Origin of the sequence: Ruminococcus sp. Marseille-P328 (genome assembly GCF_964249465.1) — a bacterium.
GTDB lineage: Bacteria > Bacillota > Clostridia > Lachnospirales > Lachnospiraceae > Blautia_A > Blautia_A faecis.
Genome location: NZ_CAXUBQ010000019.1, coordinates 57,672 through 99,596, shown reverse-complemented (window position 1 = coordinate 99,596; position 41,925 = coordinate 57,672). Strand labels below are relative to the sequence as shown.

Annotated in this window: 40 protein-coding genes (1 of these 40 cut by a window edge); 34 read left to right on the top strand and 6 right to left on the bottom strand. The window is 43.2% G+C overall.

Annotated features, from left to right (window positions below):
• Positions 1 to 122 precede the first annotated feature (122 nt).
• Positions 123 to 371, bottom strand: a complete 249-nt coding sequence (locus ACESTK_RS14070) for a helix-turn-helix domain-containing protein (protein ID WP_118580519.1) — start codon at positions 369 to 371, stop codon at positions 123 to 125.
• Positions 372 to 546: 175 nt separating this feature from the next.
• Between ACESTK_RS14070 and ACESTK_RS14065 the strand changes: the two genes are divergently transcribed.
• The 14 genes from ACESTK_RS14065 (at position 547) to ACESTK_RS14000 (ending at position 17,141) form a co-directional block, all read left to right on the top strand.
• Entirely contained in the window at positions 547 to 1,047 is a 501-nt protein-coding gene (locus ACESTK_RS14065) for a hypothetical protein (RefSeq protein ID WP_118580522.1), read from the top strand.
• A gap of 245 nt (positions 1,048 to 1,292) precedes the next feature.
• On the top strand, positions 1,293 to 1,676 hold the full coding sequence (locus ACESTK_RS14060; RefSeq protein ID WP_226855591.1) for a hypothetical protein: 384 nt from the start codon (positions 1,293 to 1,295) through the stop codon (positions 1,674 to 1,676).
• Between the two features lie 71 nt (positions 1,677 to 1,747).
• A complete protein-coding gene (locus tag ACESTK_RS14055; protein ID WP_373120017.1) occupies positions 1,748 to 4,120 on the top strand; it encodes a hypothetical protein in 2,373 nt (790 codons plus the stop codon).
• Between the two features lie 3 nt (positions 4,121 to 4,123).
• Positions 4,124 to 6,187 (top strand): transglycosylase SLT domain-containing protein, encoded by a 2,064-nt coding sequence (locus ACESTK_RS14050; RefSeq protein ID WP_118580525.1) that lies wholly within the window; start codon positions 4,124 to 4,126, stop codon positions 6,185 to 6,187.
• 11 nt (positions 6,188 to 6,198) lie between these two features.
• Positions 6,199 to 7,023 carry a hypothetical protein gene (locus ACESTK_RS14045; protein ID WP_118580528.1) on the top strand — a complete coding sequence of 275 codons (825 nt, stop codon included), beginning with the start codon at positions 6,199 to 6,201 and terminating at the stop codon, positions 7,021 to 7,023.
• Positions 7,024 to 7,045: 22 nt separating this feature from the next.
• Complete coding sequence (locus tag ACESTK_RS14040) at positions 7,046 to 7,540, top strand: hypothetical protein (protein ID WP_177968933.1); 495 nt, start codon at positions 7,046 to 7,048, stop codon at positions 7,538 to 7,540.
• Entirely contained in the window at positions 7,437 to 10,262 is a 2,826-nt protein-coding gene (locus ACESTK_RS14035; RefSeq protein WP_226855590.1) for a hypothetical protein, read from the top strand. The genes ACESTK_RS14040 and ACESTK_RS14035 overlap by 104 nt, the downstream gene beginning before the upstream one ends.
• Before the next feature lie 211 nt (positions 10,263 to 10,473).
• Positions 10,474 to 11,031: a DUF5697 family protein gene (locus ACESTK_RS14030; protein WP_118580531.1), complete on the top strand. Its 558-nt coding sequence runs from the start codon at positions 10,474 to 10,476 to the stop codon at positions 11,029 to 11,031.
• A gap of 73 nt (positions 11,032 to 11,104) precedes the next feature.
• Entirely contained in the window at positions 11,105 to 11,743 is a 639-nt protein-coding gene (locus ACESTK_RS14025) for a DUF6100 family protein (RefSeq protein ID WP_226855589.1), read from the top strand.
• A gap of 141 nt (positions 11,744 to 11,884) precedes the next feature.
• Positions 11,885 to 12,952 (top strand): hypothetical protein, encoded by a 1,068-nt coding sequence (locus ACESTK_RS14020; protein ID WP_207749349.1) that lies wholly within the window; start codon positions 11,885 to 11,887, stop codon positions 12,950 to 12,952.
• Positions 12,953 to 12,979: 27 nt separating this feature from the next.
• Entirely contained in the window at positions 12,980 to 13,996 is a 1,017-nt protein-coding gene (locus ACESTK_RS14015; RefSeq protein ID WP_118580534.1) for a DUF6017 domain-containing protein, read from the top strand.
• Positions 13,989 to 15,905, top strand: a complete 1,917-nt coding sequence (locus ACESTK_RS14010; RefSeq protein WP_226855588.1) for a VirD4-like conjugal transfer protein, CD1115 family — start codon at positions 13,989 to 13,991, stop codon at positions 15,903 to 15,905. The genes ACESTK_RS14015 and ACESTK_RS14010 overlap by 8 nt, the downstream gene beginning before the upstream one ends.
• A complete protein-coding gene (locus tag ACESTK_RS14005; protein ID WP_118580537.1) occupies positions 15,895 to 16,191 on the top strand; it encodes a hypothetical protein in 297 nt (98 codons plus the stop codon). Before ACESTK_RS14010 ends, ACESTK_RS14005 begins: the two co-directional genes overlap by 11 nt.
• Positions 16,192 to 16,778: 587 nt before the next feature.
• Entirely contained in the window at positions 16,779 to 17,141 is a 363-nt protein-coding gene (locus ACESTK_RS14000) for an MmcQ/YjbR family DNA-binding protein (protein WP_118580540.1), read from the top strand.
• Positions 17,142 to 17,226: 85 nt separating this feature from the next.
• On the opposite strand, the gene ACESTK_RS13995 is transcribed toward ACESTK_RS14000, so the two are convergent.
• The 3 genes from ACESTK_RS13995 to ACESTK_RS13985 are packed head-to-tail and all read right to left on the bottom strand — an operon-like array spanning position 17,227 to position 19,891.
• Complete coding sequence (locus ACESTK_RS13995) at positions 17,227 to 17,652, bottom strand: aspartate carbamoyltransferase regulatory subunit (RefSeq protein ID WP_373120014.1); 426 nt, start codon at positions 17,650 to 17,652, stop codon at positions 17,227 to 17,229.
• Entirely contained in the window at positions 17,652 to 18,593 is a 942-nt protein-coding gene (pyrB, locus tag ACESTK_RS13990) for an aspartate carbamoyltransferase (RefSeq protein WP_118580546.1), read from the bottom strand. Before pyrB ends, ACESTK_RS13995 begins: the two co-directional genes overlap by 1 nt.
• On the bottom strand, positions 18,590 to 19,891 hold the full coding sequence (locus ACESTK_RS13985) for an adenylosuccinate synthase (protein ID WP_173718696.1): 1,302 nt from the start codon (positions 19,889 to 19,891) through the stop codon (positions 18,590 to 18,592). Before ACESTK_RS13985 ends, pyrB begins: the two co-directional genes overlap by 4 nt.
• Before the next feature lie 139 nt (positions 19,892 to 20,030).
• On the opposite strand from ACESTK_RS13985, the gene ACESTK_RS13980 reads away from it, so the two are divergent.
• The 8 genes from ACESTK_RS13980 to ACESTK_RS13945 all read left to right on the top strand — a co-directional run bounded on the left by ACESTK_RS13980 (position 20,031) and on the right by ACESTK_RS13945 (position 26,221).
• Positions 20,031 to 20,924, top strand: a complete 894-nt coding sequence (locus ACESTK_RS13980) for a LysR family transcriptional regulator (RefSeq protein WP_118580549.1) — start codon at positions 20,031 to 20,033, stop codon at positions 20,922 to 20,924.
• A gap of 56 nt (positions 20,925 to 20,980) precedes the next feature.
• On the top strand, positions 20,981 to 21,454 hold the full coding sequence (locus tag ACESTK_RS13975; protein WP_117849756.1) for a DUF2284 domain-containing protein: 474 nt from the start codon (positions 20,981 to 20,983) through the stop codon (positions 21,452 to 21,454).
• A gap of 166 nt (positions 21,455 to 21,620) precedes the next feature.
• Positions 21,621 to 22,427, top strand: a complete 807-nt coding sequence (locus ACESTK_RS13970) for a DUF4866 domain-containing protein (protein WP_118580552.1) — start codon at positions 21,621 to 21,623, stop codon at positions 22,425 to 22,427.
• A gap of 27 nt (positions 22,428 to 22,454) precedes the next feature.
• On the top strand, positions 22,455 to 23,786 hold the full coding sequence (locus tag ACESTK_RS13965; RefSeq protein ID WP_118580555.1) for a threonine/serine exporter ThrE family protein: 1,332 nt from the start codon (positions 22,455 to 22,457) through the stop codon (positions 23,784 to 23,786).
• A 194-nt stretch (positions 23,787 to 23,980) separates the two neighbouring features.
• A complete protein-coding gene (locus tag ACESTK_RS13960) occupies positions 23,981 to 24,490 on the top strand; it encodes a Uma2 family endonuclease (protein ID WP_118580558.1) in 510 nt (169 codons plus the stop codon).
• A gap of 212 nt (positions 24,491 to 24,702) precedes the next feature.
• The gene (locus ACESTK_RS13955) at positions 24,703 to 25,488 is read left to right on the top strand and encodes a transglutaminase-like domain-containing protein (protein ID WP_147422314.1); all 786 of its coding nucleotides are present in this window, start codon (positions 24,703 to 24,705) and stop codon (positions 25,486 to 25,488) included.
• A gap of 146 nt (positions 25,489 to 25,634) precedes the next feature.
• Positions 25,635 to 25,901: a type II toxin-antitoxin system prevent-host-death family antitoxin gene (locus ACESTK_RS13950; protein WP_117853822.1), complete on the top strand. Its 267-nt coding sequence runs from the start codon at positions 25,635 to 25,637 to the stop codon at positions 25,899 to 25,901.
• Between the two features lie 2 nt (positions 25,902 to 25,903).
• Positions 25,904 to 26,221, top strand: a complete 318-nt coding sequence (locus tag ACESTK_RS13945; RefSeq protein WP_118580564.1) for a type II toxin-antitoxin system RelE/ParE family toxin — start codon at positions 25,904 to 25,906, stop codon at positions 26,219 to 26,221.
• Positions 26,222 to 26,449: 228 nt separating this feature from the next.
• On the opposite strand, the gene ACESTK_RS13940 is transcribed toward ACESTK_RS13945, so the two are convergent.
• Entirely contained in the window at positions 26,450 to 26,785 is a 336-nt protein-coding gene (locus ACESTK_RS13940) for a type II toxin-antitoxin system RelE/ParE family toxin (RefSeq protein ID WP_118580567.1), read from the bottom strand.
• Positions 26,782 to 27,105: a type II toxin-antitoxin system Phd/YefM family antitoxin gene (locus tag ACESTK_RS13935; protein ID WP_118580570.1), complete on the bottom strand. Its 324-nt coding sequence runs from the start codon at positions 27,103 to 27,105 to the stop codon at positions 26,782 to 26,784. The genes ACESTK_RS13940 and ACESTK_RS13935 overlap by 4 nt, the downstream gene beginning before the upstream one ends.
• 451 nt (positions 27,106 to 27,556) lie before the next feature.
• Here ACESTK_RS13935 and ACESTK_RS13930 point away from each other — a divergent pair, with 451 nt between their 5' ends.
• From ACESTK_RS13930 to ACESTK_RS13875, 12 genes are all read left to right on the top strand, one after another.
• A complete protein-coding gene (locus ACESTK_RS13930; RefSeq protein ID WP_118580573.1) occupies positions 27,557 to 28,516 on the top strand; it encodes a S1 RNA-binding domain-containing protein in 960 nt (319 codons plus the stop codon).
• Positions 28,517 to 28,599: 83 nt separating this feature from the next.
• Positions 28,600 to 29,061, top strand: coding sequence for a zinc-finger-containing protein (locus ACESTK_RS13925; RefSeq protein ID WP_195991525.1), 462 nt, complete (start codon positions 28,600 to 28,602; stop codon positions 29,059 to 29,061).
• Positions 29,058 to 29,732 (top strand): hypothetical protein, encoded by a 675-nt coding sequence (locus tag ACESTK_RS13920; RefSeq protein WP_243284050.1) that lies wholly within the window; start codon positions 29,058 to 29,060, stop codon positions 29,730 to 29,732. The genes ACESTK_RS13925 and ACESTK_RS13920 overlap by 4 nt, the downstream gene beginning before the upstream one ends.
• Positions 29,733 to 29,745: 13 nt before the next feature.
• Positions 29,746 to 30,438 carry a hypothetical protein gene (locus tag ACESTK_RS13915; RefSeq protein ID WP_373120011.1) on the top strand — a complete coding sequence of 231 codons (693 nt, stop codon included), beginning with the start codon at positions 29,746 to 29,748 and terminating at the stop codon, positions 30,436 to 30,438.
• Positions 30,401 to 30,907, top strand: coding sequence for a hypothetical protein (locus ACESTK_RS13910; protein ID WP_173718705.1), 507 nt, complete (start codon positions 30,401 to 30,403; stop codon positions 30,905 to 30,907). The genes ACESTK_RS13915 and ACESTK_RS13910 overlap by 38 nt, the downstream gene beginning before the upstream one ends.
• Before the next feature lie 94 nt (positions 30,908 to 31,001).
• A complete protein-coding gene (locus tag ACESTK_RS13905) occupies positions 31,002 to 31,232 on the top strand; it encodes a cold-shock protein (protein ID WP_195991523.1) in 231 nt (76 codons plus the stop codon).
• A gap of 348 nt (positions 31,233 to 31,580) precedes the next feature.
• Positions 31,581 to 31,712 carry a hypothetical protein gene (locus ACESTK_RS13900; protein WP_255610563.1) on the top strand — a complete coding sequence of 44 codons (132 nt, stop codon included), beginning with the start codon at positions 31,581 to 31,583 and terminating at the stop codon, positions 31,710 to 31,712.
• 17 nt (positions 31,713 to 31,729) lie between these two features.
• Entirely contained in the window at positions 31,730 to 32,845 is a 1,116-nt protein-coding gene (locus tag ACESTK_RS13895) for a hypothetical protein (protein WP_118580588.1), read from the top strand.
• A gap of 49 nt (positions 32,846 to 32,894) precedes the next feature.
• On the top strand, positions 32,895 to 33,578 hold the full coding sequence (locus tag ACESTK_RS13890) for a hypothetical protein (protein WP_147422315.1): 684 nt from the start codon (positions 32,895 to 32,897) through the stop codon (positions 33,576 to 33,578).
• Between the two features lie 20 nt (positions 33,579 to 33,598).
• On the top strand, positions 33,599 to 34,873 hold the full coding sequence (locus tag ACESTK_RS13885) for an ERF family protein (RefSeq protein ID WP_204454528.1): 1,275 nt from the start codon (positions 33,599 to 33,601) through the stop codon (positions 34,871 to 34,873).
• A gap of 48 nt (positions 34,874 to 34,921) precedes the next feature.
• Entirely contained in the window at positions 34,922 to 36,178 is a 1,257-nt protein-coding gene (locus ACESTK_RS13880; protein WP_204454526.1) for a hypothetical protein, read from the top strand.
• Positions 36,179 to 36,334: 156 nt separating this feature from the next.
• Positions 36,335 to 41,925: the 5' portion of a SpaA isopeptide-forming pilin-related protein gene (locus tag ACESTK_RS13875; protein ID WP_373120009.1), read on the top strand. The gene runs 796 nt beyond the window's last position; the window shows 5,591 of its 6,387 coding nt (coding positions 1-5,591); the start codon lies at positions 36,335 to 36,337; its stop codon lies beyond the right edge, outside the window.

Sequence of the window (41,925 nt, the reverse complement as noted above, 5' to 3'; positions counted from 1 at the left end):
TCAGCCGAAATGAATCTCTTTAACTGTATAATTAAGAGAAGGAAATAAGCCCGCCAAAAGGCGAGCTTATTTAGAATACTTGTTTATAGGTTATCGCTGAACTACGTTTTCAGGACAGCTCCTTATTTTGGTTCTTCCAGATCTTCAAAAAATGCATCGAAGGAACAGTTATATAATTTTTTTAATTCTAATAGTACACTGATTTTTACATTGAGCTCTCCATTCTCATATTTGGCGTAAGTTGTGCGACCAATGTCACAGCCATTTCGCTGGAGTATGGCACATAACTTTTCCTGGGAGATTCCGTATTTGTTGCGGAGCTTCTGAAGGTTTGGACCAATGCTGATATCACATCTTAGTTTTTGTTCCATAAACATCCCCCCCCTTTTTGACCAGTATAGGTGTCAACGTTGATGTTTCTATTTTATGAAAAAAGAAAAATTATATTGTCCGTTATACTGGTCAAAGCAAAGAAAAAGTGATATAGTAATAAAAAATGTGGGAGGGATACAGATAAGTTATTTTACCTGTATATGGAAATGAAAAATGAAATTTGAAGCATTTTATAAGGAAGCATATGATGCAGAAATGGAAGAGCTATTTTCTGATAATGCATCAGAAACAGAAAATAAGCCATCAAAGGATTCCTGTGATTTGTTAATGAAAAAAGCAAATCTGGAATTTTCTCAGTATAAGTTAGTGAAAAGTGAAAAATGTTATGATTATTTGCTGGCAAATCTTTATCCAAAAGCTGCTGAGATTGCAAAGATGCAGGGCGGAAATCTGACATTAGACATTGATGAAGAGAGGCACACAGGAAAACTGGAATACTGGGGAGCTTTTTTGATGAGTACATCGGGAGACACACTTCTAAAGAATTTTCTTGTATCTGCAATGACAATGACAGATCAGTTTTCATTTGAGGTAAAAGACTCTCTTTTACATTTGGAGTTTTTCTTTGAATTATATAATCAGGTAAAGATGAAAGATTATTCCAAGGAGATTGAACAGCTGGGACTAAAAATCAAGGAGTTAAATACACGGTAGTGTTTTGCTATCCAAATGAAGCTATAATGCAACCGTTATGAAATTGACATATGATATCTTAACGAATAGAATAATACTATAAAGTTCTGTGCATGCGGAACCTGGTGCATGAGAGAGCCAGGAACTTTATGAAAGTATGAAAAGACAGCCATTAGAAAAGTGGTTGTCTTTTTTTTCGCCCGGATTGCACAGAAGGACCTTGTAAGAAGCTGATCTTCCGGAGTTTGGTTGAAGGGAGGAAATCTATGGAAAAACAGAAAGTAAAAGATGAAATTGCTGCATGTTTTGGAAAGAAAAACTGGCTTGTAAAAGTACTACCAATTGCATATTGTGCTATAGGTGTACTTCTTATGACCGCAGTACCTGTGTATGCAGATGATATTTTTGCAACTGCGAAAAACGCGATGCAGACGGTTTATACGGATGTAGCTGGAATTGCAACTGTGGCGGCGGTGGTTTGTGCGGCAGTATGCCTTTTTTTAATGAATTTTAGCAAATCTGGACGAACTGTGGATGAATCCAGATCCTGGTTAAAAAGGATTGTTATCTGCTGGGCGGCACTTATGACATTGGGTGCGATTGTAACGTATCTGGAAAAGATTATTCCACAAAGCATGTTTACGGGATGATCTGAAGAAAAGAAAAAGCCGGAGCTCTCCCGGCATAAAAGGAGGGTATCTATAATAGATATGAATGAAACATGAGCTGGCTGCTGGATCTTCTGGTAGATGCAGTCAAAGAAATGGTATCTCAGTTTATCATTGATATGATGGGACTGATTACGGATGTATTTACAGATTTACTATCCTGTAACCTCTCCCTGTTTGAAGAACTGTTTTCTGTAGTAGGAAGTTTGTACCAGAATGTGATCGTCCCTATGGGAATTGCGCTGTTGCTTATGATTCTAATCTGGCAGCTGTTCAAATCCATGTTCGGGAAGGTTGGAATAAATGCAGAAGAACCAATCGAGTTAATTGGACGTTCTTCCATCTGCTTGTTCTTTGTGGTTGCCTCAAAGCCTGTTATTAATTACATATTGAAAATTGCGGGAACCCCATATCAATGGGTGATTGGAACTGACATCAAGGTGCAAAGTTTTTCGGAGTATGTAACTGCCTTAGAGGGGATTACAGCACCGCTTGGGCTTGGAACAATCAGCATAGCAATCTTAATGCTCATTATGCAGTTTGTAGTTGCGTGGAATTATTTTAAAATGCTGTTTGTAATTGCGGAACGGTATGTCCTTCTGGGCGTGTTTTCTTATACAGCACCATTGGCATTTGCAACCGGTGGATCTAAGTCCACGAACAACATCCTTGCATCCTGGTCGAAAATGTTTGGTGGACAGGTAGTTCTGATCATCTTAAATGCCTGGTGTTTAAAGATGTTTTTGTCTGGTTATGGAAATATGATGGCAAGCGGTTATGGTTTCACGAAGTTTTTTGTAGCAACTTTGTGTCTGGTGGGCTTTTGTAAAATTACATTCAAGCTGGATTCTTATATGGCGGCGTTAGGTGTGAATCTTGGACGGCCTTCCCCTGGCATGGGAGCACTTGGAGCAGCTATGGCGGCACAGCGTATTTTTTCACAGGCAGGAAGGGTATTTTCTGGAACGGATGGAAGTGGAAACGGTACAGGAAGATCTACGAACATGGGAAACACAGACCCCACAAATGGCTTTACCGGACCGTCGGGGCCTATCCCTATGAATCCCTCTGGTGGAAATGAAGTGGATATCGAATCTTTGTTTTGGGGTGGGGATTTTGATACGGAATATCCAGAAAAGCATGGGAATGCTGCTGGAAGTGTCAAGAGTGTGAATCATTCAAATACTGCTTCAGCAAATGTGCTGGACGAACTGGGAATTCATGCAAATGGAACGGAGTCTTCTGGTACATCTTATGTGTCTGGGACAGCCGCAACTGCTGTAACATCTGCAAGTGAAATTGAACCTGGGATGGAATCCGATGATTTCGTAGAACCGGAAGGGACTGTAATGGATCTGAATACGGGAAGCTTACCAGAATATCAGGAAGCTTCAGGCAGAGAGGCTGTTTCTTCAGAAGGTGTTACTACAAACGAAACTATGGAAGATGGATTCTCCGAAACATTATCAAGTGTAAATGGACTGGGTGAAATGGAGAATCCAGGAGAACCTGATTTCCCGGATGGAAAAACCACAGCCCGGAGTGATTCTATGTCTTTTGAAGCGCAGCCATTTGAAGGAGCATCTGCATTTAGCAGTGATAATGGCATTATGGCAGAACTTGGTGAATATCCAGCTTCGGAGACAGGCATGGGGACTTCGGATTATGCAATGGAAACGGATCTTGGAGGAGGCATTGGTAACAAAAGGCAGGAAGAAGGCAGAAATATTCCTTCTGATGGAAAAGGAGAACGATCTTATTCTGCCAGTGGTTTTGAAGCGGATGTATCTGGCCACTTAAATAGCAAGTATTTAGGTTCAGATAAAAATACTGCTGGTGAAAACGGATTTTCTTTTGATTCCAGAGCGGATTTTGGAATCCTGGACGCTGTGTCTGGAAATGAGAGTGTTCATGCAAGTCCAGATACGGAGGTAAGCTGCGCGAATAGTTTTTCAGAAGAGGTTGGAAATGCTTCTGGTAACGTGTCGGATGTTCCCAAAATGGAAACGCCTACATATTCGGATTCTGGTATTTCCGGGAATATAGAAAGTGAGCAGCAGGTTACAAACATGGGAGAGTCTTCTGCACAATCAGCAGAATCTGGTGACCTTGGAAATTATTCTACAACTGGAGATTTCGCTATAGACGGTTTAAATGGCATAAATGAACCTGAAGAAAGTTATATTCAGGAACCAGACGAATACCTGGAACAGGATAATCTGGATCCAATCGAAGAGGCAAATGACAGCTTTACACTTTCAGAGGAAATAAATGGTATGGAAGAAATCCAGACGGAGGATGCACAAATGCCTATGAATATGGAACTGCTACGCAATCCTCATAGAATCCTGGAAATTCCAAAATCAAGAAGTGAGTTAAGAGGACAGAAACAGGGTACCAGAGATACCGGAAGCTTGGAGGATTAAGCTATGGATGACGAAAGACAAGAGAGTTCCCCTCTTGATGAGGGGAGTGAAATGATCGCTCATTCGGCACAGGCTGCTTATGCGGTATCGGCAGCTGTAAAAGCTGGTGGAACTGCTTCTGGTGTGGCAGCCGGGACTGCTATGGCAGGGCCGCTTGGAACATTAGTAGGAACCTTGGCTGGCAGCAAAACAGTTTGGAAGGTGTTTGGTGCTATATTTCTATTTCTTTTTTTGTGGATGTTTATTATTGCAAACATGATCGGAATTATATTCAACTATCTGGGGTTTGCAACCGCGGATTCCTATGCAAATGAGGCACAGTCCAACCAGCTTGCAAATATCAGGAACAGAGCGGAGCAAATTCTGCAAAACGCAGATTATCAGAATGAGATTTTGCAGATCATAGGACAGCAGAGGGATTTACATTTGCAGGAAATCCAGGCAGACCAGATGAAAAAATATGCGCATGCTACTTTGGTTGTGGTGGATGAGTTTGAGACAAAACTAAAAAGAAGCTTATCCTATTATCTGTCTGTTATGCTCATGGATAAATGCGACAACAGCACCATATCTTCTTTCCTTGGATATTCAAATGTTCTGGGACTTGATATGGACACCAACCTTTCCAGCCCTTATGATGCCTATTTTCAGGAAGCTGCCAGGACCTATAATGTGCCAGTGGCGCTGCTTCTTGCAATCTGTAAAACGGAGTCTGATTTTAATCCGAATGTGGTATCAGGTGCTGGGGCAATAGGCTTAATGCAGCTTATGCCGGAAACGGCGGCTTCCCTTGGAGTATCCAATCCTTATGATCCGTACCAGAATATTATGGGCGGCGCCAAATTCATCAGCCAGCTGGTAGAGCAATTTAAAGGCTATTCCAATGGCTTAGAGCTTGCAGTCGCTGGATATAATGCAGGACCTTATGCAGTTATCAAATATGGTTATCAAGTACCGCCATATTCCGAAACCCAGGCCTATGTCAAGAAAGTGTTAGGGCTTGTCGAGATTCACGATAGTACATCCGGTACTTCCACAGAAATAAAAACAGATCAGGAGTCCCTGGAGAAATCATATCAGGTGTTAAAGGAGGCTGTCGCACAAAATGTGGACAGCTTTTTTTCGTGGACTGTAACAGATGAATGGGAAGGCCAAATGGAACAGAAAGTCTACTGTCTGGATGTGAATGGAAGCCGGGCAGAAACAGATGAACAGACTTATCGGCAGGTCCTGGAGCAGGGAGGCAATGTCTGGGAAGAAAAGAGGACAGTAACGACAAAGGTTGTAGAGTACACTCTGGCATTGATCTTGAACACACAGCTGACAGGAAGCAGCGGCTATCAATATAAATATGTGACAAATGAAAGCACATTCAATTTTGTATTAAAGCTGTTGGAATACCTGCAAGGCGGTGTAGAAGCTGTCAAAAATGCCCTTTACAATGTCTTTCACTGGACGGACTTTCTGACTGGCGGAACCAGTGGGAGTGATACCTATATCGGTAATATTGACGCGACCGGGGATATTATTACCTATGACACGGTGGGAAAGGGTGTCAAAAAAGTTGTGTACTATAACCAGGGAGAAGATCCCTGGGCTACCATGTCTTATGGAGCCAGTACGATCAAAGCCTCTGGATGCGGTCCAACATCCCTTGCTATTGTAATTTCAACCTTAACCGGGCAGACGGTGACTCCGGAGATGACCTGCGCGTTTTCCATTGCAAACGGGGAATATATCTATGGGCTTGGAACATGTCATTCCTTTCCGATGAATGCAGCCCATCACTGGGGACTTAACTGTGAAAGAGTGGGAAAAGACCGAATGGGAGATGTTGTAAATGCCTTGAAAGACGGAAAAATGGTGGTGGAAATTTGTGAGGCCTACACCATCACGGGTAGTGGAAGCGGGCATTTTATTGTTCTGACGGGTGTTACCAAAGATGGCTATATCACCATTGCCGATTGTGCCAGCAGGGAACGTACTGGAAAAGTGTACAGCGTGGAAACGATTGCTTCTTACGGCCGTGACCTGGCAGATGGAGCCTTTTGGATCATTGGGAAATGAGAGGTTTGAGTATGGACGGACACTTGAAATATGGATTGCTTATGGGCCTATATTCTTCTGCATTACTGGCAATGCCAACTACGGTACTTGCAAACACTGACACGCAGAATGCTACAGATCTTCCACAGATTGTATCCTGGGATGGCGGACATGGATATCTGGAAAGTGGAGAAATGCTTCGGAATGACTGGGGCTATGATACCGTCAATCCAGCTGGAAAATATGTGCTCTTTGATGAAGAGGGCGCTATCCTTAGACGCTCGGAATCCATGGAAGCAGGGTTGGAGGATAATTATACAGGTACCGAACAGGTTCCTGCCGTCATTGCATTTCGGGCACAGGTTTTTGATGGATTTACCGGTACGATAGAGGTTGCTTTAGAAGAACAAAATGGGATAATCCAAACTGTATTCCTAAATGCGGACAACTTCTATGAGTGGAATCTGTCCACTGGAAGTGGAACTTATCGGATTCAGTCTGTAAGTGCAACAGCAGGAGATCTGTCTTATGTAACAGAGTTTTCGAATATGTATCTGAATCTTCCAGAAGAAGGTCTCCTGGTGCAAAAGATTACAGTAACAGAAGTCGTTATAGAGAAAATCCCTGCAGCAGGGGAAGAATCTCAGGCTGCAGAGAAAAATGAAAATCCTATTGATGAAATGAATGTGCTTCCGGAGAAAGGACAGGAAGAGGAGACAGAGGGAATTTTAGAAAATCAAGCACAGGAGGTGAATATCGTGGATGCAGTAAAACAGAAGAATCTATTTATACTGCTCGGCGTAGGGGTGGCTCTAATTGCCGCAATCGGTGGCCTGATATGGTCTAAAAAGAGATAACAGGAAAGGAGCTTCACAAAAAATGACACAAAATGACCATTCAGACGTATATATCATTCCACCTAATTTTGTAAGAGATGGAACTTTGTTCTCTGGAAGGGCAGAAGCCCGAAATGTGGTAGAAGCAGCATTTTTGGCACTCGTTGGAATCCGCTTTTTAGTATTTTTAAATCTTGGAATAAAAGGGAAGATTTATGTCGGGATCATCCTGATTCTGCCGCTTGTGATATTGGCAGTAATCGGTGTCCAGGGCGAAAGTCTTTCCTCTTTTCTTATTCAGCTGTTTTCGTATATGGTGAAAAGGCGTGTTTTAACTGCACCAAGCGGTCAGTACCGTTTGAAACGAAACCGCCGTATCCGGAAACAGCAGAAGAAACGCTGCAGACGGGAACATAAAAAGAGAAAAAAGGAGGGTGGCAGAGATCGGAAGCGAAGTCGAAGAACTGAAGAGAAAACTGAAGGAGGCGAAGAAATCCGAGAAACTCGAAAAAAGGGAAAAACGGCAGCAGGAGCGTGAGCGAAAGAATACTGCCAGACTTCAAAAACGCCAGGATGTGCAGGAAGAAAAACTTCGGAAAAAAGAAGACAGATTACAGGCGCAAAAAGAAAAACGGGAAGCTGTCGCCCGGTTCCATGAACAGGAAGCAGAAGAACGCAGCCTCCGGAAAAATCTGGCTGTGCAGACAGAGGAAGAAACTGTAAAGGAAAAACAGCCTATTCCGGTGAAAGATACAGAACCGGTAGAAACAAAAGGCAGGGAAGAGAACGCCGGTGACCTGGATATTCTTCCAGTGACCTGGGCTTCGTCCTATTTGCCAATCAGTCAGATAAAAAATGGAGTGATTCAAACAAAAGATGAAAGGTACATTAAAATCATTGAGATTTTACCTATTAATTTTCTGTTGCGGTCGGCACCTGAGAAAAGAAATATCATCTATTCTTTTGCCTCGTATCTGAAAATTGCACCGCCCAATTTACAGTTCAAGATTTTATCCAAAAAGGCGGATATCAAGGATTACATAGAGAAGATACGAAGAGAAGCAGAACAGGAACCAGATGAACGATGTAGAATCTTACAGGAAGATTATGCAAAGCTCCTGACACAGCTGGGAACCAGGGAAGCCATCACACGGCGTTTCTTTCTCATTTTTGAATATCCGTTAAGCGGAACCAAATCTGTAAATGAAAGAGATATGTTTTTATACTTGCAATCGGCGGTACAGACTGCGAAGAAATATCTTGCCATGTGCGGAAATGTGGTCCTGGAGCATAAAAACGAAACCCGGTTTTGTGTGGAAGTGTTTTATCAGCTTTTAAATCGGGATACGAGCCTTAAAACAACGCTGGATGAGCGGATTGAAAAAGTACGGAATCATTATATTCTGGAAAATGGGAAAGAAAGTGTGGCAAAAATTCCGGTGACAGAGCTGATTGCACCAGATTCTTTGAATTTTAAAAGCTATAAATATGTGATTCTGGATGGCATTTATCATGCCTACCTCTATATTCCATCTGGCAGATATCGTTCCAGGGTGCCTGCTGGATGGCTTTCCCTTCTCATTAACGCTGGTGAGGGAATTGATATAGATTTGTTTTTCTTTCGCCAGGATAAAAATAAAAGCATGGAGCGGATCGGGCGGCGGATCCGTTTGAACCGCTCAAAAATAAAAGATACCTTTGATTCCAACAGTGATTTTGACAGTTTAAGTGAATCCATTCAGGCAGGTTATTACCTGAAACGTGGACTCTCTGGAAGCGAAGAATTTTACTATATGAGCACCTTAATTACCGTTACAGGGCATAGTGCGCGGGAAGTTGAATGGCGCTCAAAAGAGATGATAAAGCTCTTAAATTCGCAGGATATCGGGGTATCCAAGTGTCTATTCGGGGAAGAACAGGGATTTTTGTCCTCTCTTCCCCTGTTGTGCCTGGATAAGAAAATCTATGAAAGATCCAAACGAAATGTTCTAACATCAGGAGCTGCGGCCTGCTATCCATTTACTGCCTATGAAATGTCGGATAAAGATGGTATTTTGATGGGCGTGAATAAGGCAAACAGTTCCCTTGTTCTGGTGGATATTTTCAATACGTCTGTTTATAAAAATGCCAATATGGTTATTTTCGGGACTTCCGGTTCTGGCAAGACCTTCACCATGCAGCTTATGGCACTTCGTATGAGAAGAAAAAATATCCAGGTATTTATTATCGCCCCGGATAAGGGACACGAATTTGCCAGGGCCTGCAACAACATTGGTGGCACATTCATTCAGATTTCGCCAGCATCTTCCAATTGTATCAACGTTATGGAAATTAGGAAGTCTGATAAAGCAACCAGCGAGCTGTTGGATGGATATGTTTCGGAACGTTCAGAACTAGCTGTGAAGATCCAAAGCCTGCATATCTTTTTCAGCCTTCTGGTACCAGATATGACGCATGAGGAAAAGCAGCTTCTTGATGAGGCTATGGTGCTCTGTTACCAGGAAAAGGGAATCATCCATGATAACCAGAGTCTGTTTGATCCGACAAAGCCAGGGGGTTATAGAAAAATGCCAATCCTGGGAGATTTACACGAAGTCCTTCTTCGAAAGGAAGAGTGTAAGCGGCTTGCCAATATCTTAAACCGTCTGGTGAACGGTTCCGCAGCCAGCTTTAACCAGCAGACGAATGTGGATCTGAATAATAAATATGTGGTGCTTGACATTTCTGAATTATCAGGAGATCTGCTGATTGGAATGTTTGTAGCACTTGATTACGTATGGTCTCGGACGAAGGAAGACCGAACCAGAGAAAAAGCAATCTTCATTGATGAAGCCTGGAAGCTGTTGTCCTCTAATGAACTTGCAGCTGACTATATCCAGGAAATCTACAAAACCATTCGTGCTTATGGTGGAGCTGCAATCAGTGCCTCACAGGATCTTGTTGATTACTATGAGTTGAACGGAGGCAAGATTGGAAGAGGAATCTTAAGCAACGCGAAAACCAAAATCATTTTAAACCTGGAGGTGGCAGAGGCAGAGCTGATACAAAAGGAACTGGATTTATCAGAAGCGGAGTTTAATTCTATTGTTCACTTTGAGAGAGGTTGTGGACTTATTTCAACAAATAGCAATAACCTGGTTGTAGAGTTTAAGGCAAGTCAGTTAGAAAAGGATCTGATCACAACAGACCGGAAAGACCTGCAGAAATTAAAAGGCAAAATTCAAAAGTATGGGGAATCCGCTTATGGGAACACGGAATGACACATAAAGGACGTATAGAAAACGTATTGAATACAGCATTCATGACGTATTCGTGTTTGAAAAAAACAGTAAATGTTATTAATGACGTATAGAAAGACACTTATAAGACGTATTATCACAAAAAATGTGAATGTTGTTATAAATGACGTAAAGAAAACGTCCTTTATGCGTCATAGAGATAATTGAAAAGATTGGCTGGAGGTATTAAAAAATGGAGAATAAACAAAGACCTGTCATTGCTGAAACCAGAGAGCTTGTGCAGAAATACCATGTTTTGGAAAAGGCACAGATTTATGCTTATTTTGCATTAGATGGCAGGGATCATTTTGTTGGAAAAGCATTTAAGGCGTTGGAAAAAGAGCGGCAGGTTTTCATTCATCCAGAACTGGAAGTGGTGGCAGCAAGTGAGGAAGCAATTGCTGCTAAGGATCTGGGAACTATGAAGGCTGTCTGGGTACTGGTTGATGTGATGAAAAAGAAACAAGTGGAAGAACACTTTCCTGCTTCGAAGGAAGAGTATCCGGTACGGATCGTATTCTACGGAGAGGGAGAAATCTTTGATATTTTGTATATTTCAGAGGCGGAAGTTACGGTGGTAAACAATCTGTTTTCGCGGAAAAAAATTGACAGTTGCGGACATATTATTGTAGTCGAAAATCCCGATTATATATCGGCTATTCACATAGCGGATGTGATTGGGTATTGTGTTGTGAAAGAAGGTGGGGAAGTCGAGTATTACCAATATAGTCAAGGCGGATCAGAAGAATAGTACTGAGCCGTTTGGAAAAATTAAGGACCAGCTGGATGAGACTCAGGCTTTAAGCTGGCGGATGGAGCAATATATGGCGGAGTCGCGGAATGTTCTTACTTCGTGTGTCCGTTTAAAATCGGAACTTCAATATGATTATTTCACGGAGTTAGTCCTGGAAGCCGCAAAAACATCTGAAAAATTAACCGATAAGCTTCGAAGGCTTACCTTAGAAGTGACAGTTAACCCAGTTCAATACGAAAACTACAAGGCGGAGCTTGTGACCATTCATGGAATCGAGGTGGAATTTTCTGAGGGAATCCTAAAGGTGGCATTGCCACTTCTGGTGCCCCATAGAAAAGATTTTTACACGGATTTTTTATACAAGCCACTGCATACAGCACTTCAGAACTGGTGCTTGGAACGGGTAAAAAAGGCGCTGGAAATCCCATTTTTCGAAGAATGCCTTGTCTGTTTTGTGCATGTTTATAATAAAAATCTGCCTTTGGTAGGGCGTGTTCGGGATCACGATAACATTGAGGAAAAACATGTACTGGACATTGTTTCCAGTTTCTGTATGAAGTCAGATAGTGGTTTTTATGTGGATACTTTTCATACAACCAGGCTTGGAATGGAAGATGGCACATTATTATATGTGATGGAGGCTAAGAAATTTCCAGGCTGGATCCGTGAAAACAGCCAGCTTTTGGATATCGAAAAAGAAGCACTTTAAGATCAGAAAAATTCGATATATAGAATAGGCATTTAAGTGTTTGAAGAATAAGGCATTTTGGGATATGAGAATCCAGAAAAGATACCCAAGTATTCAACATATAGGGTACAGATTCTTATTGATTTTGAGTGGGAGGTGGAAATGAAAAAGGAGGATGTGTTGTTAAGACTGATTGCGATATCAGGGGAATTGCCAGCAGGCCTGGTAGGAGAAATTGTAGAATCAGAATCTTATGCAGCAGCTCTTATTACCAGGCTGAAAAAGGAAAATTATATCTCTGTGAGAAATGCAGGCGGATATAAGGGGTATGTGTTAAGGAGGAAAGGGAAAAGGTATCTTCTGGAGAGGTATGAAGATGACCTTTCCTTTTTTCTTTCTGGATCTGCACAGACCAATCATGTGAAAAGTGAACCGGAAAAGAGGCTGCGGCTTTATCGGATGAGCGAGGTATGGGTCTTTCTTTGGAAGATGGGTATTGAGATTTTTCAAAGCCAGAAGCCAGATCTTGGAAATGGGTTTGAAAAAAGTGGGAAAAAAGCAGTGTATTATGGCAGTCTGGAATACAAAGAGAGCGCAGAAGCAATCAAGGGTTCCAGAGCCTGCGGCGTGCTACTTACCGGGGATACAGCTTATGTCGTTTACAACACCATGGCAAAAAGAATGAAATGGGCGCAAAAGATGGAAATGGCAATGCGTACCTGGACCGAACGTATGCTGTTAATTGGTGGAGGATTACGACAGGCTGATTCGCTTATCTTGGGAAATACTATGGATTTCCTTCTTGAACTTTTAAATAGTGATGGCGGTGTTCGCAAAAATCTATATCAGGTAGATGATGTGTACGAACACTATTATTACATCCCGCGGACAGATAACGCAAAGGTTCAGATGGAGCTTCTATTAACTTCCTGGAAACGGGAGAAGATAAAAAATCTGTTAGCAACATTAGTAAAGTATCCAAGGCGTAAACAATACGCCTTAAGCGAGGGCTTTGATAAGGACATGCAGCTAATCTATTTCTGTCATGAATTGGATATGCGTCATTTGTGCCGCATAAAGCAGGAAATTGGCTGGAAGCAGAAAGGAACAATCATCTGCTTAGATTACCAGGCGAATGTGCTCAGAGCATATTTTGGAGAGGGGGTGAGGGTTCGTGAGCTGAATACAGATAAAATCATGGAATATCTGACTAAGGGCAGGGACGAATAAGCCCACAGTCTAAGTCAGGAGGTGTCTATGAGTAATCTATTTGACACTGGAAGTGAAACAGTAAACAGGATGTGCCGCCTGCAGTTTACGGGAAATGTCATTCCGTCCACCTGGTATCACACAATTAAAAAAGAAACCGGAAAACCAAACTTAAATGCGATTATTATTCTGGCGGACATTGTGTACTGGTATCGGCCTGTGGAAATCCGGGATGAGGCAACCGGGCAGTTGTGCGGATTCAAAAAGAAATTCCAGGCTGACATTCTACAGAGAAACTATCAGCAGTTGGCGGATCAGTTTGGTATCACGAAACGAGATGCGGTGAACGCTATCGTTGAACTGGAAAAGCTAGGAGTGGTAACAAGGGTATTTCGGACAGTCAACATCAAAGGGCAACTTTACTCCAATGTCATGTTCCTAAATCTGGATGTAGATGTATTAATTCAATTAACCTATCCGGAAACGTTGGAAAATGCATTCATAGGGATACCAGATACCCCCTATCACTCATTTGGGGGACAGCCCCCACCGAAAAAAGTGACAGGGGTCACTAATATAAGTGAGAGGGTATCCCCGAAAAAAGTGACAGCTGTCCCCGATTTGGGGGAGACATATACAAAGAATACATACAAAGACTTTAACAAAGATTTCTCCCTCTCTTCATATCGGGAAGTGGAAGATCAGATAAAACGGCAGATTGAGTATGAAAACCTGATATTGGATCATCCACATGATGACAGGGTAGGGGAAATATTGGGATTGATTGTGGATGTGATGACTTCATCCGCAGAGATAATCCGGGTGAACCGGGAAGAGAAGCCAGCAAATGTGGTAAAAGCCCAATTTGCCAAATTAACAAAAGAGCATGTGGATTTTGTTTTATTCAGAATGGATTCCAATACCACAAAGGCCAGGAATATCCGGGCGGTCCTTCTTACAGCACTATATAATGCTGTCAACACAATGAGCAGCTATTACGATAACCTATATCAATATCACATAGTAGAAGAAATGAGAGGTGATGAAAGGAAAAAGGATGTTTAAAAAATTTGATAAATGGAAGTTGATTCTTGTAATCATTGGGGCAGTATTGTTAGCAGGATACATGGGAGGATTTTTATACATTCTTCTTGGAGATGCAAATGTTGACCTTAACCCTATTCACTGTATGGCGGCAGGATGGACCAGCACCGGGGGCAGGATGTGGATCCTGTTCTCGGTTCTGGTACTTTTCTTTCTTACGGCACTCGTGATTTATCGTGGCAGTGAAAACCCATTACAGGATGAGCGTGGTTTTGAGTTGTCCGATCAGGGTACTTACGGAACTGCTGGCTTTATGAAAGAAGGGGAACAGGCAGAGATATTAAGGGCTGATAAAACAATAGACGGAGTAAATGGAATCATATTTGGCAGGGAGCTTGGAACAGGAAAGGTTCTAAGCCTTCCTGTAGATTCCAGGCTAAACCGGAACATTGCTGTCTGCGGCTCCCAGGGTTCTATGAAATCCAGGGCATTTGCAAGAGTCATGGCATTACAGTGCGTGCGCCGTGGGGAGAGCATGTACATTACGGATCCCAAATCCGAACTTTATGAGGACTTATGTGCGTATCTGAAAGATTCAGGATATGTGGTAAAACAATTGAACTTGATTCAGCTGACGCATTCGGATGCCTGGAACTGTTTGGCAGAAATTGATGAGGGAGAGCTGATCGATGTATTTTGTGATGTGGTAATTCGTAACACCACAGACAAATTTGATCATTTTTACGATAATGTGGAGATGGATTTATTAAAAGCTCTTTGCCTGTATGTGTATGAGGAATATCCGCCAGAGCAGCGTACCTTTGCGGAGGCCTATAAACTCTTGCTCAATAAAAGTGTCGATATGCTGGATTCGATTTTTGAAAGACTGCCAACGAACCATCCAGCAAAAGGGCCATATCAGCTCTTTGCAAAAGCGGAAAAGGTAAAAGGAAATGCGGTGCTTGGTCTTGGAACCAGGTTACAGATTTTGCAAAATAAACTGGTACAACAAATCACCAGTCATACGGATATCGATCTTTCACTTCCAGGAAAAGAAAAGTGTGCATATTTTTGTATCACATCCGATCAGGATTCTACGTTTGATATGTTGGCAACTCTTTTCACCTCATTTCTAATCATCAAATTGGTTCGTCTGGCTGATCGGACTGAAGAGCGCGTGCTGCCGGTTCCAGTAAGTTTCATCCTTGATGAGTTCCCCAACATCGGCGTGGTTCCTGACTTCAAAAAGAAGCTTGCAACAGCCAGATCCAGGCGAATTGGCATGAGTATCTTGTTCCAGAACATTCCACAGCTTCAGAACCGTTACCCGGACAATCAGTGGGAGGAAATTCTTGGAGGCTGTGATTTCTCCATTTTTCTTGGCTGTAATGACATGACAACCGCAACCTATTATAGTGACCGGACTGGAGAGATTACGGTGTCAGTAGCTTCTATCAGGAAAAACTATTATACCATACGTGCCACTGACTATGTACCGGAATATTCAGAGTCAAGATCCCTTGGAAAAAGGCAGCTCCTTCTTCCAGATGAGGTGCTTCGCTATCCACTAAACCAGGGAATCTTGATTATTCGTGGCCACAATGTGTTGAAGTTCCAGAAATTAGACTATACCGAACATGAAGATGCAAAGAAGCTCCGTCTGGAAAAAGTTGTGGAACACGTCCCAGAGTGGTACAAAGAATGGGAAAAGGAAAAAACACAGGAACAGCCTTTTTCATATATGGGGCAGGAAGATGATGTATCTACTCAACCTCAGTCAGAAGGTAGTATAAGTGAGACCTGGGAAGAACCTGTTGCACTTGATACAAAGCCCAAAAGAAAACCAGGCAAAAAAACGAATCCTGTTCAAAGCGTAACACGAGTGGAAGATTTATTTACTGGGAGGGAGGTGAAGCCGGATGACAATTGATCTGGCACAGATCAAAGACAATTCCATGGTACGGTATGGTTTTAAGATCCTTCTCATGCGGGAATTTGATATCCACATAAACGAGACGGATGTTAGCAGACTCATAAAAGCGGCAGGATGTATTGAAATATATGATTCTTTAGAAGAATTTCTGGAAAAGAGCAGTTGGAAAAAAGATAATCCAGAGCTGTGCGAAAAGAAGTATTTATTGGATAATCATATTTGCAGGTATATCCAGGGGAAAGTCTGGTATTTTTCCAGGCTTCGGTACGAGAATCAAATGTAGGAAATACAAAGTTGGAATATCTTATAAAGCTATTGATTTTTATAATAAATCATGCTAATATAAAGAAACATAATTTAGTTTTCACTTTTTAATACTTAGGTCTACGGACCGAAAATTCAGGGCTATTTTGCAGAAGAGATTATTCGGATTTTGCAAATAGCTCTGAATTTTTTTATAAAAAAGGCAGCAAAAAAGGAGACTCCATAGAGGATAGAAGAGTCTCCTTTTTTGAGGTTCCTATTTTGGGACCAAAGGCCATACTTAAAGCAACAAATTGCAGCTGCAATTAGGGGCGCTGCTAAAAAACATTGTTCTTAAGTAGGAGAAAATGATGAAACAAATAATGAAAAAAAACTTTAAAAGAATATCATCTTTATAATAATTGAAAAATGAAAACAAGTCAATAGATTTTATGAAAATTATAAAAAAATCGAAAACCGGAACCAAAAATCAGAAAATTAAAACAAAATGCTTTAGGAAATATCGTGAGATCCTTTGAGCCAAAAATCTTGACACGGTTTCTCACACTCTCTATAATGAGGATATATTTCGGTTTAGAGTTATAGAAGTAAAGCGGGGGAAGTTTTTTGACAAAAGAGGCAATTTATCAGTATGTAAAAGAGCAATATGGAACAACACCGGAGCATCTTTGGAAGCGGGATCCTAAGTCAGCGGTGCTTCGGCATAAAAACGGAAAATGGTATGCAGTTTTTATGAATGTAGATAAGAATAAATTAGGAATTCCGGAAGAGGGAAGCGTAGACATTATGAATGTGAAATGCAATCCGGAGTTAAATGGGTTTATTGCACGAACCTATGGGATTAGGCCAGGGTACCACATGAATAAGGAGCATTGGATATCTGTAGTATTGGATGGCTCTGTTGGAGATGGTAAAACACTGGATTTTTTGGATATGAGTTATGATTTAATTGATACGGGAAGAAAATAATTTTTTTAAATACCCTTTAGGAATAGAAATAAACCTAAAGGGTATTTTCCTCTTAAGCGATGTACAAGGGAGGATGTATTATTCTTTATCTTAAGAGGGAAGCTTCCTGGTTGCAGTAAATACATCTATATTTTCCACTGGAGGACAGTTTGAAGATGTGCTCACAGTTTGCTTCCGTACTGGTAATGCAGCGGGGATTTTTGCATTTGATTACATTCTTTAACGTTTTTGGCGGAACAGGGTGGTATTTTTTTACCACTTTTCCATCACGGATCACGATCAGCGTGACACCCTCATTTAAGTAACCAAGGACTTCCAGAAGCTCAGGCTCTGTAAGCCCCTCTATTTTAATCAGGTCTTTACAGCCGTATTTTTCACTTCTTACAGACTGCAAAAGGGCAACGGACTGTTTCTGGGAGTCCAGTTCCAGAAGCTTGTAAATATCCATTCCTTTTCCAGCCGGGATATGATCGATCACAATTCCGTTTTGGATAGATTCAATCTTTAACATTACAGCACCGTCCTTCCTGTCAGCGGATCCGGGATTTCAAGCAGAGCCATGATCAATGCCATACGGATATATTTTCCGTTCTGCACCTGGTCAAAATAAGCGGCTCTTGGATCCTGGTCCACGTCTGTGGCAATTTCGTCCACCCTTGGGAGAGGATGGAGAACCGGCATATCCGGCTGTGCCAGATTTAATTTTTCCCGGTTTAAAATATAGGTATCCTTTAACCGGACATAATCTTCCTCGTTAAAGAAACGTTCTTTCTGAACTCTTGTCATATAGAGCACGTCCAGCTTGGGAAGGGTTTCCTCCAGGCTGGTGACTTCTTTGTAAAAAGAATGGTTTGGCTTTAAGGTCTCTTCCATCACGTAATCCGGGATCTTAAGTTCCTCCGGGGAGATGAAGTAAAACTCGTTTCCAGGATGACGTACCAGGCTGTTTACCAGGGAATGTACGGTGCGTCCAAATTTCAGATCCCCGCAAAAGCCAACTGTCAGATGATCCAGATGACCTTTCCTCTGACGGATAGTCATAAGGTCAATCAGTGTCTGGGTTGGATGGTTATGACCGCCATCCCCGGCATTAATTACTGGCACTGTGGCATACATGGAGGCACGAAGGGGAGCGCCTTCCTTGGGATGCCGCATTGCAATGATATCTGCATAGCAGCTTACCACCCGGGCGGTATCAGCTACCGTTTCTCCTTTTGTGGCACTGGACTGCTCAGCACCAGCAAAGCCAAGGGCCTTTCCTCCAAGGCTTAGCATGGCAGATTCAAAGGAAAGACGTGTTCTGGTACTTGGCTCGTAAAAAAGAGTAGCAATCTTTTTCCCATTCGCCACATGGCTGTACACTTCCGGATTTTCTGCAATGCGGTCTGCCAGATCCAGAACTTTTGTAGTTTCTTCAAGGGTAAAATCAAGTGGATCGATCAAATGTCTCATAACCAGGCTCCTTTTGTTAAAAACTGATCCCGTCTGGCTCCGACGGAAATAAACTGGATCTCATGGTTCAAAAGCTGCTCCAGGATACGGATGTAGGCTTTGGCATTCTCCGGAAGCTCTTCATACGTCCGGCAGCCGGAAATATCGCATTCCCAGCCCGGGAGCATTTCTACTACAGGGACAAAGCTGTCCAGTTCATCCATAGGGTCAAAATCCATGGTCACAACACCGTCACGTTTGTAGCCTGTGATCACGGGAATCTCTTTCATGGAACTTAAGACATCCATTTTGGTAAGTGCGATCTGATCTGCATTCTGGCATTTTAATCCATAACGGCTGGCTACGGCATCAAACGGTCCCACCCTGCGGGGACGGCCTGTGGCAGCACCATATTCACCGCCCGCTTTTCGAAGTTCTTCTTCCCAGGCATCGGACATTGCCTTTTCTGCTACAAAAGGACCGGCACCAACACAGGTAGAATATGCTTTTAAAACGCCCACCACATGATCCAGGGATTTTCCCGGAATTCCGGCACCGATCGGGCCATAGGCAGAAATGGTAGAGGAACTTGAGGTATAGGGGAAAATACCATAATCAATATCCCTCATGGCGCCAAGCTGGGCTTCCAGCACTACCTTTTTGCCCTCTGACAGTGCCTGTTCCAGAAACTCACCCGTGTCTGCAATATAGGAGCCAAAGAGTTCTGCCTGTTCCTCACACCAGGTGAGAAGAGCAGGGTAAGACATTGGCTCCTGATGATAGCAGCCTGCAAGCTCCAGGTTTTTTGCCTCCAGCATGGTTTTTAATCTGGCTTTTACGGAATCCTCTTTTAAATGAAGCAGATCCCCAAGACGAAGGGTTTTCTTACGGTACTTGTCACTGTAGGCGTAGGCGATTCCACGGCGGGTAGAGCCAAAGGCGCTTCCGGTTTTTGCCAGCCGGTTTTCTTCTAACTCATCCTGTACCTTGTGCCATGGCATGGAGATCGTGGCACGCTTTGAAAGCTTCAGATGATCCGGTGTAACCCGGATTCCTTTTTTCTCTATTTCATGGATTTCCCGGGAAAGATGTTCCAGATCGACTACCATTCCGTCCCCGAGGACACATACCACACCTGGATGTAAGATACCAGATGGGAGAAGATTTAAGACAAATTTACCCTGGTCGGTGACCACTGTGTGACCTGCGTTGTTGCCGCCCTGGTAGCGGACTACCACATCTGCCTGCTCCGCTAAAAGATCGATCACACGGCCTTTTCCTTCATCGCCCCAGTTTATACCGGTTACTGCTGTAAGCATTTGTTCCTCCTTTGAAAACACGTTCCTGTTTCCCTTTTTTATTCGGGTACATAATACGCTTGACGTAGGAATAAGTAAAAACTATAATTGATATAATTGGAATAAATATATGATATGCCAAAAGAAAAGGAAAAATATTATGGACGTAAATTTCGAGTATTACAAGATCTTTTATTATGTGGCAAAATACCACAACTTTACCAAGGCCGCCCAGGCGTTAAACAACAGCCAGCCTAACATCACCCGGGCCATGAACTGTCTGGAACAGCAGCTGAATACCACTTTATTTATCCGTACTAACCGCGGTGTACAGCTTACCCCGGAAGGAGAGCGGCTTTATACCCATGTGCTTGGTGCAATGGAGCAGTTTCAGGCTGCAGAAGAGGAGCTGGCGGACAGCTCCGGGCTTTCCCACGGAAGTATAGCAATTGGCGCCAGCGAAACTGCCTTGAATATTTTCCTGCTTGATAAATTAAAAAATTTCCATATGACTTATCCGGGAATCCGGCTGAAGCTTTATAACCATTCCACCCCGGAAGCCATTGAATCCGTAAAAAGCGGAAAGATCGATTTTGCAGTAGTTTCCACTCCGGCAGAGGTGGATTCCCCATTGAAACAGATCATGCTCATGCCCTTCCAGGAGATTCTGGTTGGTGGTACCACTTTTACAGCGCTTGGAAGCCAGGAGCTTTCCCTTCGGGAGGTAAAGAACTATCCGCTGATTTCTCTTGGACGGGAAACTATGACCTATAAATTTTACAACAGTGTATTTTTATCCCATGGCCTGGATCTTTCCCCGGATACGGAAGCTGCCACTGCGGACCAGATCCTGCCGCTTGTAAAATGCGAGCTTGGCCTTGCCTTTTTGCCCCAGCCAATGGCAGCGCCCTCCCTTCTGAAAAAAGAAATCGTACAGATCCCACTAAAAGACGAAATCCCGGAGCGTCAGATCTGTCTGGTGTATGACAGCCAGCATCCTATGGGCGCTGCGGCAAGGGAATTAAAAAACACAATTGTAGCTGGGCGGGTTTAAAACCAGCGTATGGAGAAAATTTTAGTGAGTTGTAAAAAACTTGGAGGAGGTTTTCTATGGATTACATCAAAGAAGCAAAAAAACTTGGGTTTTCAAATGCGGCAATCATGGATACACAAAAACTTGTGTTCAAACCGGAATACCGAAAGTTTTGTGAAGAAAATCAGTGTGGATGTTACAACGTGAATCCCGCCTGTCCACCTGAATGCGGAACAGTAGAATCTATGAAACAAAGGGTATTCGCCTATGAAAAAGCGCTTATTCTCCAGACGATACAAAACAAGGATATGGACTACAAAATGGCGAAGCTTGCGCACAATAAACTCACCGAACAGCTGGCCTCTAAAATAATGGAATCTGGAAATACCGACCTGCTGATCATGTCCGCTGGTCCTTACAGGCACCATTCCTGCATGTCCGCCTACTGTGTTGATGCCCAGGAAATGGCAGATGCGGTGGGAATGATCTGCTGGGGGACCGATGATAAGATACGGTATTTTTCACAAATTTTATTTCATGGAAACTTGTAATGGAAAACACATACAACGGTCAATGATATGGCAGACATAAAAATATGATATGAAAGAGAAACCTTTCATCCTATTGCGGTATGACTATAACAATGCTATAATCCCTCCCGAAAAGAGACAAGTACAGCTCTCATCATGATCCAAACAGAAAAAGAGGCGTTTTAGTATGAAAACAGTTTTACCAAGAGAACAGGCTGTAGAAGATATTTTTTCCAAAATCCTGGCTTCCCCGGAGGCATCAAGAAGACTTCGTGAAGTGTTTTACCAGTATCTGGATGATGAACATATGCTGGTGGATGAGGATCCGGACCACTTTTTGCAGGTACTCTTTCACGCTTACCAGAACGGGGATGTAAGTGCCCTTCTTCTGGAATTGTGCGGAAAAAGTATGTTTGATCTGCTCCGCGAAGCCTATCTGATCCCAAGAAAATTCCATGGAAAGGCAGGAGAGAATCCGGTCCTTCTTACCAATGTGGAAGGGAAGCTTCTTAAAGATGTTGGAAAGATGGTTTCCGCCCATGACTATGGAAAATTTAAGGAAACCTTTGACCGGCATGAATGCGTACCAAGATCCAGACTTTATCTGGCAGATGGATATGACATTGTACGCTCTTACATGGATGGATTGGAAATTAAAGAGGAAAAAGAAGAGTGCCAGCGTGGGATTTTAATCCTCTATGCACTTCCGGATACCTGTAAGCTGGGGCTTACAGAAGCGCAGGCTTATGCGGTTGTATGGAAGACTTTCCAGGAGATCCAGCAGGCAGCACCCCGTGCAGTGGTCTTTTACGGACAGGAGACCGGTGTAAAAAAGGAAAATCCTGAGAAACCCTTTGATGAACTTGGCGTTCTGCTTCCCATCCATGAGTTTGAAAAGAAAATGCTCCAGCATATGGAGGAAATTGACGGGATCGTCCTTGCCTGCAGGGAGCGGATGATGGAACTAGCTGGAAATGACAGCCTGAAATTATAAAGGGACTTTTCGGAAGGAAGTGGGCTTATGCAGCCAGAAATGATCAGAAAAAATCACATGGACGTGGAGTGGCATGAATACACCGATGAAAATGGCCAAAATACTCCCGTTATAAATGCAAGCATCACCGAAAAGGCTTCCATTATCGGACGTGTGGGGATCATGTTTTTATCCTGTGGGACTGGAGCCTGGAGGGTCCGAAGCTCCATGAATGCCCTGGCCGAAGCAATGGGAATTACCTGTACCGCAGATATCGGACTGATGTCCATTGAGTACACCTGTTTTGATGGGGAAAATGGCTTTACCCAGTCTTTATGCCTTACCAATACAGGGGTGAATACGTCAAAGCTGAACCGGCTGGAGCATTTTATCCGCAATTTTGAAACAGAGGGAAAAAACATGTCCGGGGAAGAGCTTCACAGCTATCTGGATGAAATTGAAAGGATCCATGGCCTTTATTCCCCGGCTGCCCTGGGACTGGCTGCCGCCATTGCATGCTGTGGATTTACCTTTCTTTTAGGCGGAGGACCAGTAGAGATGTTTTGTGCTTTTATTGGAGCAGGACTTGGAAATTTCCTTCGCTGCAAGCTGACCAAGCATCATTTTACCCTGTTCCTTGGCATTGTTTCCTCTGTCTCCCTGGCATGCTTTGTATATGCAGGATTATTAAAATTAGGGGAAATCCTGTTTGGGATTTCCATTCAGCATGAAGCAGGATATATCTGTGCCATGCTTTTTATCATCCCTGGTTTTCCCTTTATTACCAGCGGAATCGACCTGGCAAAACTGGATATGCGTTCTGGTATGGAACGGCTTACTTATGCACTGATTATTGTTCTGGTAGCCACTATGTCTGCCTGGATCATGGCTATGCTTCTTCACTTACAGCCGGTGGATTTCATAAAGATCCATATGCCTGTTGCAATGTGGATCCTCACACGGCTTATTGCAAGCTTTTTCGGCGTGTTCGGTTTCTCCATCATGTTTAACAGTCCGGTAAGGCTTGCCTGTTCTGCAGCAGTGCTTGGGGCGGTTGCAAATACCCTGCGGCTGGAGCTTGTGGATCTTGCCGCCTTACCTCCGGCAGTGACCGCATTTATCGGAGCTCTGACAGCCGGGCTTCTGGCCTCCCTTCTGAAAAATAAGGTGGGCTACCCAAGGATTTCCGTTACCGTTCCTTCTATTGTGATCATGGTACCGGGGCTTTATTTATACCGTGGATTTTATAATCTTGGAATCATGTCCTTATCTGTGTCTGCCTCCTGGTTTGCAGCTGCACTTCTGATCATTGCAGCGCTTCCGCTTGGACTAATCTTTGCAAGGATTTTAACAGATAAGGCGTTTCGGTATTGTACCTGACAGGTGCAAAAAGCGAGTCACGGAGGGCCAACACCCCTGTTTATGCACCAATCTTAAAAAAAATTACTTTTCCAATCTACAGGGAGGATGCTATAATGGAGGAGACAAAAATAATTCTTTTCTTTTAATAGAGAAGAGTGGAATTTAGAGAAAACAAGAAGTTCTTTATATTGTAAAATGCAGGAGGGTGAAATATGGATTGGGATCTTAAAATAACAGATCTGGAAGGATCTACACCAGAGCACTCTGCTGTAATTGTAAATTTTGTTGCAGCGGTCAGGCACCAGTTAAAAAATAGTACTTGCTATGTATATTCGGATAATGTGCAATACCGTTTCAAAGATAACCAGGGCAATAACAAGATTGTGATTCCGGATGCTTCCATAAACTGCCGTACGAAATCAAGGCGTGGAAACACTTTTACAGATGCGCCACGTTTTGTTATGGAGGTTTTGTCACCATCAACAGAAAATTATGACCGGACAGAGAAAATGCAGCTGTATTGTGAGCAGGAGATTGAAGAGTATTGGATCGTTGACTGGCGTAAAAAAACAGTTGAAATCTATGAACTGGATTATGAGGGGGAGATTCCCAAATACTATCTTTTAAAAACAGTCACAGAAGAAAATAAGGATGAGTTACAACTGCTTCATTTTCCAAAGATAAAGATTACCTTTGACGAATTATTTGAAGAAATTGATTAGTGCTTGTAACCAAGACCGCAATAAATGTGATAGGTGAAATTGCGAAAAAAGGATATTTGATTATAAATAAGAATTGTAAAAGTGATTTGCAAAATAGTGAATCACTTTTTTATTTGAAAATATTTTTTTCAAAAATCCTATTGACACAGAAAAAATCAAATTGCTACATTGGAACTGCAACAGGAAATGGTTTCGAAAATGGAGGGTTTGCGATGAGAAAAGCAAAAAAATGTAACACAGGAAAGAAGAAATTCGTAGTTGTTTGGCTGGCATTGGTAGTTTTGTTCCTTGGAAGCTTTATAAGGCCAGTGGATGTCCAGGCTGCAAAAGTGAAACTGAACAAATCGGCGGTTACCATCTATCGGGGAGCTTCCACGTCGCTGAAAGTATCGGGAAGCAAAAAGAAAGTAAAATGGAGTTCTTCTAAAAAATCCGTTGCATCTGTTTCGGCTTCTGGAAAAGTAACTGGAAAAAAGGGTGGATCAGCATACATCTGTGCAAAAGTGGGAAAACGTACCCTGAAATGTAAAGTGACCGTAAAAGAGCCGAATAAATCCAAACGCCTTAATCTGGCCAAGAAAGAAGCAAAGAAAATCGTAAAAAAATATGTGGCTGCGGATCTGAATGCAAAGGAGCGGGCTTTTGTATTGTTCCGGTATCTGACCGAGCATTGTTCCTGGCAGTTAAACCAGTCTTCAGAAGCCTACCAGAAGAATTATGGAAATGAAGCTTATGCAGCTTTGGTAATGAAAAAAGCAGCCTGCTCAGGATATGCAAAAGCGTACACACTGCTTTGTGAGGCTGCGAATGTTCCGGTACGGCATGTGAATGCCGGCAGCTGGACACACCAGTGGAATGAAGTAAAGGTAAACGGTAAATGGATCAAGGTAGATGCTTATGGTGGAACTTTTGCAGATACCACCGGAATTCGAAAATCCTTAAGAACTTCATCGGAGGATCAGGAACAGTTAGTATTTCATTTTACGATTGAGAGATAATTTCAGAATGAAAATAGAGAAGCTGGGGCAGAAATGGAATATGCCTGTAATAGAAATGGAATATGCCTGTAATAGATGTTGACAAATATAGCATAATAAAATTATAATATGTATATAATATTACTATGAAAGCGAGAGGTGATCTTATGAACATTCGTCCATCAGCTGCTATTAGACAAAATTATAATGAGATTGCAGATCTTTGCCGTAAATCTTCAGAGCCTGTTTTTCTGACAAAAAATGGAGAAGGTGATCTTGTGGTGATGGATATTGAATCCTTTAACCGACGGGAGAAAATGTTGAAATTAAGAGAAGAACTGCTTGCTGTTGAAGAGGATCGTCTGGCAGGAAGAACAGGATGCAGTCTTGATGAATTGGAAAGTTATCTTGATAATATAATAGAAGAGGGCTGAAAATGTCAGAAAGAAGAAAATACAAAGTTATCGTATCGGACCGGGCGAAGCAAATGCTTGGAGTACATATTCGCTTTCTGGCACAGGTAGATAAGGATGCCGCAAGAAATAAGAAAAAAGAATTAATGGAAGCAATGCGTTCATTAGCGTATAGTCCAAATCGTTTTCCTTTTTTGAATGAACCTTATATTCCATGTAATAAATATCACAAAATGTTTGTGAAAAACTGGTATTTGATTTTATATCAAATTGAGGATGATACAGTTTATGTGGATTACATTTTAGACTGTAGAAAAGAGTATAATTGGCTCATCCGTTGAACCAGCAGTTGTACTTATTTGCAACTAAAATGTGACATGATTGCAACATATCTAAAAATGCAGAGATGTATCGCTGGAGGTGAGCATCCCTGCATTTTTTATGGGTACATTGTGATTCAATTGAAATAGTATGAAAGAACTATAAGGGGTATCGGTGGTTCACGGTAATTGCTTGTGTATTAACAAAAGCTTTATACAGATGAATGTAATCACTTAAAAAGGTGCAGGTTAATCAAAAAGATTGTGTTTATTCGCTCTTTTCTGAGCAATTTCATATACTTCTTCGTCTGCTCGGACGCCGATTACAATAATCATCATAGACGATTCGGTACGGCGAAGCTGATATACAACACGCAAACCAGCAGAGCGGAGTTTAATCTTCAGAAGTCCGGCAAGATTAGTACTGCTGTGATTACCAAGCGGTTTTCCATAACCTTGTTCTTCAACAGGCAGTGGATTTTGCTGAACTTTTTTGATGGCCTTCAGAACAAGAATACGCTGACTTCCATCTAGGTCTTTTAAGTCTTTTTCTGCTTCAGGAAGGTATTCTAGTTTCCAATTCATTCAATGTCTACCTCGTCAAAACCGGTAAGATCGTCTTCTGTAATACCAAGACGGCGGTTCATTTCTTCCTCAGAAATTAAAGTGGCAGGATTAAAGTGTGCCATACGTTCAGAAGCAACGGCAAGAAGACGAGCATCATTTACCTCATCCATTAGACGGACGTATTCTTCAGGGGAAATGAGAACACATTCTGCAACGTTGTTTTTCATTACGACTTTAGCACCACTCTGCTTCACATCTTCAAAAATTTTTCCAGCAAGGCCACGGTTAAATTGGCTGATCGGAACCGTATTTTTAATTGCACTCATAACAGATGCCATAATCGTCAACTCCTTTCTTTACTTGTATTATAGCAGATACCTGCAAAATATCAACTAATTAATCAATATATTTACTGACAAATATACGCGAAATGGAATCCTTTAGGTATTGCCTTTCGGGTGATGGTGATTTTATCTCCTAATGATTGAAATATCTTCTAAAAAATAGTGAAATTTAGGAGATAAATAATTACCTGGGAGATTGGTTATAAGAATTTACTGGAATAAAAAATTTATTAGGCTTGAACTTTTGAAGATTTTTGCAGCCAATATTAGCAAGTGTATTTATTTGCAACTAAAATGCGACACGATTGCAACATCCATAATATTGACTTCAGATTCTCTTTATAATAGAATGGTACTCGTAAAAAGAAGGCACGAAAAAGCAGTTTGTTTATGCAGGCTGCTTTTTTTGTGCCTTCTTGTCGTATAAATAATAGGAGGGCAACACATGGCGAACACAAAAAAAGCAATTGAAGAAGTAACGGAAAAAGAAATTCCACGCGCAGCCTATGAAGGTGTCTTAACAATCGACGTTGACGCACAGGTGGAGAGCGCACAGGAGCAGGAGGATACCAGATGGCACCAGCTACTTAATGCACACCGTACCAGAAAGGTACTCACAGGCCAGCTTGGTGGTATTGAGAAGCTGGAAAGCGGCTGGATGGTTGCAGTAACTTATTACAACGGTTTTCGTATTATCATCCCGATGAATGAAATGATGATTAACTTAAGCGGAGACGGCCGGGAGAACGCAGACACCTTAAACCGCCAGGTTCGTATTGCCAACAACATGCTTGGCTGTGACATTGATTTCATTATCAAGGATCTGGATACCAAAAGCCGGAGTGTGGTAGCCTCACGAAAGGATGCCATGCTGAAAAAGCGTCAGACTTTCTACATTGGAGAAGAAGGGGAGAAGCCGCTCCTGTATCCCGGAAGAATCGCAGAAGCCAGGGTGATCGCAGTAGCACCAAAAGCAGTACGCCTGGAGGTGTTTGGTGTGGAAGTATCCGTCCGGGCGCGTGATATGGCCTGGGAGTGGATGCTGGATGCCAGTGAAAAATTCCAGGTTGGTGACCTTGTCCAGGTTATGGTTAATAAAGTAGATGGTCAGGAACCAGAACAGATTAGCGTGGAAGTGGATGCCAAAACCCCGACGGCCAATCTCAATAAAGATAATCTTCGGAAATGCCACCGTCAGGGCAAGTACACAGGTGTGATCACAGAAGTTTATAAAGGCACGTATTTTATGAGGCTTGATATCGGGGTGAATGCCGTGGCACATTCGTGCAACATGCCAACCCTTCCGGGAAAGGGAGATAAAATCGGAATTGTAGTGACCAGAATTAACGATAATTACGAAGTCGCAGAAGGGATTATCACAAGGCTGATTAAAAGATATAAATAAAAATTAAAACTAACGAAAATCCTATTGACACAGAAAATGCGATTTTTTTAAAATCGGGACAAACAGGAAAGGAGACGAATGAAATGGCAAAAATGAAGAAAAAACAGCAGAATGAAAAACTGTATTGTCCCTACTGTGGCGGGCTGGCGGTGCTGCGTCCAGCAGAGTATGTTTATGGTGAGCGTAATTTAAATCCTGATAACTATTTGTATGTTTGCAGTGGTTACCCATCCTGTGATTCTTATATTGGAGTCCATAAAAAGAGTATGCGGCCTATGGGAACTCTGGCAAATGGGGATCTTCGCCATAAACGGATTGAAGCACACCGGGCGTTAAATAAGGTGGTACAGGCTGGCATCATGACCAAACATGGTGCTTATATCTGGCTGCAGAACCGCCTGTGCCTGCGGGAAAAGGACATGCACATTGGAATGTTCTCCGAGTACCGGTGTGAGGAAACTATCCGGGAGTGTAATATACTTATGGAACAATATGCAAAGACGAACCGAATTTCTTCCTGTGAGAAGAAAACGCTGGCAGCATGAGAAATGGAAAAAATATCCTGCGTTTGCAGGCGGATGAGGAAGATGTCTACCACCTGATGGATCTAAGGGAACGGTATTTTGTACTGATCGGAGCAGGCTCCCTTATAGAGGGAATCGCGGCTTATTTTCTGTTTTTCCAGATCCGATGCTGGGATCTCATATATCTGTGTGCGGCACTTTTCCTTGGGATTTTTCTTCTTCTAAGGCAGTCAAACAAAATCAGTAAAAGAATCATGGAAGCGGAAGTCTGTTACATGGAGCTGGATGAATTCAGTCTGGCAGTCTGCCAGCCGGAAAAAAACGGGCATTATGAATGCTGCCGGATCTTTTATGAAGAGATTGATAAAATCGTAGAGGGCAGTCGCAGAGGAATCCCGGAATTTTACATTGTGTTGGGCGAAAATGAAAACCGGGAGAGCTTTTTCCTTCTGGACGAAGAAGAGCAGGACCGGACGATCTTCCTTGTCCGCTCGTTTGGATTTAATCATCAGAGGTTTACGGAGTTTTATAGGAAGCTCCGCTGGAATGTTCCCGGAAAAACCCGGATCATTGGAACGAAGAACCAGGAGGTATGGAACCTTCGAAAACCAAATATCGAAGTCTGCATTGTAGCAGGAATGATTGCCTGTTATGTGATTCCGAAACTCCTGGAAGTTATGAAGCTACACTAGGAGGAACTGGATTATGAAATGGTACACAGCCATTGGATGCAAAATGGAAGATGATGAGGGCAGGCTTCTGGTAAAGATTGACGGTCAGGAGAAGGTGCTCACAGAGATGGAAGGCATGCTGTGGGCGGCTCTTACCTGGAGCCTCTGTGCAGAAAATAGAATCTATTCCCAAATGTACCGGGTATTATGCCTTACATTTGGAGAAGAGTATGCAACCGAATGGGCGGACGAAGAGGATTTTTTGTTTTGCTTAAGGCGCCTGAAAAAACGTGGTCTGGTAGCGGAGTGTGATGACGAGAGTAAGGAGGAAGCTTTGTGGCTCCTTCTTAGTAAATCTGTGGTATCGCCTGTCACGGATTCGTTTTCAGAGCGGTTAGGCGCATTTGCAGACGATCTGGCACTTGGAAAAGGACTGAAAATCGCATTGCGGGCTTTTAAAAGGCCCGTGTTTACCTATGAAGAGCGAATGGTTCTACAGCAGCTTGCAGGTGGTGGCTATATTCCTTATCATCTGGCAGAGTTAACCAGACAGGCGGGTGCCGTTCCCCTGTCTGTGGAAGAACGAAAGATCGTTCAGAAACAGGTCTTGCAGGAATTCATGCAGATCCTGGTTTCCCTATTTAAGAAGAAACAGTTTGTAATCAGCTGCATCCAAGAAGGAGGTCTCCTTGAAGAAAAAGAAGAAATGGAAAACATGGCTGTCTGAGCAGTACCTAAAATACAGAGAACATTATACCGGGATACCGGGCTTTTTTAAAAAGAGAATTGTGAATACCTTACTGTTATCGTTTCTCTTATTGTATGGAGGCTGTGCCCTTGGTCTGGCGCAAAAATCAGCTGGATTTGTGGGATGGACAGTTTTTTTGGCAGTCTGTGGAATTGGGTATGCGGGGTATATTTATTACCTGGCAGTTACAAAATCCTATGAGGTGGTGGAAGGAACTGTGACAGAGATCCATGCGGAACTTCTTTTTGATGGTTTTAAGAGGGTTCTGGTGCAAGGGGATGATGGGATTACCACAGAGCTTTTGTTAAATAAAGAGACAGTTGTCATGTATGGAAAAGCCTACCGCTTTTATTTTAACCAGAATGCACATGCATTCTCAGGAATTCGAAGGTTGGATGCAGCTTTTGATTTTGGAAATTTTTTTGGAGTGGAGGAAGTAAAAGAGTAATCCGGGTCAGGGAGTACCAGGCATGGTTCGAGTCCATGCCGCCCTGTTTCCATGTAAACGCATGGAAAATATGTATAAAGGAGAGCTATGCAATATGGCGGAAACAAAATGTGGAACCGTGAAATGGTTCAGCGCAAAAAAAGGTTACGGATTTGTAACCGGGGAGGATGGCGAGGATTACTTCGCACATTTCTCCCAGATCAAGATGGAAGGCTTTAAAATGCTTTCCGGTAAGCAGCCTGTACAGTTTGAAGTTGGAACGGACGAAAATGGCAGGGCGCTTGCAATGAATATCCTTCCCCTTATAGCAGAGGAAGATGCATAAAAGAAAATAAATTTTGAAACACAAAATATATAAAAAATGTGTTTGACAGCCACAAGATGTTGTGGTAACCTTTAAATGAAATCATATTTTATCAGTCATCTATGGCTGATCTTACATTTTAGATCCGGACATTCCGGATGAATCTCTTTTGGGCGGTTCGCCCTAAACTCAGCAAATAAGTTAGAACATTGGAAGATACGAAAAGATAGGAATTCTTTTGGTGTCTTTTTTTGTTGCAAAATGAAGAAAAGGAGGAAGCAGAATGAGAAAAATTAAAGAGACCGTACTGGTCAAAATGGAAAAAAGGAATGCCAGATAACAGAAAAAGAAAGAAGAGGAGAACATTTTATGCAGGAAGTAAATTGGGATGCTGTAAATTTGTTAGAACTGGGAATGCTGCTTGATATGGCAAAAGATGGATATGAATTCCAGATTGCGGATGGAAGAATTAAGTCCATTGAAGTAAAGCTCCTGTCCTGAATGCAAAAGGAGGGGCTATGTACTATAAGGATGATTTTAATGTAACGTTTGAAGAGGAATCCGCTTTTTACAAGTATCTGGATGATGTGGAAAAACGGGCCGAATGGTTCCGGGCACAAAGCAAGGATCTGACAGTGGAAGCGGTTACGAAGGACAGTACCTGCACCCCGATTGGGAATATCAATCTGGAATATTTAAAAGAGGATACCATAAATAATTCCGGGCTGCTGATTAAAACCCCAGACCGCAGCTGTTTTCTTGGCATATCTGCCATCAAAAGCTTAAAAGGCAGGGCCAGGATAGACGGAAAGGCGCTTGCAGAATTAGACAAAGAAACACTTGCCTATATCCTGAACAAATGTCTGAAGGTCTCCAGGGGAAAATCCCTGCTCCGCTTTTGTGAAGGCAAGGTGCGGGCAGTCCTGTCTGGCGACGAAAAAGACTATTCTATCTTGTCCATGCCAGAGGTCTATGAAATTGCAGGGGCTTATATCTACAGCGATTTTGAATACGCGTCTTTTAAATCCGGATGTGCGGACCATAATCTGGTAAATGCGACCTGGGAGCTAAGAGACCGGCGACTGACCGAAGCCTACAAGGAACTGCTGGAACGCTATGGGAAGACTTTTAACGGAGAGCTGTATGCTTCGGTCCGGATCACCACCTCCGATGTGGGAAGTTCAGGAGCCAATATCTTCTATACGGTGTCCGTTCAGAACCAATATATTGTATTGGGAGAAAACTTGAAAGTGCGTCACAAAAACTGCAAGGGTACCGAAGACTTCAACCAGAACATGGCTTCTATTTTTGAATACTATAAGGAAGCTCTGCAGGAGGTCCTGCGGCTTAGTGAAATCTGGGTGAACCATCCTGCCAATGCCATGATCGGCGTTATGAAGCAGGCTGGTTTTTCCAAAAAGCTGATTGCAGAAACGGTAGAGCGTTTTCGGGCGGCAGCAGGGGATGTCCCCTGTAGTGCCTACGAAATCTATTGCGGGATCTGTGATGTGATTTCCATTGCAAGGCAGCAGGAAACGAATGCGAGAGGACTACTTCTTTTGGAGGAAAAAGTGGCAGCCTGTGTAAGCAAACGTTGGCATGAGCTTGATATGCCAGGTGAAATTAAATATTAAATAATGACAAAGGCAGGAACCCCTGTCTTTTTGTATGAAGGAGGAACATATGCAGTATCCGGACTGGGTTATGGAAGCAAAAAAATCCAGGGAATTACTTTCGTGGATACAGGATCCGGTACACAGTATTAAAAAGTTTCATAGCCAGCTATTCATAAAGTGCCAGGAAGAAAACTGCATGTTATTTTATGCAGCTTCTCCTTGGAGGGATTGTTTACAGCTTCGGAAACCAAAGCTTTGCAGCATACTTTATCTGCCGGATTATTCTTTGTATGAGGCAGATTCTGTATTCTATCAGGCGGTCGGGATACCTGCCGATTTTCTTTTTCCGACGAAAGAAAGTCTGAAGAAAGAGGTGGAAATGAAGGTTACCCATTTGGTGAAAAACATGATGGATACAAACTGGGATCAGCTTTTGCTTAAGTACCAGCACCAGAGGAGTAGCCTTGTTCCAAATATAAACCGGATACAGGTAGAGGAAACTTCCAAGAGATTCCTGGAGGCTGGAATAAAGCCTGAGGAGCTGTTTTACAGTCCAAGCTTTACCTTTGAAAAAGCGCAGATGGAATATACGGATGTGATGTTTCTTTACACCTTGAACCATGCGAAGAAGGCTGTAAAAATGATCGCAGATAAGTGGCTTTCGGAATCTTTTTGGGAGATTTCGCAAAAAAGAATCTACATTGGCTGTGTGCGGGAAGAAATGAAAGAGCTGCAAAAAGGTGCAGCATAAAATAAGGAGGAACTGAATTTATGGGTAAATATGCGTATCTGAACCTGACTCAGAAAATGATTAAAATAAGAAAGATGGTGCCAAAGCTGTTAAGAAAACGTTACAGCGAAGAGGTGCCCTATGATTTTGTGAGATTGGATGATGTCTATGAATACCTCACCCCTGCCTTAAATAAATACGGCGTGGATTTTGAGGTCCTTGGTGAAGTATCTACGCAGTTGGATGCTTCTGGAAATCCAGCCTATCTGACACCGTTTGGCAATATGTGGCGGTATGAAGCGGATTTAAAGCTTTGCTGGACAAATGCAGATCATCCAGAAGAAAAAAATTACAGTGATATTCATGTAGTCGGAACCAATGAGGTTCCAGACAAGGCCAAAGGTGCAGCCTGGAGCTACGGACTGAAGTATTATTTATTAAATAAATTCAACATCGTCCAGGCGACCACCGAGGATCCGGATATGCGAGGCCCTGCTCCGGATGGCGATAAAACAAAAAAAGAAAAAAGTGAGGAACCAAAGAAACCTGCAAAAAAACAGAACCAAAATGCGGTGCAGACAGAGCCAAAGAAGAAGGAAGCCAAAGAAGAGTCTGAAAATCCCCCGAAATCTGACTCTGCTTTCACTTCTGCAAAAGAAACCGGGCAGTCTTTGAAGCAAAAAGAAACTACCTTGAAGACCGTTCGTAATGGAAACAGCAGAAGCAGTAAAAAGGCTGTTCCGGTTTCGGATGATTCTTTTGATCTTGAAATCAGTCCTGACGAGATCCGGGATGCACGCAAAGAGGAGGATGAAAATTTGCCTGGCCAGATGCAGTTTGGCATGGAAGAAAAAGATCTGGAAGAGAGTTTTCTGGAGGAAAACGAGTCTGAAGAAGAAACGCTTGGTACAAGTGAGGAACCCTTAGAGGAAACAGCAGATGAGATGCCAGACGAAGTGCCCGAGGATACAGAGCGTTTTGAAGCAGAAGCGGAAGAAATTTCTGGTGAAACCGAGGAAGAAGAGTTTCATTTTGTTCGTGCAGAAGACGAAAACCCCTTTGCAGATGACAGCGAAGAGGAAACAGACGAAGGCTTCGGTATGGAATCTGAGGAAGAAGAGCTGGAACGTGCCAGAAAGGTAATGTGCAATTTTGGTCTTTTTAGTGGAAAGACGCTCGGTGAGATGATGGAAAACCCAAAAGGGGCAGACACAGTCAGATGGATGGCAACCGGTTATTACGGCAGCAACATGGAAATGGTAAATGCTGCAAAGATTATTGTGGCACATGAAAAACAGAACAGACTTGCAGCATAAACGTATTGTGGCTCCGGGAGAACGGAGCCACATTTTTTAGGAGGGATTATGTACGAACATCCATTTACCATAAAAGAAGTGGCGTGGTTACTGTCCATACGGTGCCTTGAAGGAGGATCAGATCAGGAGTTTCCGGTGGAATGCCCCTATTGTGGCGATACCAGAGGAAAATGCAGCTTTTGCATTAGCAAAAATGGGGAAATCAAAAACGTTTTCCATTGTTTCCACTGCGGGCAGGGCGGAAATATGCTTACCCTGTATGCAGACATTATGGGGCTTTATGGAGAAGACCGGTGCAAAACAGCTTATCAGGAAATCATAAACCGCTTGGAAAATGGCGGTCAGGTGACAGGAAGTACCTATAAAAAGATAACTTGCCGTTACAAGGCCAAAACGGACGAGGTTAAAAGATCCCCAGAATACGTGGACCTTGTGTACCGTCAGATGCTTTCCCTTTTGCAGCTTCACACCCTGCATAAACAGGACTTGAAAAGACGTGGTGTGACAGATCCGGAAATAAAGGAACTGGAACGAAAGGGCTATAAAAGCATTGAACCCAAAAAGGCAGGGACTATTGCGAAAAAACTATTGGAAAAAGGATTTAGGCTGGACGGAATCCCAGGTTTTTTTCGGAATCGGGACGGCATGTGGGAAGCTTCGTTTTATGAGGGAAACAGAGGCTACCTGTGCCCTGTGTATTCCCTGAATCATAAAATAAAGGGCTTTCAGATCCGGGTTGACCATCCGGTGAACAAAAGAAAATATATCTGGTTTACAAGCAGTGGGTTTGATGGAGGGACTTCAAGTGGCAGCCCGGCCGGGGTGTCCGGCTATATAAGCCCGGTTCAGAAGAACGTCCGGGTGACAGAAGGAATTTTAAAGGCTGAACTTGCCAGCATGAGAAGTGGACATTCTTATATAGGAATCCCTGGCGTGGGAAATTACAAAAGCCTGCAACCGGTGTTGATGGAATTAAAAAGCAGAGGCTTACAAACCGTGTATGAGTGTATGGACATGGATAAGATGATGAATCTTACCTGTCGTTGTGACTGCAAGGAAAAGTGTATCTGGTGTGAGGAGCCGGAACGCTTCTTAAAAAAACAGGAGTGTCCCTATAAGCGAAGAAAGCGGGATACCATCCGTAAAGGCTGTCTGAAGCTATATGAGATGTGTGAAACGCTGAACCTAAACTGTATGAGAATCAGCTGGGATACAGATGAAAAAGGCTTGTGGCTTGGAAATTATAAAGGTGTGGATGACTGGCTTTATAGGAAGCCACCACAGGAAAAAGAGCGGTTTTATTGATTTAATCAGATAAAAAAGGATCTGAAAATGTTCAGGTCCTTTTTTATCTGGCTAAATAAGCCAGAGGAAAGGAGAAACAAAGATGGGAATTCGAGACAGACCATACCACATAAGTACCAGGGACAGACCATTATCTAGCAGGAGAGGAGAAAAACATTGGGTAAATTTAAGAGAAAAAGATGGCTTGCGGGTGCAATGGCTTTTGTGCTGTGCTGCAGCAGCTTCGCTTCGACAGGTACTTTTGCAGTATCCGCGGAATCGGAAACTGAGGTGGCGCAGGAAGCCATATCGGAACAGATGGTAGAAAAATCAGAGGAAGAGCTGATTGCGGAAACGACCTCCGATCCTTCCCTTGCCATTGAAATTGAGCAGGGAGCAGCCTTTGATGTCCAGAAAGATTTTACCGGACTGGGATTAAAGGACGGGGATAAAGCGGAGCTGAAAAAAGCAGCTATGGAGGACGGAACCAATTTTGATCCGGCAAGACCAGGAACCTATAAATGTGTCTACCGGATTACGCCAAAAGAGGGGGATTCTTATCTGGTTGCCAGGACCATCACGGTAACGGAAAAAGAGCCGGAGACCCAGGCAGCAGGAGATTCCGGGACAGAAGAATCTGGAGAAAGTGAAGACCCTGATCCTCTGCCGGAACAGCCAGTAGTTGTCGGGGAAATCTCTGCAGAAGAGGAAAACCAGGATTCGACGCTGACAGAAGTACCAGCGGAGGGTGAGGATTTAGAAGAAACCGTGGACACAGTTGAAAACCCAGAAGGCGATATCACAGAACCGGAAGAGGGCGCGTTGGAAGACGATGGTTTTGGCTCTGAAATTTTACCAGAAGAGGAGTTTGACGCTGAACTGGAGCGCGCCGAGGAAGAGACGACTGTGGATCCGGAGACAGGTCTGACACTTGGTGAAGTGCTGGAACAGGCAGAAGAACAGGAAATTGATTTTTTAAGCATGGAAGAGGGCGAAACGGTTTCTTTTATTGCTACCTATGCCAGCACCAGAACCGATGTGGATGTGACAAGGGGAACCTGCTATTACTACAGTGATTATGGGCTTGGCAGTTATCTGACCTATAAATATACGGTCAAATTTGACAATGTCAGTGCAACCGCTTATTGTATTCAGCCCTCGAAAAACAGCCCTGGGGATGGTGTGTATAAGATCACCAAACTTGGGGATGGCAAAAAGCTTGCAAAAGTGTGCTACTACGGAACCAAAGCTTCTGGTGTAAATGGCTTTTTCAAACAGGAGCATCCGGATTTTTCCACAGGAAAACAGTTTGTCATTACCCATCTTGCGGTTTCTTATGCAAGCGGAGGTGACGATGCTTTTTCCGGGGCAAACTCTACCGGACAGGCTCTTGCCATGGAACTTTATGAATATTGTATGGCACAGCCGGATATCCCGGATGTCGCCATGGAGTTTTCCAATGACAACGTAACAGCTTATATAGATGGAAACGAGCAGCGTACGGAGGAAATCAAATTTAAAGCCGATTCCTTACAGAACATTACCATGAAGCTCCCCGCTGGCGTGGTTTTCCATAACGTAGATACAGGAGAAGCAAGTGCTGCCGGAGTCAGTATAAAATTATATGGTGGAACTACTTTTTACTTATCCGCACCGCTTGACCAGGCGGCAAAGGTAGCGGGAGCCTGGAAGTCTACGATGAAAGGTTACATTACGAAAGACTTTTCGGCATATAAAGTAACGACCGGTACCGATACCCAGAACCTTGCCCTGGTATTTGGTGAGGGCGTCGACGATGAAAAATTCATAGATTTTTCCGTCACCTGGCTTCAGCAGGCTACTATCGAGATCATCAAAAAAGATAGGGGCTCCAATGCCCTGTTAGCAGGTGCGGTCTATGGTGTCTATAGCGACGAGGCATGCCAGAACCTGATTACAGAAATGCCGCCAACGGATGCAAATGGCGTTTCTTCTGTGACAATTGACAAAACCCAGGATGTGGTTTACTTAAAAGAGATCACAGGTCCCTCTGGCTACCTTGTGGATGCTACCGCCCACGGCGTGTCACTTGTGATGGGAAGCAAAGTTACACAGGAGCTGTTTGACGATGAGAAAAAGGCTTCCCTTACCGTTTACAAAGAGGGTGAGGTATTAACAGGGGCAGATGTGACTGAGGAAAAGGTAACCTTCCGTTATGAAACAAGAAAACAAAAAGGAGCCGTGTATAACGTCTATGCAGGCGCTGACATTGTGGCAGCAGATGGCTCTACCGTTTATAAGAAGGGTGACCTTGTAAAAGAAGGTCTGATCACCGGGGAAGATGGAAGTGCAACCCTGGATAACTTAAATTTGGGAACCTATGTGGTAACCGAGACACAGGCACCGGACAAACTCATCTGCACTGGGGAATCCAAAACCGTAACCTTATCCGCTGCCAGTGAAAATGAGGAAGTTTCTTTTAGCACCGTAACCTTTACGAATGACAGGCAGAAAGCTTCTGTGTCACTGGTGAAACAGGACGGGGACACCAAGCAGCCATTACCTGGTGCCATCTTTGGCATGTACGCAGGAAACGATATTGTATCCGAGGACGGTAACGTGATCGTAAAGAAGGATACCTTGATCGAAAAGGTGGCAACTGCTGCGGATGGAACCGGGCATTTCAGCGCGGATCTTCCGGTGAATAACTCCTACTATGTAAAAGAGCTTCAGGCTCCGCAGATGTATGTGTTAAATGCAGCGGATGTTTATTCCTTTGCATTTAACTACGCTGGGGACAAAGAGGCAAACGTGGAATTTACCCATATCTTTACCGATGAGCGTGTACGTGTGAACCTCCATCTTTCCAAGGAAGACAGTGAAACAGGAAAGAGCGCACAGGGAGATGCCACTTTAGAAGGCGTGGTTTACGGACTGTATGCAAGGGAGGTGGTCACTCATCCGGATGGTGTCAGCGGTGTCCTGTATCCCAAAAATGCACAGGTGGCAACCCTGACAACAGATGCAGATGGAAATGCAAGTGTGTCCGATCTCTATCCTGGAAAATACTATGTAAAAGAGATTACCCCTCCTGAGGGCTACGTCCTTGACGAAAGAGAGCATGATGTAGAGGGCACCTATGAAGGTGACCAGGTAAAAGAAATCGAGTGTACCATCACGGTTACTGAGGATGTAAAGAAACAGCCGTTCCAGCTGATTAAGACCGCCAATAATGGAAAAACAGATGCGGATCTGTTAAAGGGTGCCGGATTTTCGGCCTATCTGGTGAGCAGCCTAAATACAAAAGAGGATGGCTCCTATGATTTTGAAAATGCAGTTCCGGTCGTATTAACTGAAGATGGAAAGACGGAAATCTTTACGGATGAAAAAGGTTATGCCTGCACCATTCCCCTTCCCTATGGAACTTATATCGTAAGGGAAACCACTACCCCTCATAATTTCAAACCTGTTGATGATTTTACGGTTGTGATCAGCGAGAACAAGTCAGAACCCCAGGTTTGGAGAGTGTTATTGGACGATGAATTTTCAGCAAAATTAAAAATCATCAAACAAGACGATGAAACCAAGAAGCCGGTCCTTCTTGCAAACACCGAGTTTAAGATCTACGACCTGGATGCAGGAAAATATGTGGAGCAGACCACAACCTATCCAAGTACCGTAACCCATAAATCTTATTTTACTGATGAAAATGGTTATCTGATACTGCCAAGTGCCCTTAAATGCGGCAACTACCGGATCGAGGAAGTGACGGCTCCGGATGGCTACATCCAGAATACCAATTTTGTTGAGATTAAAGTAGACAGCAACACAGCTTACCAGATGGATTCCACCACTGGGGACGCAATCATTACGGCTGTCTATGAGAACCATCCGGCAAAAGGAAAGCTCATCATCCATAAATCTGGGGAAACCTTAAAATCTTTCAAAAAAGATTTTATCTACGAGGAAACTTCCCTTTCTGGTGCTGAGTTTGCGGTTTATGCCGCAGAGGATATTTATACCCCGGATCACCAGGTGGATGAAGCGGGCAACCGCACTGTCATTTACCCAAAAGATACGCTGATCCAGAAGGTTACCACAGATGAAAAAGGAGAGGCCATTCTAACGGATCTGCCACTTGGTACCTACCGTGTTGTGGAAACCAAAGCACCAACCGGGTTTGTCATTAACTCGGACAGCCAGGAGCTTACCTTCCTGTATAAAGATCAGAACACTCCAGTTGTGGAAGAAACCGTGGAATTTTCCAATAAGCGCCAGAAGGTAGAACTTAAAGTGGTGAAAGAGGATGCCGAAACTGGTAAAAAGCTGGAAGGTGCCGAGTTTGGAATTTATAACAATAATGACATTTATTCCGGCGATAAGGTAATTGTAAAGGCAGATACCCTGCTTCAGAAGGTAAAGAGTGACAAAAATGGACTGGCACAGATTACCCTGGACCTGCCGCTTGGCAAGTATTATGTGAAAGAGCTTCAGGCACCGGATGGCTATGTTTCCTCGGATGAAATCCTGGAATTTGATGCCAGCTACCAGGGACAGGATGTAAAAGTAATCAAATTAAAAGCCACCAAGAAAAACCAGCCAACCACCGTGGAAATCACAAAGGCAGATCTGACTACCGGCGTGGAACTGGACGGTGCATCCTTAATTATCCTGAATAAAAAGGGCGAAGTGGTCGATTCCTGGATTTCAGAGAAAGACAAGCCGCATGTGATTAAAGGTTTAAAGGTTGGGGAGGCCTATACTCTCCGGGAACAGATCGCACCGTATGGCTATTTACGCACCACGGATATTACCTTTAAGATTTCCGATACCGCTGAGGTACAGAAGGTAAAGATGGAAGATGATGTGCCGATTGCCCGCCTTCTGGTAAATAAAAAAGGTGAGTTTTTAGATGATGTAACTTTGCTTGACAATGCAAAAGGTATGGTGGAACATTTCTTTAGCTATGTAACTGGAAGCCTGATGGATGTTTCCTTTAATGTGTACGCAGCTGAGGACATAAAGGCAGCAGATGGTGTCAGTGAAAACTACTATACAAAAGATCAGCTGATCGGTACCATTACAACCGACGGAACGGGTATTGCAGAGCTTGACAATCTGCCTCTTGGTAAATATTACATAATTGAAAAAGAAACCTCCTATGGATATGTATTAGATGATGAGCCAAGATACGTGGACCTTACCTACCGTGACCAGGACACTCCGGTTGTAACCTATAGTGCAGACTGGCAGAACCGTCGCCAGAAGGTGCAGGTTAATGTTCTGAAAAAAGAAAAAGACAGCGACAAGGTTCTTTCCGGAGCCATTTTTGGACTGTTTGCAGCGGAAGACATTACATCTGCAAGCGGCAAAGTCCTGATTGAGAAGGATACCATCATTGAGCTGAAGACCACAGATGAAAGCGGCTGGATCCACTTTATGGCAGATCTTCCAATCAGTGCAAAGTATTACCTCAAGGAAATCTATGCACCAAACGGGTATGTGCGTGGAACCGAAACTCAGGAATTTACCTTCGAATATCAGGGCGACAAAACCACCCAGGCTGTTTATGAGTTTATTTTTGAGGATGTGCAGACCTCTGTGGAACTTTCCAAAGCGGACTTAACAGATGGAAAAGAGCTTCCTGGTGCATCCCTGCAGGTATTGGATTCCAATGGAACTGTTGTGGATGAATGGATTTCTACCGAAGAACCACATATGATCCGTGGCCTGTTAGTGGGGGAAACCTATACGATGGTGGAAACCAAACCAGCAGACGGCTATACCAC

Excerpts from the sequence above, each read along its gene's own strand:
- ACESTK_RS14070 (WP_118580519.1), bottom strand. The coding sequence starts at position 371 with ATGGAACAAAAACTAAGATGTGATATCAGCATTGGTCCAAACCTTCAG.
- ACESTK_RS14065 (WP_118580522.1), top strand. The coding sequence starts at position 547 with ATGAAATTTGAAGCATTTTATAAGGAAGCATATGATGCAGAAATGGAA.
- ACESTK_RS14060 (WP_226855591.1), top strand. The coding sequence starts at position 1,293 with ATGGAAAAACAGAAAGTAAAAGATGAAATTGCTGCATGTTTTGGAAAG.
- ACESTK_RS14055 (WP_373120017.1), top strand. The coding sequence starts at position 1,748 with ATGAGCTGGCTGCTGGATCTTCTGGTAGATGCAGTCAAAGAAATGGTA.
- ACESTK_RS14050 (WP_118580525.1), top strand. The coding sequence starts at position 4,124 with ATGGATGACGAAAGACAAGAGAGTTCCCCTCTTGATGAGGGGAGTGAA.
- ACESTK_RS14045 (WP_118580528.1), top strand. The coding sequence starts at position 6,199 with ATGGACGGACACTTGAAATATGGATTGCTTATGGGCCTATATTCTTCT.
- ACESTK_RS14040 (WP_177968933.1), top strand. The coding sequence starts at position 7,046 with ATGACACAAAATGACCATTCAGACGTATATATCATTCCACCTAATTTT.
- ACESTK_RS14030 (WP_118580531.1), top strand. The coding sequence starts at position 10,474 with ATGGAGAATAAACAAAGACCTGTCATTGCTGAAACCAGAGAGCTTGTG.
- ACESTK_RS14025 (WP_226855589.1), top strand. The coding sequence starts at position 11,105 with ATGGCGGAGTCGCGGAATGTTCTTACTTCGTGTGTCCGTTTAAAATCG.
- ACESTK_RS14020 (WP_207749349.1), top strand. The coding sequence starts at position 11,885 with ATGAAAAAGGAGGATGTGTTGTTAAGACTGATTGCGATATCAGGGGAA.
- ACESTK_RS14015 (WP_118580534.1), top strand. The coding sequence starts at position 12,980 with ATGAGTAATCTATTTGACACTGGAAGTGAAACAGTAAACAGGATGTGC.
- ACESTK_RS14010 (WP_226855588.1), top strand. The coding sequence starts at position 13,989 with ATGTTTAAAAAATTTGATAAATGGAAGTTGATTCTTGTAATCATTGGG.
- ACESTK_RS14005 (WP_118580537.1), top strand. The coding sequence starts at position 15,895 with ATGACAATTGATCTGGCACAGATCAAAGACAATTCCATGGTACGGTAT.
- ACESTK_RS13995 (WP_373120014.1), bottom strand. The coding sequence starts at position 17,652 with ATGTTAAAGATTGAATCTATCCAAAACGGAATTGTGATCGATCATATC.
- pyrB (WP_118580546.1), bottom strand. The coding sequence starts at position 18,593 with ATGAGACATTTGATCGATCCACTTGATTTTACCCTTGAAGAAACTACA.
- ACESTK_RS13985 (WP_173718696.1), bottom strand. The coding sequence starts at position 19,891 with ATGCTTACAGCAGTAACCGGTATAAACTGGGGCGATGAAGGAAAAGGC.
- ACESTK_RS13980 (WP_118580549.1), top strand. The coding sequence starts at position 20,031 with ATGGACGTAAATTTCGAGTATTACAAGATCTTTTATTATGTGGCAAAA.
- ACESTK_RS13975 (WP_117849756.1), top strand. The coding sequence starts at position 20,981 with ATGGATTACATCAAAGAAGCAAAAAAACTTGGGTTTTCAAATGCGGCA.
- ACESTK_RS13970 (WP_118580552.1), top strand. The coding sequence starts at position 21,621 with ATGAAAACAGTTTTACCAAGAGAACAGGCTGTAGAAGATATTTTTTCC.
- ACESTK_RS13965 (WP_118580555.1), top strand. The coding sequence starts at position 22,455 with ATGCAGCCAGAAATGATCAGAAAAAATCACATGGACGTGGAGTGGCAT.
- ACESTK_RS13960 (WP_118580558.1), top strand. The coding sequence starts at position 23,981 with ATGGATTGGGATCTTAAAATAACAGATCTGGAAGGATCTACACCAGAG.
- ACESTK_RS13955 (WP_147422314.1), top strand. The coding sequence starts at position 24,703 with ATGAGAAAAGCAAAAAAATGTAACACAGGAAAGAAGAAATTCGTAGTT.
- ACESTK_RS13950 (WP_117853822.1), top strand. The coding sequence starts at position 25,635 with ATGAACATTCGTCCATCAGCTGCTATTAGACAAAATTATAATGAGATT.
- ACESTK_RS13945 (WP_118580564.1), top strand. The coding sequence starts at position 25,904 with ATGTCAGAAAGAAGAAAATACAAAGTTATCGTATCGGACCGGGCGAAG.
- ACESTK_RS13940 (WP_118580567.1), bottom strand. The coding sequence starts at position 26,785 with ATGAATTGGAAACTAGAATACCTTCCTGAAGCAGAAAAAGACTTAAAA.
- ACESTK_RS13935 (WP_118580570.1), bottom strand. The coding sequence starts at position 27,105 with ATGGCATCTGTTATGAGTGCAATTAAAAATACGGTTCCGATCAGCCAA.
- ACESTK_RS13930 (WP_118580573.1), top strand. The coding sequence starts at position 27,557 with ATGGCGAACACAAAAAAAGCAATTGAAGAAGTAACGGAAAAAGAAATT.
- ACESTK_RS13925 (WP_195991525.1), top strand. The coding sequence starts at position 28,600 with ATGGCAAAAATGAAGAAAAAACAGCAGAATGAAAAACTGTATTGTCCC.
- ACESTK_RS13920 (WP_243284050.1), top strand. The coding sequence starts at position 29,058 with ATGAGAAATGGAAAAAATATCCTGCGTTTGCAGGCGGATGAGGAAGAT.
- ACESTK_RS13915 (WP_373120011.1), top strand. The coding sequence starts at position 29,746 with ATGAAATGGTACACAGCCATTGGATGCAAAATGGAAGATGATGAGGGC.
- ACESTK_RS13905 (WP_195991523.1), top strand. The coding sequence starts at position 31,002 with ATGGCGGAAACAAAATGTGGAACCGTGAAATGGTTCAGCGCAAAAAAA.
- ACESTK_RS13900 (WP_255610563.1), top strand. The coding sequence starts at position 31,581 with ATGCAGGAAGTAAATTGGGATGCTGTAAATTTGTTAGAACTGGGAATG.
- ACESTK_RS13895 (WP_118580588.1), top strand. The coding sequence starts at position 31,730 with ATGTACTATAAGGATGATTTTAATGTAACGTTTGAAGAGGAATCCGCT.
- ACESTK_RS13890 (WP_147422315.1), top strand. The coding sequence starts at position 32,895 with ATGCAGTATCCGGACTGGGTTATGGAAGCAAAAAAATCCAGGGAATTA.
- ACESTK_RS13885 (WP_204454528.1), top strand. The coding sequence starts at position 33,599 with ATGGGTAAATATGCGTATCTGAACCTGACTCAGAAAATGATTAAAATA.
- ACESTK_RS13880 (WP_204454526.1), top strand. The coding sequence starts at position 34,922 with ATGTACGAACATCCATTTACCATAAAAGAAGTGGCGTGGTTACTGTCC.